The organism is Acinetobacter lactucae, assembly GCF_013122135.1.
Classification (GTDB): Bacteria; Pseudomonadota; Gammaproteobacteria; order Pseudomonadales; family Moraxellaceae; genus Acinetobacter; species Acinetobacter lactucae.
In genome coordinates this window covers 230,686-288,016 of record NZ_CP053391.1, presented here as the reverse complement: position 1 = coordinate 288,016, position 57,331 = coordinate 230,686, and the positions used below count along the sequence as shown (strand labels likewise).

Here is a 57,331-nt window from a genome sequence, read left to right as displayed (position 1 = left end):
CCCCTGCTTTATTAAAACCATTTGAATATGGTGCCGATATCGTTATCCATTCGCTTACTAAATATATCGGTGGACACGGTAATAGCATTGGTGGTGCGATTGTAGATAGTGGCAAATTCCCTTGGGGTAAATATTCAGATCGCTTTAAAGTTTTAAATACACCTGACCCAAGTTATCACGGGGTGAATTATGTCGAGGCATTAGGTGAGGCTGCTTATATAGCACGAGCTCGCGTTGTACCTTTACGTAATACAGGTGCTGCAATTAGCCCCCTAAGTGTTTTCTTAATTTTACAAGGTTTAGAAACTCTAAATCTCCGCATGGAGCGCCATACTGAAAATGCGCAAAAAATTGCGGAATATTTAAAAACTCATCCAAAAGTAAAATGGGTCAATTACGCAGGTTTAAAAGATCATCCGCAGCACCAGCTTGCTCAAAAATATGTAAAAGGTAAACCTTCTGCAATTTTATCTTTTGGCGTGCAAGATGGTCGTGAAGGTGGTACTCGATTCATTGATGCACTTCAGCTATTTACTCGACTTGTTAATATTGGTGATGCAAAAAGTTTGGCTTGCCACCCTGCAACTACGACTCACCGCCAGCTCAATGAACAAGAGCTGAAATCTGCTGGTGTAAGCGAAGATATGGTTCGTCTGTCCATTGGAATTGAGCATATTGACGACTTAATTGCCGATTTAGAACAAGCACTTTCAGCTGTATAACTTTTAAACTATTCAACAAGCCTCTGGAAATAGAGGCTTTTTTGTTTTTTCATTTATTATATGATTAAAATAATTAATGGATTAAGATCGTATTTTAGAGTTTTTACTCTAAATAAATTGTTAAATTTCATATATTTACAGACTAGACAATTTTTAAACATCTATTAAGATAAGGGCAGTATTTATGAGTTCATCTGGATGAACCTACGGTTGTAAAAAATAAAAATTACATACCGGAATAAATAGTCCCTGCCCCTACTTAGGTAAAATGCTGTGAATAAAAAATTAGAAGCTCTGTTCCAGGAAAAGGTACAAGATAAAGTCATTTTAGTGACAGGCGCCTCGAGTGGAATTGGATTAACGATTTCAAACAAACTTGCTGATGCTGGTGCCCATGTTTTACTGGTTGCCCGTACCCAAGAAACGTTGGAAGAAGTGAAAGCAGATATTGAAAGCCGTGGTGGTAAGGCATCAATTTTCCCATGTGATCTCAACGATATGGAAATGATTGATCAAGTATCTAAAGAAATTTTAGCAACTGTGGATCACATTGATATTTTAATTAATAACGCAGGTCGTTCTATTCGCCGTGCCGTACATGAGTCTTATGATCGTTTTCATGACTTTGAACGCACGATGCAATTGAATTATTTTGGCGCGGTTCGTCTAGTTCTCAATATCTTGCCGCATATGATTCAGCGTAAAGATGGACAAATCATTAACATTAGCTCGATTGGTGTTTTAGCAAACGCAACCCGCTTCTCTGCGTATGTCGCATCTAAAGCCGCTCTTGATGCATTTAGCCGCTGTCTATCTGCCGAAGTTCATGCACACAAAATTGCGATTACTTCAATTTATATGCCATTGGTTCGTACCCCAATGATTGCACCGACTAAAATTTATAAATATGTACCCACACTTTCACCTGAGCAGGCTGCTGACCTAATTGCTTATGCAATTGTGAAACGTCCAAAACGTATGGCAACGAACTTAGGCCGTTTAGCTTCAATGACTTATTCTGTAGCTCCAGGCATCAATAATATGTTTATGTCGATTGGTTTCCGTTTATTCCCAAGTTCGGATGCAGCGAAGGGACAAAAAACCGAGAAATTAAACTGGGCACAAAAAGCTTATGCACGTATTTTCCCAGGTGAACACTGGTAATTTTGAGTTAATCGCATAATCAAAAAAGCGCCTTAATTTAAGGCGCTTTTTTTAATGAAGTTCATATTAGTCAAGAAACTGAACGTGCCCTGTTTTTACATCGTAAATTGCACCCACAATGACAATCTCACCGCGATCAACCATATCTTTAAGCACACTGCTGTTATTAATAATATACTGGATGTTGTAGTGAACATTCATTGCTGTCACTTGGCTAATAAAAGCATTCCCTAATTCACGTGGCTGCATAATGTCATATACGCTATCAACCGAATGCATTAATGGCCCAAGCACATATTGAATGTGTGGCATTTCCTTCACATCGGACACTTGCTTTTGTTCTAGACGTAATTGACATGCACTCGTCACAGCACCGCAATCTGTATGTCCTAAAACCACAATCACTTTAGAGCCTTTAGCCTGACAAGCAAACTCAAGTGAACCCAATACTTTTTGCCCAGCAATATTACCTGCAATTCGTAAGCTAAACAGATCACCAATACCCACATCAAAAATCATTTCGGTAGGTGCACGTGAATCCATACAACCAAGCACTGCTGCAATCGGATGTTGCCCTTCATCTGCAGTAACACGAATTTGTCGATAAATATCTCGTTGAAGACGTTCATTTTTTACAAAACGTTCGTTCCCTTCCTTAAGTAAGTTAACGACCTGCTGTGGACTCAGCTTTTGTTGCAAATCATGTGTACTAATATCAATATCAAGTACTGCATCATCAACATCTTGATAGTGCTGTTTGAACCCAACCAATTTAAGATTTACTTGACGTTTAATGGCAGTTTCACTTTGATAATCTTGAATAACTTGATAGATATCAGGATCGATCGAATCACACTGAGTTGCATCAATAATGAGTTGTTGATGTTTATGTACGTGTTCTAATGCCGAAATCAGCGCAGAACGATTAAGAAAGGTCACTTGTGATGGGAGTTCAATACGAGTAACTACACCATGCAAGCGCTTCTCTCTATAGACACGAATACCTTTATTAAAATTACCATAGAGAATAAAAGCGCTACTGGTGAACAGACCAATTAAAATTCCCATTAAAAGATCGGTCAGTAAAATTGCAACTAAAGTAATAATAAAAGGTAAAAACTGTTTCCAACCTTTTTGATAAAGCTGTTTAAACAGTTTTGGATGGGTAAGCTTAAAACCTGTCAGAATTAAAATTGCAGCCAATGCAGACAGAGGAATCATGTTCATTAATGGCACAAAGAACAAAACTGCCAACAGCAACAATACACCATGAATAATGGTAGAGCATTTACTACGCGCGCCTGTATTTGCATTTACCGAACTACGTACAATCACTGAAGTCACGGGCATTCCACCAATTAAACCCGAAACAATATTGCCTGTACCTTGTGCCCAGAGTTCGCGATTAGGAGGAGAAGAACGTTTCTGTGGATCGATTTTATCTGCTGCTTCTAAATTCAATAATGTTTCTAAAGATGCCACCACAGCTAGAGTAATTGCACCTGTGTAAATCATAGGCTCAGCTAAATAGCTAAAATCAGGAAAAATTAATACTTTTTCAGGTGCTTGTAATATATTAGGCAATTGAATGAGGTTATCAATTTGTACTGCCCATGCAGAGCCCATACTCACTAAAATAAAATTTAAAACTGCTGCGAGTACAACAGCAATCAAAGCCGAAGGTAAAGCTAATTTTTTAAGTGGACTACTATCCCACGCTAAAATTAGGAATAAACTGAGTAAACCAATAAGTGCAGCCCCTTCATCAAAACGTTGAAGGAATGCGTCTGGTGTTGAAGTCCAAACCTGTTTCCATGAAAAATCAGAAAGTCCGAACAGGTAAGGCAATTGTGTCGCAATTAGAATGACACCAATAGCAGCGAGTAATCCTAAAATGACATTATTAGGGATAAAGTTGGCAAAAAATCCTAACTTAAATAATCCAAATAGAATTTGTAGGATACCGGCAAAAATAATACATAATAAAAAGGCGGCATAATTGCCGCCTAGTTGTTCTAACTGTACAAGAATTACGGCAGTCAGCCCTGCCGCTGGGCCTGCAACACTAATGTGAGAACCACTGAGTAAACCCACAATAATGCCGCCTACAATACCTGCAATAATACCAGAGATGATGGGAGCACCCGAGGCTAAAGCAATACCCAAGCACAGCGGTAATGCGACGAGGAATACGACAACTCCGGATAAGAGGTCTTTTAAATGAAATCTATTTTTCAGGTTTAAAACCGACATAAAACAACCATTTATAATAAAAAGAAATAAGCAAAGTTGTACTATTACAGCCTGAAAGAGAATAAATGCTTCAAGGCTGGGTTGATGATGTCGGACAACTGAATCTCATTAAAGTTTAGTTATGCTATAACGTTGTGTATTTAATTGTGTATTTAACAACGATTTGTTGATCTTAAGATTCACCTCATCTTTAGGACTGCGATTTTTCTTAACCGATCTTTAATCCCTCTCAGAAATAATGCTCCACCAATAAAAAAGCCCCCAACAACTGGAGGCTTCTTATCATCTTAAAGACTCTTATTTAGAACCTTTAATTCCTGCTTGCAATAACAATGCACCTAAACCACCAATCTTTTGTTCTTGTGGTTTTTCTTGCTTGTTACGCTGAGGACGTTCAGCTTGATCTTTACGTGGTTGAGGACGTTTACCTTGAGGCTTACGTTCAAAACGTTGTTCGTTATTCTGCTCACGGCGTGGTGGACGCTGTGCTTTTACAGGTGCAGAACCTTCGGCACGCATACTTAAGTTCACGCGATTACGTTCAGCATCAACCTGCATAACACGCACTTGTACAATCTGACCCGGTTTTACAACTTTATGCGGATCAGAAACGAACTCATTCGCTAATTCAGAAATATGAACTAAACCATCCTGATGCACACCAATATCAACAAAGGCACCAAAGTTTGTGACATTAGTAATCACACCTTCAAGCTGCATACCTTCTGTCAATTGACCAACTTCAGTAATATCTTCACGGAATTTAGCAGTACGGAACTCTGGACGTGGGTCACGGCCCGGTTTTTCAAGTTCAGCTAATACGTCTTGAACTGTTGGCAAACCAAATTTGTCATCAACAAATTCATCAGCTTTTACTTGACGAATGATTTCGGTATTACCAATGATGTCTTTCACAGTTGTGGCTTTTGCAGCAACAATTTTCTCAACAAGACCATAACTTTCAGGGTGAACAGCAGAAGCATCTAAAGGTTCAGAACCATTTTGGATACGTAAGAAACCAGCTGCTTGTTCAAAAGTACGCTCGCCTAAACGTGGTACGCTTTTCAAAGCTTGACGGTTATCAAAACGACCATGCTCTTTGCGATACTCAACAATTTGCTGAGCAATCGCTTTATTCAAACCTGCAATGTAAGCCAAGATTGCTGGCGAAGCAGTATTTACATCAACACCAACAGCGTTCACACAGTCTTCAACTACCGCATCAAGTGTTTTAGCCAAACCGGTTTGATTCACATCATGTTGATATTGACCTACACCAATTGATTTCGGATCAATCTTAACAAGTTCAGCAAGAGGATCTTGTAAACGGCGAGCAATCGACACTGCACCACGAATTGAAACATCAAGTTCTGGAAGTTCTGCCGCAGCAAGTTCACTTGCAGAGTAAACAGATGCACCCGCTTCACTTACAGTCACACGTGTTAATTTAAGATCTGTATTTGCAGCCATCATTTCAGCCACTACAGCTTCCGTTTCACGGCTAGCTGTACCGTTACCAATGGCAATAAGCTCTACATTATATTCACGGCATAAACGTGCAAGCTCAGCAATAGAACCTTCTTTATCTTCTTTAGGCGCAAATGGATAAATCGTGCTGTGAGCAAGTACATCCCCTGAATCACTCACGACTGCAAGTTTAACGCCTGTACGAATGCCAGGGTCAACACCTAAAGTCGTACGGCTACCCGCTGGTGCCGATAATAATAAATGACGAAGATTTTCAGCAAATACCTGCATTGCTTCGGCTTCGGCAGTAAGACGTTTCTCTGTCAGCAATGAATGCTCGATTTGAGGACGAACTTTACCCAACCAGAATAATTTAGCAGTTTGCTTTAAGAAGTCCTGACGTGCTTGAGGTTGAATTTGCTCAAGGTTGTATTCAGTTTCGATACGTGCCAATGGTGCATCATCTTCACCATCTACTTTTAAACCTAATACATTTTCTTGACGGCCACGTAACATCGCCAATAAACGATGTGAAGGCAGTTTGTTTAGACCTTCAGAAAATTCAAAGTAATCACGGAATTTTTTACCGACTTCTTTCTTTTCTTCAGAAGCAACTGTACTTTTTAACACTGCAGTTTTTGCAAAAGTTGCTTTTAATTCTGTAGTAAGCGCAATATTTTGTGCCCAATCATCAATTAGAATATGCTGAATCGCATCTAATTGACTTTCAACATCTGGATAGTCTTCGTGACTAAAACCAGCTAATGCTTCTGTCGGGTCAACTTGTTCTGCAATAATTTTTTCAGCAATCGGTCCTAGACCTGCTTCTTTTGCTTTAAAAGACTTACTTGTACGCTTAGGACGATACGGTGCATAAATTTCTTCTAAAGCATTTTTTGTTTCGGCTGCATTCACCCGCGCCAACAAGTCATCACTCAATTTATTCTGTTCTTGCAATGACTGAATAACCTTTTCACGGCGCTCATATAAATCACGTAAATACGCTAAACGAGTATCTAATTGGCGTAACTGCGTATCATCTAAACCTTGTGTTACTTCTTTACGGTAACGGGCAATGAATGGAACACTGGCACCTTCGTCAATTAAGCGGATGGCAGCTTCTACTTGGTTTGGACGTACGGCAAGTTCACTTGCCAACTGCTGAACTAAGTCAGTCATCGTGTTTGATCCCACAAGGATAAAGTTTAAAAGCACTGATTATAAAGACCAAGCCCATAAAATCCACACTTGTTTGCGTATTCAAAACGTTTTTTTGTATTGACTCTGAATATTTATAGTTTTTACGACGATTAGAGCACATAAAAATAGGCGTTTAACTATGAAAAAATTAAGACTGAACCCTACCTTTTAATATTTATAAAATATAAACGTATGACTTGTGTCATGAATATGACAAAAATTTAATATAATTTATGAGAAAATGATCATATTGATACATAGCCCAAAAGATCAAAAGATTGAGGTTGAGCACTGTTTTATTCTTCTAATTTTTCATCAGGTTTAACTATTTGCCCAACTCAACGATTAAAAGCTCTATGATAGTCTATTAAGCCTGATAGAAATAATGCATTTGAAACAATGAGTTATTACTATTGAGGTGTTTAAAAATTATTGAAAATTTAAGTATTTGTTTTTTTTGAGCGGTCTTTGCTAAATTATGGGCTTAAGATGTTGTTTTTTGGTTTCAAACCACCTTGAAAATTGTAATTTTGAGCAAATTGATACATAGTCTAAACAAGAACATCGGCATTATACTGAGGGCTTGTTGGCAATTAGCCTCTCCGACCCAATAATATATAAATTATGACTTTAAAAGGGAGTACATCATGAGTTTAGTTGTACCTGCTGAACATCCTGAAACCGTACACAACGAAACGGATCGTGTCGAACGTATTTTAGTGGTCGATGACGATGTGCGTTTACGTACCCTCTTGCAACGTTTTTTGGAAGATAAAGGCTTTGTTGTAAAAACTGCCCACGATGCTTCGCAAATGGACCGTTTATTACAACGTGAGTTATTTTCACTGATCGTACTCGACTTTATGTTACCGGTTGAAGATGGTTTAAGTATTTGCCGTCGTTTACGCCAATCAAATATTGATACGCCAATCATCATGTTAACAGCACGTGGTAGCGATTCAGACCGTATTGCCGGTCTTGAAGCTGGTGCAGACGATTACTTACCAAAACCATTTAATCCAAATGAGCTTTTAGCACGTATCCGTGCGGTATTACGTCGCCAAGTGCGTGAAGTTCCGGGTGCACCGAGCCAACAAGTTGAAGTAGTTAGCTTTGGTCCATGGTCTTTAGACTTGTCTACCCGTACCCTGACACGCGAAGGTCAAATTGTTACTCTAACAACTGGCGAATTTGCAGTATTAAAAGCATTGGTACAACACCCACGTGAGCCATTAACACGCGATAAATTGATGAACTTAGCGCGTGGCCGTGAATGGGGTGCAATGGAACGTTCAATTGACGTTCAAGTTTCTCGTTTACGTCGTTTGATTGAAGATAACCCTGCACGTGCACGTTACATCCAAACTGTATGGGGTGTGGGCTATGTATTCGTTCCAGATGGTGCTGAATAAGCTTGAGATAAGATAGAGTGAGTTTAGAACCAATCGCCCCACAGAACTTTACCGATTACGTGACCTACTCAGAACGTAAACGGACTCGATGGGAACGTTTTCTCGACAAAATAAAGCCACGTTCTGCTGCCATGCGTACCACTATTCTGGTACTGCTGGTGGTGTTCTTTAGTTTGTTTATGTCGTTATGGTTCTTTTGGCGCACTCTTTATTTACCTGAAATTCAACAACACGCCCGTTATCTTGCAGTCGAACTTGAGCTTGTCAACAATCCTGATATACGAATTTTTCATCGCGAAACTGAAGTAGATGTGGATGCGTGGTTACGTAATCGAGTCGGTATTGAATACGTTACAAACCCCAAAGAATATCCTAGTGTCCGAGACAAGCTTATTGCCGAGTTTTTTACCAATCAGGTTGAAGAAAAACTTGCAAATGAGATCGGGACTAAAGACGTTACCGTCTACTTCCAGTTTAAACCGAGCCCACGCATTTGGATTCAAACTCCTGAAATGCATGGAAACTGGGTTCGTGAGCCTTTAAAAACCTATGCCAACTATAGTCCTGAGCTCTTGGTGGGTTGGGTTGTGGGGGTTCCATTACTGTCCGCTATCATTATTTTGATTTTGGTCAGACAGATGAACCGCCCTCTGCGTCGTTTGCAAAATGCTGCCAATGAATACAGTAAATCCGGAACAGCACCTTACCTTGATACCAATCATGGCCCTTTAGAAATTCGTCAAGTAAACCAAGCCTTTAATCGCATGGTCTACACACTCGATCAGACTGAACGTGAACGACGTATTATGCTGGCAGGTATTTCACATGATTTACGCACCCCGCTTACACGCATACGTTTAACAGCAGAGATGCTGCCTGATGAGTTTTTGCGTGAAGGTTTGGTCTATGACGTAGATGATATGGATGCAATTCTCAATCAATTCATTTCGTATATGCGCGATGGTTCGGATGAGGAATTGAAAGACACCAATATCAACATGCTTTTGCAAGAATTAGTTGTGCAATTTAAACCTCTCGATATTCAATTCGAGATGCAGGATGTACCTATTATTCCGGCACGTAGCCTTTCTTTAAAAAGATTGATTGCCAACTTGATTAATAACGCAAAACGCTATGGCGCTGAACCAATTGAGCTCAGTGCAAAAGTTGAAAATGAATCTATTTTAATTACCGTTGCTGATCATGGTGCAGGCATTCCAGCAGATCAAATTGAAGAGTTAATGCAACCTTTTGTTCGCGGAGACTCGGCAAGAACCATTCAAGGCAGTGGTCTTGGGCTGGCTATTGTTAAACGTATTGTCGATATTCATCATGGCGAGATTCAAATTCATAATCGCCAACAAGGTGGTTTAGAAGTTATTATTTCTTTACCAATCCCAAAACCGAGTACTGAAGAAAATACCACGACGAATCCTTTGGAAAAAATAAAGCAAACATTGAGTGAGCGCTTTTAATTTAATCAATCAGCAATTAAAAGCCTTGTTTTAATAGTAAATAAAAGCAATAAAAATCAATTAAATAAAAACCATAAATATAATTTATACCGCCATTTATTTACAAAATTAGACCTTAGCCTAACATCTATGCACTTTTCAATTTTTCATAGCTAAAATCCCCTATGTTTTGACAATATTGAGGATGTCCAATGTCTTTAAGTCGTATTCGCCTAGCTTCTCTTCATGACAAGGTCATCAGTGCTGAACAAGCTGCGCAATTCATCGAAAATGGAATGACCGTTGGTATGAGTGGTTTTACTCGTGCCGGTGAAGCTAAAGCTGTTCCACAAGCCCTTGTAGAGCATGCAAAGAAAAATCCGTTAAAAATCACGTTAATTACGGGTGCTAGCTTAGGTAATGACTTAGACAAACAACTCACGGAAGCAGGTGTTTTATCTCGTCGTATGCCATTTCAGGTAGACAACACATTACGTCGTGCGATTAACAACGGCGAAGTTATGTTTATTGATCAACATTTATCAGAAACTGTTGAGCAAATGCGTAACCAGCAGCTTAAACGTCCAGACGTTGCGGTGATTGAAGCAATTGCGATTACTGAAGATGGCGGTATTATTCCAACAACTTCTGTAGGTAACTCTGCAAGCTTTGCTATTTTTGCCGAAAAAGTTATTGTTGAAATCAACACATCTTTAAGCGAAAGCTTTGAAGGTTTGCACGACATCTACATTCCGACTTATCGTCCAACACGTACTCCAATTCCATTAACAAAAGTGGATGAGCGTATTGGTACAACAGCAATCCAAATCGATCCTGCAAAAATTGTAGGTATTGTATTTAACGATACACATGACTCACCATCAACCGTAACTCCTCCAGATGATGAGACTCAAGGTATTGCAAACCACCTTATTGCTTTCTTTAACAAAGAAGTTGCAGAAGGCCGTTTACCAAAAAATCTTGGTCCATTACAAGCAGGGATTGGTTCTATTGCCAACGCTGTATTAACAGGTTTAAAAGATTCTGATTTTGAAGACCTCATTATGTACTCAGAAGTACTACAAGACTGTACTTTTGAACTCATTGATGCAGGCAAAATGAAATTTGCTTCTGGTAGCTCAATTACCCTTTCTGCAAAATGTGGCGAAAAAGTTTTTGGCAATATCGAAGCTTACAAAGACAAATTAGTACTTCGTCCACAAGAAATTTCTAACCATCCTGAATTGGTTCGTCGCTTAGGAATTATCGGCATTAACACTGCACTTGAGTTTGATATTTACGGTAACGTGAACTCAACCCACGTATGCGGTACTAAAATGATGAACGGTATTGGTGGTTCAGGTGACTTCGCTCGTAACGCACACTTGGCAATCTTTGTGACTAAATCAATTGCTAAAGGCGGCGATATCTCTTCTATCGTGCCGATGGTGAGCCATGTTGACCATAGTGAACACGACGTTGATATTTTAGTGACAGAGCAAGGTTTAGCAGACTTACGTGGTTTAGCACCTCGTGAGCGTGCTCGCGCTATTATCGATAACTGTGTACACCCACTTTATCGTGGTGCATTAAACGACTACTTTGATCGTGCATGTGCTAAAGGTGGACATACTCCTCACTTACTTCGTGAAGCATTGTCTTGGCATGCAAACTTCGAAGAAACAGGCCAAATGCTTCAAGCAGAACCAGTTGCAAAATCAGCTTAAATCCCTGATTTAATTCAAGCACTCCCTCGGGGGTGCTTTTTTATTTGTTTAAATTATTAATAAAACACTGCTCAAGTCCTAATTTTTATTTTATCTTTTCAGCACATCAAAACAAAAAGTAGAAATCCATATGTTTATTATTCGTCAATTTACAAATGCAGATCTGGATGATGTGGTTATTTTATGGGAAAGCTGTGGCCTGACCCGCCCTTGGAATAATCCTGAAACCGATATTTTCAGGAAAGTCTCACAACAGGATGATTTGTTTTTGGTTGCTATTAAAGATGAGCAACTGATTGGCACGCTTATGGGCGGCTACGACGGCCATAGAGGCTGGATTAACTATTTAGCTGTTCATCCCCACCAACAACGCTTAGGAATCGCTACAGCGCTCGTTCAGCAGCTTGAAAAGCGATTGATTGCCCGCGGCTGCCCAAAACTACAATTACTCGTCCGCAAAGACAATTTAAATGTACTGAACTTTTATGAACAACTTGGCTATGACGAAGTAGAAGCAGTGTGTTTAGGAAAACGACTTATTAGCGATAATCCACTCGACTAACGCACTTAGTCCACACTTTCTTTTTCGCTATTAAGAAAACCCATTTGGGCTTGGGGATAAGTAACTATACTTGTGGATAAAATGGGATTTATACACAAGTGAATTAACGATGTGTTGGGGCAAAATAGATAGACATGAAAAAAGCCCTATACGTTAATGTATAGGGCTTTTTCGAATATGGTGGCGAGACCCAGGATCGAACTGGGGACACACGGATTTTCAATCCGTTGCTCTACCTACTGAGCTATCACGCCGATGGCCTGTATTAAGCCGTATCTCAGAACAATAGTCAACTATTATCCTGAGTTTCTGATTTAAATGAGTATTTTTTATACTTAAAAAAAATCCCTGATGGGATCAGGGATTGAAAACACAAATAATGGTGGCGAGACCCAGGATCGAACTGGGGACACACGGATTTTCAATCCGTTGCTCTACCTACTGAGCTATCACGCCGAAGTGGGCGTATTAAACAATGTTTATAAGAAGACGTCAAGCAACTTCCGTGTTTTTTGTAACAAGTGATTATTTTTAAATCACAAACACAAAATAATAGAAGCTTTTAGTGATGTAGTTTACCAATATGAGCCAAACAGCGATGAATCGCGCCACAGCCTGGTTCAAAAGTTTTAACACCTTTTGACTCTTCTATACGACAAGCTTCTTCAACTAAGCGCTCAGCTACCCCACGACCACGGTTAGCAGGGTGAACAACAATATATTCAAGAACCTTGCTTTCGCCTTGTCCTGAAGACCAAATTGCACCTATAATTTTGGTGTTAAATTCGGCAGTGTATAGCGTGGTATACTGTTGTAAATCTTGTTCAAGTTGTTCAATCGCATCGTGCCCGTCACCAAACTCCGGACTTGTATCATACAAACGCTCAAGCTGATCGCGGATCTCTGAATTATCTAGAGAACTATAAGCATGTACGGTAATAGGCATTGATTAACCCTCCTGAGCAAACTATGATGCTGTCACGAATTCGTCACAGCGAAATTGTCGTTAACATCCAATCATTTTTGACGTTTTTTGAGGAACGTGTCCATGACGCAACGTATCAGTGAAGTGGTTAGAAATACCAATGAAACCAAAATTCGAGTTCGTTTAAATCTCGACGGTACTGGTCAAGGCACACTAAACACTGGAGTTCCATTTTTAGACCATATGATTGATCAAATCAAGCGACATGGCTTATTTGATATCGATATTCATTGTGACGGAGACCTCGAGATTGATGATCACCACACCGTAGAAGACTGTGGAATCACGCTTGGACAAGCTTTTGCACAAGCTTTAGGTGATAAAAAAGGTTTAAAACGCTATGGTCATTTTTATGCACCATTAGATGAAGCTTTATCTCGCGTTGTTGTCGATTTATCTGGTCGTCCGGGATTATTTATGGATATTCCATTTACCCGCGCACGCATCGGTACATTTGATGTCGATTTATTTTCTGAGTTTTTCCAAGGTTTCGTAAACCATGCGCTTATGACCTTACACATCGACAACTTAAAAGGTAAAAATAGCCACCACCAAATCGAGAGTGTATTTAAAGCACTTGCTCGTGCTTTACGTATGGCATGTGAAGTTGATCCACGTGCAGAAAACACGATTGCATCGACAAAAGGTAGCCTCTAATGACACGTATCGCGTTACTTGATTATGGCATGGGCAATCTACACTCAGCAGCGAAAGCTCTTGAGCATGTGGGCGCTACAGTCGATGTGACCAATGATCCAAAGTTAATTGCACAAGCTGACAAAATTGTTTTTCCGGGCGTTGGTGCAATGCGTGACTGTATGCAAGGCATGCGTGAAGCAGGGATTGATGAAGTAGTACGTAAAGCTGCTTTTAATAAACCTGTTCTTGCGATTTGTGTAGGCATGCAAGCACTACTAGAAAGCTCAGAAGAAAATGGCGGCGTAGATGCACTAGGTATTTTTGATGGTGTTGTAAAACATTTTCCTCAAATGGAAGGTTTAAAAGTGCCGCATATGGGCTGGAACCAAGTTCATCAAATGGACCCAAGCCATCCAATGTGGAACAACATCGAACAAGATGCTCGCTTCTACTTTGTACATAGTTACTATGTTGAACCAAAAGATGAAAGCGTTGTGGCTGCGACTTGTGAGTATGGCGTGAATTTCTGCACAGCAATTCACAAAGATAATTTATTCGCGACTCAATTCCACCCAGAGAAAAGTCACACTGCTGGTTTGCAGTTACTGAAAAACTTTGTGGAATGGAATATTTAATCTGATTTAAAACTGAAAAAGATCAGGTCTAGATAGCCTGATCTTTTTTTTTATTTATAATAACAACCAATCATTTATAGAATGATATTTTATTCAACAAAATATTGAATATTTCTACTTTTAAATAAAACCAAATGATTAGGAAAACAAAATGAATTCACCTTTCGAAAATCAGCCACTTCAACAAGATTCCCCCTTTAAAGCTAATGGTCGTTTTGGTCGACTCTCTTATGCTGCTTGGACATTCTTATTTTCACTCGTCATCGGCATTGCTGTTGTTGCCATCGCATTCACTTTTGGATTTACATCTAGTCAGGATCTAACAAGCCTTTCTACAGCAGGCATGATTGTTATCGCCATTCTTTATATTGTCTGCCTCTATGTAAGCTTTGTATTTACAATTCGTCGCTTACATGACCGCAATAATACAGGATGGCTTTCATTGCTAATGCTCATCCCTGTCGTAAACCTCATTTTCATGATTTATCTCTTTGCGGCAAAAGGTACAGAAGGCAATAATGATTACGGCCCACAACGCCCTACCCCGGGTTGGGAACGCGTTTTAGGCTGGATTTATATTATCCTGATTCCACTTGCTTTTGTTTTTGCTATTGTTGCCACAATCATGGCTCCAACCTATGAAGGCTATGTGGAGAAAAGCGAAAGTGTTGTTATTGGTACACCTTCTCAGTCTGAATAATTTTTAAAGACATTCATAAAGCCTAGTTCTCTAGGCTTTATTCATATATAAAGTGAATAGCCCAATTTATTTGTACGCTGTTAAATATGTCCGAAGCCGTTGCCCTCCTTGATAAAGCCTCTATTCAGCAGCTACCCTCTTTTGAAAATCTTAACCAACACAATATTGTGGTGATTGAAAATAGCGAACAATGCAAAACTATTGAAGAAGAATTAAAAAACGCTGCAATTTTGGGATTTGATTCTGAGTCTAAACCAACTTTTCGAGTAGGTGAAGTGTCGACAGGTCCTCATTTGATTCAGCTTGCCACAGCACAAAAAGCCTATTTATTTCATGTCAATTCATCAACTTTAAAATTTTTACAGCCGATTTTATCTAACCAAAAGCAAATTAAAGTTGGCTTTGGCCTCAAAAATGATAAGCATATTTTCCATAAAAAAGGTATTGAGCTGGAAAGTTGTGTCGACCTTGCTAAAGGCTTTAGTCATTTCGGTTTTACCCAGCAAATGGGCTTACAAAAAGCAGTAGCTTTGTTATTTGGGCAGTACCTTGCAAAGTCGAAGAAAGTCGGGACTTCAAACTGGGCACGAAAACCACTCACACCACAGCAAATCAGTTATGCTGCTGCCGATGCGTATGCTGCATTATTGGTATTTGAAGCGCTCAGAAAACAAAGTCTATTACCGAGTCACATTTCACAAACCATTCAAACCGCACTTCAAGCGTAAAGTTATAAAAGTCTTTTCTAAGGCTTAGCGATTGATCAATACTTTGCTAAGATGTGCACAATTTCATAATCATGATGAAGCAAGGAGCGGAAGCATGCTAATCATTCCAGCAATTGACCTGAAAGATGGTAAATGTGTGCGTTTAAAACAAGGGCGTATGGAAGACGATACTGTTTTCTCTGACGATCCGGTTGCAACTGCCCAGCATTGGGTAAATGAAGGCGCACGTCGTTTGCATTTGGTTGATTTGAATGGCGCTTTCGCAGGTACTCCAATTCATAAGCCTGTTGTTGAAGCAATTGCTAAAGCTCAACCAGAATTACCAATTCAAATTGGTGGTGGTATTCGTTCATTAGAAACGATTGAACACTACTTAGAAGCTGGTGTGACTTTTGTCATTATTGGTACTAAAGCGGTTCAAGAACCTGAATTTGTAGAAGAAGCATGTAAGCGTTTTGCAGGTCATATCATCGTTGGTATCGATGCCATGAATGGCATGGTTGCAACTGACGGCTGGGCAAACGTTACTGATGTTAAAGCAACTGATTTAGCAAAACGCTTTGCAGATGCAGGCGTATCTAGCATTGTTTATACAGACATTGCTCGTGATGGCATGATGCAAGGCGTAAATGTTGAGCAAACTGTAAACTTGGCTCAATACTCAGGCTTACCAGTAATTGCTTCTGGTGGTGTAACTAACCTTGATGACGTTCGTAACTTAAAAGGTCAACCGGGTATTTTAGGTGCAATCACAGGCCGTGCAATTTATGAAGGTACGCTAAACCTTCGTGAAGCTCAGCTTCTGTTAGATGAAAACCGTCTTTAATTTTTAAGATGTAAAAAAAGAGCCTGGTTAGGCTCTTTTTTATTTTTGATCATCTTTAATTTAATAATTTTTCTAAATCGATTACCTCATCCGCAATTTCCATCGCATAGGGTGAATGCGTAATCATAATTATGGATGGAACGACTTGCTGAATATATTCAAGTATATTTTTTGCTGTACCAACATCTAAAGCTGCCGTCGGTTCGTCTAGGATGATAAGCTGAGGACGGGCTAAAACACCTCGAAGAATACAAATTCTTTGCTTTTCTCCTCCTGAAAAATTCTTATAAATTTCAGTTAGATCATCATCGAGTGTGAGTTGATGCTTTGTCAGAATATGTAATAAATTAAACTGCTCAAGCATTTGAAGTAAGTAAGAATCTTCATATATATACTGTGAGTTATAGACCAAATTCTCTCTTAAAGAATAAGGAAAAATAACAGGTTGCTGTGCAACATAAACCACTTCATCAAAAATATGCTTAGAAAACCTATGACTAATATCAATCCCTTTATACAAAAGCTGTCCTAATTGAATCTGATACACACCCATTAAATAATTCATCAGAGAAGTTTTACCTAGCCCTGTTTGACCAATTACCACATACGTTTTATTGGCTGATATTGTTAAATTAAAATGATCTACAGTTCTTTTTCCTAATAAAAATTTAGCATTTATAAATTGGAAGAGGACCTCAGAATGTTGAATGGCAGAAGACGTATATTGTTCTTTCTTGAGGTTAAAGTACTGCCGATATTTTGCTAGAGCAACAAAGTTTCCATTTAAGCGCATCAAGCTTTGGGAAACCGCCAGAAAAGGGTTGGTGAGTTGAATAATATAAGTACTTATCAATACAAAAGCGCCAGGGGTTAATTGCTTTTCAGTTGAAAGAAATACTGTAAATAGCATAAAAATGAGTAAGAATAAAAAAATCATAAACAATTGAGAAATCATCAACAGTCCTATTTTCTTATTCCTATCTTTAGCTGTTGTAATGGATAAATTTAGAGTGTCATTAAATTTTGATAACTGAAAAGGTACCGCATTTTTCACTTTAATTTCATAAGAGTTTGATATCTGATGTATCAAATGACTATTCACCTGATTATCTTTTTGGTACATCGCATCGAATAGTGAACTGCTTTTTTTATTTATATGAAATGAAACTAGAAAAATAATAATAGCGATCAATAAAAAACTAATACTAAAAAGTAAACTAATGGTCGTGAACAAAACTACGAAAATCATCACCAATTGAAAAATAATTGGTCCTAAATGAAGAAGTAACGTTAAATTAATCTCACCAAAAGCAGAACTTCCTCTTGCAAGATCACTAATCACTGTTCCAGTTTCAATTTGATCTTGTTCATCTTTTTTGAGATTTAAATAATTTTTTAAACCTGCAAAGATTAATGCACCTTTGAAATCAACCATCAAATAAGCACTAAAAATATTTTGCGTCCAATGGCATAACTCATTCACCAGCCATGCAGTCGCGTAGGCGAGTACAATTAGATATAAAAAATTAAATGGGAGTTGAATATTGAGCAAAAAGTTATATTCATGTGCCGAATAGTCGATAATAATTTTCAGCAGGTATGGCAATAATGTTGTAAAAAATGCTGAAAACATTACTAATAAAAACATGAGAAACATACTACTCTTCTGTTTCTTATAATTTTCTTTAGATACCTGCCATATAAATCTATAGTTCTGAATATCTTGCGAACTTAATAAAAATTTCATTTATGTATCTTTTTTCTATTAAAACGAATTAAAAATAATTTCATTACACAAGCAATATCATAACTTCCCTTAATTATTCTTATCTGTATTTTTTGTTTAAAATTACACCTATAAAATTTCAAAATCTAAGCAATCAATACACCACATTACGAATAAATTTAAGTACTTGGTTTCCACTATTGATATAAGTGTAAGTCACTGAACTGGCATATATAAATGAAGAACCAGCAACGAGGGTTTTTGAGCTATCTGCAAACTGTATGGTCAACTCACCTTCTAATACATAAATAAGCTCTTGCCATCCTTCCGGGTCTGCTTCAGCAACATAAGACTCTCCTACTGCCAATGACCATGTCCAAAGCTCAACTTGAGTATGAGATGGAACTGAGGCTAATAAAGTAGCATTACTCTCTTCTTTGCTACCCTGCCAAGCGAGTGCATTTACTAAGACTTGTTCTTTATGCTCAGGTGCACTCGCAATCGTTCTGAAATCTACACCCAACACGACTGCAATCGCATCGAGTTTAGCCAAGCTAATATTAACTTGCCCTGTTTCCAATGCAGCAATGGTTCGTCTACTTACTCCTGCCTGATCAGCCAAGTCCTGTTGGCTTAAATCTCGTTCATCTCTTAAGGAACGGATATTTGTGCCGACATGCTGTAAAACGGTACTCGACTGGCTCATAAATTAACGCAGCAAATAAAATATGAGCAATATATTGCACAAAATAGAAGAATAGCGCAATATGTGCAGTATATTGCACAATTCGTTCTAACTTGAATATGTCACCAATTTCTTTAAGTTCAAACAAAGCTCCACAGTTAGCTCTCATTTTGATTACCATCATTTGGGGTGGAACATTTCTTACGGTGCAATATGCACTTAACTTTTCGTCGCCTATGTTTTTTGTAGGCTGTCGTTTTGCTGTAGCGGCTCTGACTTTGCTACTTATTTCATTAAAAAGTATGAAAGGAGTCACTTTAAAAGATTTAGGCGCGGGTTGTGCAATTGGTCTTGTGATCGCCGCAGGCTATGGCACCCAGACGATTGGCTTGCAAACCATTCCAAGTAGTGAGTCGGCTTTTTTAACAGCACTCTATGTCCCGCTTGTTCCTATTTTAATGTGGCTCATCTTTAGAAAAACTCCACATATCATGACCTGGGTGGGAGCCGCTCTTGCCTTTGCTGGACTTGTTTTATTGACAGGAAATGGTTTTGAGAAAATTTCCTTAAGTTTTGGGCAGCTTTTAACAGTACTTGGTGCCTTTGCGATTGCTTTAGAAATTATTTTTATTAGCTACTTTGCTGGAAAGGTAAATTTACGCCGCGTCACCATCATTCAACTCGGTGTCGCATCTCTACTTTCTTTTGCCATTATGCCTGTCGTGGGTGAACATACGATTCCAGCATTTTCATGGCCTCTTGTGGTGATTGCTGTTGTATTAGGCTTAGCCAGTGCACTCATTCAATTTGTGATGAACTGGGCTCAACGTGTGGTTGACCCTTCGCGTGCTGCAATTATCTATGCAGGCGAACCTGTTTGGGCAGGTATTATTGGTCGAATTGCGGGTGAGCGTTTGCCACTGATTGCTCTTCTGGGTGGAGCATTAGTCGTTTTAGGTGTCTTAGTCAGCGAGTTAAAACTTAAGTTGCCAATTAAAAAAACGAAAAGAATTCGAGAATAAAAAAGAGAGCTTAACGCTCTCTTTTTTATTTATTAAGATAGATACATAGGACGGTTATCATTTAAAGCAATTAAACCGCGAATTGCACGATATACAATCCAGATCCACGCAGCACCAATCACGCCAACACAGAATACTGTCGATGAGATGGCAACACCTGCAAATAGATCGGTATTTTCACCCGTGAAGAACAAGAAAATAAACGGCAAAAAGGCAATAATATTCCAAGCGAGATACCACCAGAATGTTCTGATTTGCCATGTAAAGTGGCTCGCAAAAATTGAACCTTGCACATCAGAACGTTTGACGTAGTTAATAATTAAAGCAATAACTGCAAGTAAGCCGCCTGTAAAAATGGCAACAATATAAAGTACATATAAAATAAGTGTTAAAGTACGATTTGGATCTTGGTCGATAGAACTATTCATTTTTATACCTCTCAAGTTTAATAAAACAATTTACTTTTATGAGCCCCGCAACACATTTAAGGGAGAAATTAGCCACAAAATCAAAAGTAAATGAAAGAATATGGTACAAAAATAAATCTTACGAAAGGGTTGTTTTTGTGTTTTATGTCTCAGTTTTTGTTGTGCCCACCATGCAGCAGGCCAACCTCCTAAAAAGCTAACGATGTGTAATGTTTGCTCAGGCACACGGCGATTACCCAATTGTGCAGCTTCTTTGTCTTGTGAATATAGCCAATAACTTAAGGCATTCATCATTAGAACAAACAATAAGGTATAGGCGGGTAAAAGATGAATAAAACTCATAATTCCCATTAAAACAAAATAAAACACAATCCCCATTTGCATTGCAGACCACGGACGAGCTTGAAAAGATGATTCTGCTTTTGCAGGCTTTGAAGCTTTCCCGGTTTGTGAAGCTTTTAAATAGGTGACCTGCTGGGCACGAAAGCGGCCTCGTTCATCAAGAATCACCCGATATTCCAGTGCACAGCCAATAATTGGCCGAGGTCCAGGGCGTGCAAAATCTTTTATATGCAAAAAGACTCGCTCTTTTTCAGCATCATCCGGCTGAATAAAGCCATAACCTTTTTCGTCGAACCATTCGACTAAACGCCCCTGATCTCGCATCTTTATTCCCTTTTATGCTTTTACATGACTTAAACGGTCTTGCATCATTGCTCGCATTTCTTGCGGGTCTTTTTGCAAAATGTCGTCGCCAGTACGTCCTTCTTCTTTATTTTTTTGAGCAACTTGCAAACGCATTGACCAAAAACGGCAAGCCGCCATTGCCAAGAATACATCTAAACATGAAAGTTCATCTGAGGTAAGCGCACGAACTTTTTGGTATGCCGCTAAGTAAGCGCCGACTTTGTCAGAGTTTAAATGTGCTGCTGGATATTCGGTACAAAAGTCATTGATGGTAATCGCGATATCAAATAGCAATTCATCTTGATTTAATTCGTAAAAATCTAGAATACCTTGTAATTGCTCGCCTTCAAACAAAGTATTGTCACGGAACAAATCTGAGTGAATAAAACCTGTTGGTCGGTTTGAGTACTGCGCTGTTTTTGCATTAAAAGCTTGATAAACCTGCTCAAGTAACGCTTGGTCATCTTGAGTCATATTTGGTTTAAGCTGCTCTACAACGCCTGTCCAGTATTGATGATCACGGCGATATTCACGTTCAAGTGGAAAATTTTGTAAAGCCACATGCAATTTCGCCTGTGCATCGGCAATTGCTGCGACCTGAGCTACAGTGGTTTGCATGGGATGGTGTCCCATGAGACGTGGTGCAATCTGTGCTGGCTTTTCTGCAATCACATGAACCGCTTGTCCGCTGTGCTTTAATGGCACGGCAACGGGTACATCATGAGTTCCCAATTGTTCGAGAACAGGAATGAGTTCACCTGCCCCTTGTGCATCTAACTCTTCAAAAACGGTGAGTACATATTGTTTGCGGTTTACATCAACCAGAAAATAATTGGTGTTTTGAATACCTCCCTGAATTGGGTTCAGCTCCAACACCTCTAATCCATAAGGTGCGGCAAAGGCGCGAACTTCATCTAAACTCAACGGGGTATAAACCGACATGGAAAACCTGCAAAAAACATCTGTGAAGTTTGATAGAATACCTCTTCCCTCCATGAAGGTGTAGCGCCTGTGTAGGAACTTTCACCAACGGCGATTATTTTTGGAAAAAGCTATGCTTGCTAAACGTATTATTCCTTGCCTAGACGTTGATAACGGACGCGTAGTTAAAGGCGTTCAATTCCTCGATATTCGTGATGCTGGCGACCCTGTTGAAGTGGCACGTCGCTATAACGAACAAGGTGCAGACGAAATTACTTTCTTAGACATTACCGCTACACATCATGGACGCGATACCACTTACCGTACTGTTGAGCGTATGGCCGAAACTGTATTTGTGCCATTAACTGTCGGTGGTGGTGTACGTAAGGTTGAAGATATTCGTGCGTTATTAAATGCAGGTGCAGATAAAGTGAGTATTAACTCAGCTGCCGTATTTAATCCGGAATTTGTTCAAGAAGCTTCTCAGCATTTTGGCGCGCAATGTATTGTAGTTGCAATTGATGCCAAAAAAACTGGTGACAACAAATGGGAAATCTTTACTCATGGTGGCCGTAAACCAACTGGTATTGATGCCATTGAATGGGCTATAAAAATGGCTGACTACGGTGCGGGTGAGCTACTCATTACTAGTATGGACGCCGACGGTACTAAAGCGGGTTACGATATTGCTTTAATGCGTGCCATTAATGACCGCGTTACCATTCCAACGATCGCTTCAGGTGGTGTGGGCAACTTACAACATCTTGCAGACGGTATTCTACAAGGTGGTGCCGATGCAGTATTGGCGGCAAGTATTTTCCACTTTGGTCAATATACGATTCCAGAAGCTAAACAATATTTGGCTGAACAAGGCATCGAAATGCGCTTGTAAGCTTAATCATAATTAAAGGGGCGATATGCCCCTTTATTTTTTATGCCGCACCATCTATTTTTTTCACTTCACTAGGAAGTTCTAGTTTTTCTTTTCTCTCAACCCATTTTGCTGGAAAGATTTTTTCTACAGCTTGAGACAATGGTCTAGCAAGCGCAGTAGGTAACCGTATACCCAAAGGGTTTTGTTCTTTTAAATCTACCGAAGACACCACTCGTGTTCCCATCACATAATCAAACCAAGGCTTAGTCACACACCAATTGGCGTCTTGATTAGAGTTCATATGGTGGTCGTAATGCCACGGAATTTTACGCTTTGCCCAGTCAGGCTCTAAATGTGCACGGCGATGAATATAATAATAGTTTCCTGCACTGTACCAAGCTGCGAGTGCCATACCTTTTGAAAACGGGTAAAAAATTGCACTTGAAACGGTTGCTACGACTACCAGCGAAATTAACTCATTTTTAGTTCGCCAGTTTCCCACGCCCTCAACATAGCAATCATCATGAAACTGTTGTTTGCGGACCTCGCGATGGTGTGCCCAATGAGATTCCATACTTTTTGGCACAGGGCTATAACGTGGTTTTCCAGCACGGTGTACACCATGCAAAATATATTTGTGCGCTACCCATTCAAATGCATTCGCAACTGCAATTCCGGCAATAAACCCTTTTAACATCGCTTTACTCCTTTTTCTTTTTATTCAGCATATAAAATTCGTTATGCTAGGTATTGACCAGAATTTATGGTTTCATTGACAAATCACGACAAGAAAGAGGTGGTTAGGGATGCCACAATTAAAAAACTATACAGGCTCAGTGTATGGAGGACTGGGGCATCTTTTAAAGGCTTATTGTGAAGCTAATGAAATAGCTATTCCAGAACAATTAGAACAAATTCAAAATCTGGAACGCTTTGACTACGTCGTTTGGCGTGACCTATTAGAAGTCATTTATAAATTGGACCCAAAGCCGGGATTAGGTCTAGAAATTGCAAAATACGTGCAACCTAAACACCTAGGCATTATTGCCTACCTTGCTCTCTCTTGCGATGACTTAGGTGAAGCCTTAATTCGCTATCATGATTTTCATCGTCTAATTTATGACGGGAGCCCTTTAGTGGTTGAGCTACAAGGAAGATATGGTTGTATTCGCTGGGAAGCGACTGAGCTACACCCTACCCAGCTTACCGATGAAATCGCGATTGCACTGGTGATTCAATTCTTACGTCTTTTTATGTCTCATGAAGACGTGCATTTACATGAAGTACGTTTCTTAAATACTGCCCCTAAAAATATCAGAGTCTATGAACAATACTTTCAATGTCCCGTTCGTTTTAGCCAACCGCGTACAGAGTTACTCATTCCAATTACAGAAATTAATAAGCCGCTTAGCAGCGCTGACCACACCTTACAGCAACTATTGGTGCAGCAAGCACAAGCGCTTTTAGAGCAATTACCAAATTCGACCCAGCTTGATCAGCGTTTACAGCATTCAATTTTGACTGGCTTACAAAAGAATCAATATCAAATTGAGCATATTGCCGCTCAATTAGGTCTGCCAGTTCGACAGCTCCAACGACACTTACAACAACAAGGCACTACCTTTCAGGAACGTGTTCAGCAAGTCAGATTTATGCTCGCAACCGAATATTTAAAAGATCCGCATTTAAGTTTACAAGAGATCGCACTTTTACTTTGTTATTCAGAACAAAGTGCTTTTCAAAGAGCATTTAAACATTGGACCAATCAAACACCCCAACAATGGAGAGATCATTTTTTAGACAAAGAATAACCAACCAAAACTTACAAATCTTTTCTTGATTAAAACAACACTGAAAACAAAAATTTCATATAGTCACATGCTTCAAATTTTTGTGACGTATTTCACATTAATTAAAATAGATTAAATAGATGAGTAATCACAATGAATAAATATTTTGCTGAATTTCTAGGTACGTTTTGGCTAGTCTTTGGTGGTTGTGGTAGCGCAGTATTAGCCGCAGCTTTCCCTGAACTTGGTATCGGCTTTGCAGGTGTAGCCCTTGCCTTTGGTTTAACCGTACTCACAGGTGCTTATGCTCTAGGGCATATCTCAGGTGGACATTTCAATCCCGCGGTAAGTGTTGGCCTTTGGGTCGGTGGCCGCTTCGATGTTAAAGATTTAATTCCCTATATTGTTGCTCAAGTGGTTGGTGCGACTGCTGCTGCATTTGTTCTCTATATTATTGCTCAAGGCCAAGCAGGCTTTAGCAGTGTTGGTGGCTTTGCTACCAATGGTTTTGGTGATTTATCACCAAACAAGTTTGGCTTAAGTTCAGCGTTCATTATTGAAGTCGTACTTACGGCGTTCTTCTTAATCATTATTTTAGGTGCAACTGACCGCCGTGCACCTGCTGGCTTCGCTCCTATTGCAATTGGTTTGGGCTTAACACTCATTCACTTAATCAGTATTCCAGTTACCAACACTTCGGTGAACCCTGCACGTAGTACAGGTGTTGCGTTCTTTGCTGAAACGGCTGCATTAAGTCAGTTGTGGTTATTCTGGGTAGCGCCGATTTTAGGTGCTGTGATTGGGGCGATTATTTATAAAGTGGTAGCTGGGGAGAAGGATTAACTGCACGACCGCAAATACCCTGTTCACTCAAATAGTAGTTGTGTAGGTAATGCCTCACTTTTGAATGAGCAAAAGTGACAAAACTCATTCGTTTCACTGACGTTACTTCCATGTAACGCAGTGAAACAGGCGGCATCCGTGCCGCCGTCGCGATAGCAAATTGAGTAAAATAATATTTATTACAAAAACGGATTATTAATTTCTTGCTCAGCTGGACGTTCAATTTTCTCAGGCAATTCTTCTTTTTCCAAAGCTGTAACTACATCGTTTAAAAAGCTCTGTAAGGCTTTTGCCTTCTCTAGCCCGACTTTGTCTTTAGTGATTTGCAAATTGCCATAAATGCTGACGCAATCGACATCATTTTCTAATGTTAAATCTTCAATTGATGAAGACTCTGTACCCTTTTCAAATGGCTTAAACATAAGTGTTGTCTCGTTGTTATATCTTCACAGTGTAATACGACCAATTTAAAAAAAATCAATCAAAATTAAAAGTGCCGATAAAATTAGAAATGCTCCCATCAGGATATTAAAATATTTCAAACGGTTGCCCTGATTGAGCACAACTGAAAATTTATCGCCACATAGTCCCCAAAAAAACAAACATGCATAGCAAGTGAAGAAATAAATAACGATAAAGACCGGCAATGACTGCGGGTTTTCAATGCTTGTAAACATGGTAATACCTGACACACAAGCCAACCAAGCTTTGGGATTCAGCCACTGTAATAAGAACCCATCTTTAAAATTGGGAATAATCATCTGTTCGAAAGGAGCATTTGAAATTGAAATATTGGCGGCGGAAAGAATAATTTTTATGCCGATATAACAAACAAATAGCGTTCCACAAACTGCAAGAATTTTTAACACAATAGGAAACTGAGTTAATAAACTCTGAAGACCAAATGCCATAAAAATTAAAAGTAAGGTAAATCCAATGGTGGCGCCTGAAATATAGGGAAGCGATCTTTTTAAACCGTGATTTAAACTGGTCGATAAAATGACTGTATTTACTGGGCCTGGGGTAATAGACATTGCAAATGAGAAAAGAAACATCGAGGCAAACATTGTTATTGTCCTTATTAAAATAAGATCCATAGACAGATCTGTCTATGGATTCTATTTTAATCAATTAAGGTTTTGCAATAACAACAAAAAACGACTTATTTCATTATTTGCAGGAAATAGTTCACTAAAGCTTCCACCAATTGTTTCACAATCGCCTGACGGGTTTCTTCGTCAATCGTTGGAACTTTTGCTTCCATTGGTTCCGAAGAACCAGTTTTTTGCTTTTTAAATTGGTCTTGTAGCGCTTGAATTTGGTCAGCATTTAAGTCTTGCTCACACTGACTTTCACCATCCCAGTGTAAATAGTCGAGCTTTTGATTTGGCTTAACTTGGCTTGCTGTTAAAGGTAAGCGATAGACATTACGCTTTTGTTGCTCAGTTAACTGCGGAAATAGGTTAACGCCTAAGCGTTCCTCTAGATAGCAAACACTCACCACTTTCACTTGTAGAGAGTTATTGTTGGGTGCGTAATACGCTCCGATCGCGCCAGTTTTTGGCATATATACCGCTTTATAAACTGCGGTAGGAACAATTACACCTTGTCCAATGGTTTTAAGTCTTTTCCCTTCAAAAACAGGACCTGTCACCACATAAACATCTTGTTTTTGTTTAGTGGCAATAGCACGTGTCGCTTCTTCGAGCTTACGCCAGACTTCTTGGTTATTTTTAGGCGCTTGAGGCACCATATTGCTTAACGAGAAACTATCAGATTGGGATTCTTTATTTGGCATATCACCATTTGGTGCCATATGCCCACGGTCATAGCCTGAACCACGATAGTCACTTAACAGTGCCCGATGTTTTTGAGCAACACGGGTTTCTTCATGGAAATTATCTTCACGCTTAATTTTGACACTTAAACGTTCTGCATTTAAATGCTCTGCCGACCATAACGGCGTTTTAGAAATGCCTGAATACAAAACATTAAAGCCATTAAAGCACAGCGGATAACTGTCTTTTTTTAGACTTTCTTTATTTAAAGCAGGTGGAACTTCACGATAGAACTGGTTAAGACAACTCGAGTTAGTCGTTAAAGGCGAAAACCACTGCGAAATCTTTTCACTACCAAAAGCAATCGCAAAACTTCCAGCAGCAATACAAGCAAGAATAATCTTGCCAAAATGCCCACTTAGAGAAAAAGAGTTTTTACCTTTACTACGTTTTTTAGTTGCCATGTTTCTATCAATACCACTGTCCACACGCAGCTTAACAATCCTATTTTTTTAAGTATATCTCTTATCTTTCAAATGGTTAAAACATAGTCAGCTTTTTTGTAACTCCATTACCCATTACGTAACAATCTGTTGGAATTATGAGTGGCTTTGGCTATTGAATTACGCCAATTGCGTATCTTTCGTTGAAAAACACTGATGGCTTATGACATGGTTAGCTCCACAAATTTGGATAAAAATATAATCGGAGTCCACTTAATGATCCATTCAAAGATTATTGGTATTGGCGTAATCACAGGATTGTGTAGTATGGCTGCTATGGCCGAACCAGCAGTCCAACCAGGCGACACTTTAGAAAGCTTATCTAAAGTCAAAGTCACTACTACCGTAAATGGCCAACCCGGCTCTATTAGTGATTTAGTCAATAGCGGACAAGTACAGCAAGTTTCTGCTGCACCAACAAGTGCGGCGCCTACAGGTGCTCCAATTCCAGCAGACGTTCCACCGGCTCCACCAGCAGGCGGTGAAATGGCGCCACCAGCAGCACCAACTGATGCAGTACCACCTGCACCGAACCAAGCGGCTCCTGCGCCACAAGATCCAAACATGCCACCACCTCCGGCAGATCAAACTCAGTCGGCAGACCCGATGGCAAAAGAGGGTGCTTTACCAGCTGATGCACCTATGCAACAAGCTCAATAATCAGAACCAAAAAAAACCAAGACAGATGTCTTGGTTTTTTTATGCATCAACTTTTTATATTTCGATTTGACTACCTAACTCAACCACACGGTTGGTTGGAATTTGGTAGAAGTCACTCACTGGACTGGTATTACGCTGCATAGAGATAAACAATTTTTCTCTCCATGGAGACATACCATCACCCACCGAATGAACAATACGGTCGCGGGAAATAAAGAAGCTGATGTGCATCAAGTCATATTCAAGACCTAACTGCTCGTAAGCTTGCACAAGTGCTTTAGGTACATTCATTTCATCTTTAAAACCGTAAAAGATTTTAATACGGAAGAAATGTTCAGCTAAAGTTTCTGTCGTAATACGCTCTTCAGGTTCAACATAAGGCACATCTTCAATCACTACAGTGACCAAGATATTACGCTGATGCAGCACTTTATTGTGCTTGATGTTATGCAACATAGCATGCGGAACAACGTTTGGCGTACCTGTCATGAATACTGCATCGCCCGGCACCCAGTGCACGCTATTACCAATACTTTTTACAAACAAATCTAAAGCCAAAGTATCATGTTCAAGCTTAGCAAATGTAAGCTCACGACCACGTTTCCATGTCATTAAAATGGTTACAGCAATCGCACCAATTAATAATGGTACCCAACCGCCCGACAAGATTTTTAGGGAAGTTGCACCGACCAATACCGACTCTAAAACAAAGAACGGAATAATCAAAAGTAGTACTTTTGGTAGGCTCCACTTCCAAGCCGAGTAGATAAATACAGCAACCAAAATCGTGTCACAGAGCATGGTTAAGGTCACGGCCAAACCATATGCACTTGCAAGATTAGAACTGCTTTTGAAGATCAAGATTAGGATAATAATTGCGATTAAAAGCAACCAGTTTAAGAAAGGAATATAAATCTGGCCTTCTTCAGACTCAGACGTATGTTTAATACTTAAACGTGGTAAATAACCCAATTGAATCGCTTGGCGCGCAAGAGAAAACACCCCAGAAATTACGGCCTGTGAGGCAATTACGGTTGCCATGGTCGCCATAATAATCATTGGGTAAAGTGCCCACTGCGGGACTAATAAATAGAACGGGTTTTCAATTGCCGCTGGGTCTCTGAGCAATAATGCGCCCTGTCCTGCGTAGTTTAAAACCAAACACGGCAACACAACAAAGAACCATGCCATACGAATTGGCACTGGTCCAAAGTGGCCCATATCGGCATACAGCGCTTCGCCACCCGTTACCGTTAAAACTACGGCACCCATAATAAAAAAGGTCATTACTGGATGGTGGTAGATAAACTGAATGGCCCAATGCGGACTAAACATACCCAACACAACAGGTGTCTGAATGACACTGTGAAGACCTAATAATCCTAAAGATAAGAACCACACCATCGTGATCGGGCCAAAAAACTTACCGACAAAGGCCGTACCGTGTTTTTGTACCAAAAACAAAGAGATGATAATGGTAATCGCAATTGGCATGATGAACGGGTCAAACACATCGGTGGCAATAGACAAGCCTTCGACTGCCGAAAGTACCGAAATTGCTGGGGTAATAATACCGTCACCAAAAAACAGCGATGCACCGATAAAACCAATGGCAATCATGTAGATTTTTTTGTTGTCGGCAATTTTGGCTTTACGTAAGTTCAATGCGAGTAAGGCCATGATCCCGCCTTCGCCGTTGTTGTCTGCACGCATGACAATCGCGACATACTTGATGCTGATGATCAGCATTAAGCACCAAAAAATAATAGATAAAATTCCTAATACGTTTTCAGGCTGAATTCCCAACCCATGCGCTGCATGGAAGGATTCTTTCAAGGCATAGAGCGGACTTGTTCCGATGTCTCCAAAGACCACTCCAAGAGCTGCCAAAGCCGTGGCAGGCAAGGTCGCTTTTTTGGCCGTATTTTGCATTGTGTAATTAAACCAATATGATTTTTAGCGCAATCTTATCACCTCTATTATTTTTTTTCTGTAATGCTCGTCTTAAATCTTGGCAGAACTCGTTTTTTTAGTTACTATCGCACGCCTTGGTGAGGTGTCCGAGTGGCTTAAGGAGCACGCCTGGAAAGTGTGTATACGTTTGCGCGTATCGAGGGTTCGAATCCCTCTCTCACCGCCAGAATTGAAATTTAAAGAGGCTTAAACCTAATGGGTTTAGGCTTTTTTACTTTATGCCAGTTAATAAAACTTTATATTTTTTAATTTTTTATTAAAATAAATTAATTAAATGTTAATTATAAAGTTTATGCTAATTTTTAATGATTCCTTTAATATTTCATATTTTAAAGCTTTTCAAGCCGCTCAACTCGTTTCAGAAATAGAAGTTACAAGAAATGGGAATGCAAAAGTTCTCGGACAAGCTACTTTTAGAATTCAATCTCGTGATCCTAGATTATGTTTTTTAAAAGGAAGGAATCTAAATTATAAATTTGCCTTTGTAGAAAGTGCTTGGATTTTAGAAGGCAGAAATGACCTTGATATTTTATCGAAATACATTAGTTCCTACAGCCAATACTCTGATGATAATAAAACTTTAAACGGCGCATATGGCTATAGACTTAGATATTATTTCGATCACGATCAAATTGAAGGTGCAATTTGCCACTTACAAAAAAACCCTGAGTCTAGACGAGTTGTACTACAAATCTACTCTGTTGATGATTTACAAAAGAATTCAAAAGATATTCCATGTAATACAACTATTTATCTAAAAGTTAGTAACAATAGTCTTAACCTGACAGTAATGAACCGCTCGAATGATCTCTACTTAGGGATTCCCTACAATATTTTTGTTTTTGGTATTTTACAAAAATATATCGCCCATCGGTTGGATCTCCGAGTTGGAGTGCAAACACAAATTACTGATAATCTTCATCTTTATGAAAAAGATTTTAAAAAAGTAACTAAAGTCCTAGACCGGAATAGTATAAGTGATATAAAAAAACTCGAATGCGAATTCGATTGGGATTATTCAGATTCAATTATTAACAATCAAGTTTCTCTTCTAGAAAATTTAAATGAAATTGAAGATCCTTGGCTTAATGCCATAATGAATCATACGCAATCCCCATCTCACAGGGGACATAAGTTTTTAGAATATATTCACTCACAAATTTGTGTTAAAGTAGCCCAAAATCCAATTGAGACCGAGGATAAGATGTCTGAAGCCTATGATTGGCAAAAAATTTCAATGGCTAGTAGCTCTGAATTACATGATTTTATTGAATCAAATAAACATAAGTTTGAAACAATAAAAGACCAACTTAAGTCTACTATTAACCAGAATGATACTTTTTTTGCCCTTAAAGACGATCTTAAAGATGATGTTTTTATTGCTTCTATCATCTTATCTTGTGCTTGGTATAGTTTAGATCCGTTCGTTATCAATAGTCCTCTAGGACAACAGATAAAACAAAATTATGAATCTGTATGCAATACTTACGGGCTATCTCTGAAATCCCTAAATACTAATTTAGGTAGTGAATCAGTAAAAGAAGCTATTGAAAAGAGTCCTATTTAAGGCTCTTTTCAAATTTAACTTTGTTTTTTTCCAATTTTTTTAAATACCCATTTTCTAAGTCTACATCGAATTGATTTGCTATTTTTATTAAATAAATAAAAACATCGACGAGCTCTTCATCCAATAAATCTTTGACTTCCTTAAGCTCATAGTCTCCTCTAACAACTTTTTTCAAAAGGTTCGAAAATTCACCTAATTCACCTAGCAGACATACAACTAAATGCTCTAAAGCTGGTAAATTTTTTTCGTCAATTTTTTCATAAAAATTTAATTTCATGTGGTGACTTTTATCAAAAGATCGTTGCAGCTCTTGTATATCTTTTAATTGCATTATATTTTCTCAACAATATCTTGAATTAAAGTATTTGCTCTTTGATTATATTGATCAATTTCTTGTGAATGTGAAGCTCTCTTTCTAAGTCCTATAAGTACTAAATAAACACTTAATAAATCTTCAAACTTCTCTTTCAAATTATTGATATTATTTTTTAAAGGTGAGAGCTCAATCATATCCGGATTAACTGTTAATTCATCAATAATAGTTTGAACCCATGCAGTACTTATATAAGTATCAACCCCTTGCTTTTGCATAATTAATCTAATAAGGTTGGCATGCTCACTTTCTTTGTATAGTAATCTAGACAACTGTGATGGTGTCATCCTATCAATCTCAAAGATTTTAGGTATGTTTTGATCCTCCTTTTTATAAGCATTAAAAGCATGTATCGTAATTCTAACCTTGGATATATGTACCAAATTACACTCTTGTACTATTTTAAGTAAATTAAGCTTAATTTCTTGCACATTTATCTTAAGAAATTTAGCTATCTCTAATGCTCTAAAATACGAAGTTGCATATAAAATATTATCTTCTATAGTGACTTGGAATAGTAAGAAAGAAGGAATCGGATGATCACCTTGATCACATATTTTTTGATAATTTAAAAGTGAGTATAACGCTCTATTGCTACCTGGTTTTTCTTTAATTTCATTAATTATATGTTCAAAACCATCTTGTGTAATGAATTCACCATGATTAAATAATAGATCATCAGGTTTTTTAAAAGCTAGCCAAGCTTTAGCTTGCTGTTCAGTGCTTGAACCACTCATACATATACTAGATGTAGGCAGTTCAAAATATCTTGTGAAATTTAAATGTTTATTATCATCTGAAATTTCCTCATTAATTGAAGTATAAATATCTTCAAAAGAGGTTACTTCCCTGTAAGTATTCATCAGATAGCCTCAACCTTTTTAATAATCTCAGTATGAATATTCTCTTTACTATCTAAAGCTGACAAGACTAATTTCTCACCATTATATTCTGAGATAATTTTTTGATAATTTTCGGAAACAATTTTTAATTTATTTTCTTCTTCATATTTATCTAGCACTGTTCGAGAATTTAATCTTTTGATCGAGCTTTCTACTGGGTTGTCCAAATAAATTAATAGATCGGGGTTAGGAAAATCTGAATTAAGACGTTCTACTAATTGGGATGAATCAGTATCTGTTACATGATATGCAAGAGAAGAAAAAAAGTATCTAGTAGAAATTACATAAAAGCCTTCTTCAACTAATTTAATAACTCCATCTACTGGATTATTCAAATGATCATATCGATCTGCCGCGAACAAGTAGGCCATTTGTCGATCAAACTCATCATCTTGTTTAGAAAATAAGATACGACCTTGCATTGCTTGACGGATCATATTACCAATAGGTCCTGGAGAAGGTTCACAAGTCAAATGTACTTTTTCACCCTTCTCTAATAACGCAATTTGCAATAATTGAGATTGAGTTGAAGTACCTGAACCATCTAAACCTTCAAATACAATAAATTTACCTTTTTTCATACAACTTTTCTTAAATTTAATTGGCCCACAGGAAAGGAGTTACGAGTCAACTCATAAGTCTCTTTGGTGAATATATCTTGGGCCTCATCATAACTTATTTTATTAAATCCGTTTCCTAAAAATTCTGATTGACTAAGTAGAGAGTAACCACTCATTATTTGGATATTATTTATATTCAAATTGAGGTGTACGTGTTGATGACCATGTAAAACTAATTTAAAACCATAATTTTCCATCACCTCCAAGAAAGGTAAGGCATTTTGTACAGCTGTTGAATCACCCTCTTCAACTCCAATTAAATGATGATGCAAAATTGCTACTCTATGTTTACATCCCTCAATAGTCCTTTTTTCTTTATTCATTTTTCTTATCAACTCATCAAGATTTAAATTACTATGTCCTCGGTCAGACTGATACATAGAATTTAAAGAGCAGAAATAAATATCATCTACTTTCTTCAGAATTACATTATCTGCTCCAAAAGTAAAAGCATTATCATCTCTGATAGATCTGGAAAACTCATTAAAACCGTGGAGCCCATTTGAAGCTAGATCATGATTTCCTGGACACAAAATGATATTGGAGGGTTTAATTTTTCTTGTATCAATAAAAACTTTTTCAATAAAAGGTAGAGCAAATTGATAACTGTTATTTCTTCCTTTAGTTGCAACATCTCCTGTTATCAGTAAATAAGTATTTTCAGGATCAATACTTTCCATCAAATCAGAGTTGTTGAAAGCAGTGATTAATGCTGGCAATCTAGTCTGAGAATCAAAATGCAAATCTGTTAGATGAATGATGTTCAAGCTATCTAATCCTGTATATTTGGTTAATATTAGTACAACCGATTTTCTATATTTTATTTCTCTTTAATCATTATGACTACGTAAAAATTTAAATACTTATACACTCTGGAAATAAAAAAACAACCATATAAGAATAATATATAAATTACAATAACTTATAATTAAAATCATGCTGTTTTTCTCACCGCCAGAATTCAAAAAGGACCTAAATCGTTTTGATTTAGGTCTTTTTTTAGCTTAAAAAAAACAATCTAATCAACTATCAGTAACTTCGCACCATTCAGGCTAAAAGATTGATGTGGCTCTGAATTATCTCCTACTTGATAACTCATGCCTGAAGTCAAAGTAAATGTTCTTCCATCTTTCAACCTACTTTCTAACTCACCTTCTACGCAAAATAATATATGCCCCTTTTCACACCAATGGTCTGCTAAGTAGTTTGCTGAGTACTCGACAAGCCTTACTCTTATTTTATTTCCTTCTTCACCAAAAAATTGGGTTTTCCAATAAGCTTTTCCTGTTTCACCGCTATATTCAGTGACTTCAATTTCTTCCCAGTTTGTAATCTGAAATGGAAAAGGCGCGATATTCATAATTTTTCCAAAGACGTATTATTGTATCTTCAACTTATAGACAAATTTGACTTTTGCAAACGATTTATCAAAGAATCAGAAAGATAGCAAAACTATTTTTCACTTTGAAAAGACCCAAACCTTAAGTTCAGGCCTCCTCTCCTAAAATCTACACAGACAATTTCAGCAACTTCTGAACATACTGAACCGCATTATTTTCTATGTCTTGTTGAGTCGGAACATCGTCATCTTCTGATGGATTAGTATCTAAACCATAAAATGCATGAAGTGGTTGATAGACTGCCCCAACATAAAGAGCGGTTAATTCAAATGGAATAAAAACCTTCTCTAAAGAAATTTGATATTCGCCACTTTCTGAATAAACCTCTTCTTGAGCACCCGCAGACACCGCTAGCATAAACTTCTTATTTTTGAGTTTATCGCCAGTTGAACCATACGCCCAACCATACGTTAAAACTTCATCAAGCCATTGTTTCAAAAGCGGCGGGCAGTTAAACCAATACACTGGAAATTGAAACACTAAATTTTCGTGTTCTTCTACAAGCGCTTGCTCTTTGGCAACATCAATCACCCCGTCCGGGTAGGCTTCATAAATTTGATGGACCGTAAATTGGTCTGGGTGTTTTTCTAGTTCCTCAATCCATCTTTTATTTACAACAGACTGGTCTATGTGAGGGTGCGTAACGATGACTAATGTCTTTTTCATTATAAAAACACTCTTATCGAAAAGTAGATAAATCGATTATAGAAGTGTGCTTTCCTAATTATAAGTACGGTAATTTATGTTATATACTATACTAAAAGATAGTATGGGTTTTAAAAATGGACGACTGCCTTCCGTCATATACCCCATTAGAAGATACGGGCTTTGGGTACACCCTTTCTTTGATTAATGGCAAATATAAAATGATTATTATGTATTGGCTGTATGGAAAAACCGTCATGCGTTTTAATGAGATGCAACGCTGTATTGGCAACATTTCGTTTAGAACGCTCAGCAATACACTTAAAGAATTGGAAAGAGACGGACTGATTATTCGTAAGGAATATCCTCAAATTCCACCAAAAGTTGAGTATCGCCTTTCTGAAAGAGGACAGTCTTTAATTCCTTTGTTAGATATGATGTGTGAATGGGGCGAGCGCAATAAGCCGTCTTAGTTTTATAGATTTGAAGTGATACTAAATATGAGAAATGAATTAAGAGAAATTTTTATTAAGGGATGCGACGATAAAATTGAAAAGAAGGGAGACAATGTCGGTCTGTCTTTTTATGCTTTTTTTAAAAATAAGAACGATAACCCTGAGTTACTGATGGAAGCAGCCCATTGGTGGATTATGGAGCATAAGCTAGATCACTTTGAGAAAGCTGTGAAGATTAAACAATTGGTTTTGAGTGAGCGGTAAAATTAGGATTATTTAAGAGGCTTAAATTTAAGTAGTTTAAGCCTTTTCATTATTTTAAAAAGATTTACTTAACATAAGGCCAAACATCAGGATCTGTATATTCTTCATCGATATGATAGCCTTCAGCCTTAGCTTTTCTCTCTTCCTTTTCCCGATATTTTTTATTTTCAATTAATCTCTTTTTAAATGCCTGCTCGAATTCATTAGACGTCATTTTATCAGCGTCAGGAATTGAGTCTCTTTCATTGTAACGAACACTTTGAAAGCTAAATCTAAGCATATATTGCTCTTCATTCCGCTCATTCTTAACTGTTCTTTTTAAACTAATATCTAAAATAACCCCATTAGCATACAACCTATAACCCAATGATTTTGTCGGGCTGTTGTTTATTATATTTTTCCACTCCTCAAAGCTAAAAATATAACTCGGGTCAATGACATCACGACTTTTCGATAGATGCTTAATATTATCTTCTTTAGCGATACGCGGAGCATCTGTAAAGAAATAGTTTTTCCAACCAGCCTGATTAATACGTTTCATTAAAGCTACATAGCTTTGATAAACCTGCTCTGAGGTAGCAAATTCTTCTTTTGTGAGACCAGCATCAATATCTAAAACTTGGATCCCTTCATTTTTATCATATTGAGTTCCTAAAACAGAGAAAACATGCTCAATCGATAAAGTGTTAGAACCATTCTCTATAGTTATTTTTCCTAAGTTAGGAGAAGAAAATTGAAGTTCTCTAAAGCTAACGCCAGCTGGGTGATTATCGACATTTCCATCACTATACTTTGAAAAATCTTGAATACCTTGTTCACCCATATGCAAAGTGTAGGCTTGCTGATGGGAATCTAAACTTTCATTATGTTTTGCGGCTGGCTGACAAGCGGAAAGTAATAATCCGAAAATAAAGATTAGGAAATATTGTCTAAATTTTACCGTCATTACTAAATTCTCTACTTTGCTATTTCCCGACTCTGCGATAATTTTTAATCTTGGACAATAAAGCTATATGTCTTGTCAATTTCAGCATCACCACCTGCATAGAAATCAGCTCTTATATGGATTCTATATTCTCCTTTGTGCTTGGGAGTTCCTTTGATTTGTATAATGTTGTAGCCATCCAAGTCATCAATAGGTTTAACAGTAACGCCTAAACCTTCTGGAATATTCGTTTCTAATTCAGCGTATTTATCAATAACTTTCCCACCAGAAATCTTAATAATTTGTTGGTATTCTTGATTAATATGAGCAGCAGGCAAATCCTCGGGAGTAATCGTATATTTTTTCCCACAGCCTGTAAGTATAAAAATAATGGAGAAAATAAATATTAATTTATGCTTCATTAGAAACTTTCCTTTTAAGGAGAGAGCAAAATAATTTTATTATCAAAAACTAATAATCTTTGATTACTTATAAAGTGTGATAGATAAACTAGAACAGTATAGTATGCTAGTTTATAAAAATTGAAAGGATAAAAATGTTTATAGAGGCTTTATCTAGCTTTTTTGAAAAATTAGCTTCAACAGAAGAATTAGACGAATGGTACTTATCTACTTTCATTGATGAAAATGTTTATACGCTATCAGCAGCAGAAGCTTTTGAATTTTCTTCACATATTCTAAAGCTTCTTAAAGATGACGCTCAACCAGACTATACATATGAAATACTTACTATTTTATTAGCTCTACAACGACAGTCTGACACAACACAAATACCCGAAATTCTAAAAAATAGTCCTAATTTTTTTGATGAAATTATTAAAAATAATCCTGAAAAATATATTCTAAATCTAGTTCATGAGTTGTCTAAAAACTATCGTATTATTAACCTCTATAGTAATTAAATAATCTAATTCATATATAAAATAGGGTTAAAAAACTTCTATTAATTTTCTGTAGAAAGCCCAACTCCCGTCGGGTCTTCCCCATCAAACTCGATTTAAATAATACTCAAGCAATGCGTCTCTATCCTTTGCCTGATCTGAACCTAAAAGTCCCAAAATCGCACCATCAATCATAAATACAAAAATATCAGACTCTTCATATGTGGCTCTTTTTTTAGATTCTCTCAGTACCCAGAAAATTTCATTTTTAAGCCATCGCCTATATCTGAGTGCAGTTTGATACGCATTTGGATAAAGCTTTTTAATTTCAAAAATTGCTTTAAACAACAAGTAATAGGCACTTTTTAAATCGGCATGTAAAAAATAAATTTGCCTGAGTTGATGAACCAAATCTGGATATTGGCGAGCTTCGCTTACCGCCCGCACTTTTTCTTTTAACTGCTCTTTTTGAACCAATAAACACATTTCAATCAGCCTTTCTTTGGAGTGAAAGTAGTTGTAAAAGGTGGCTTTGGTAATTTTGGCCTCGCTAACAATTCGGTCCACCCCGACCTTGTTGAAGCCATGTTGTTTAAATAACTCTGCTGCTGTGTATAGCGCTCGCGTTGCTCGAAAGGAAGCTTCTAAATTTTTCATGTATACCGCTTAAAGTAATTTTTTGTTGTATGTAAATGAGATAGAAATGCCGTCACTCTTAAATTGAGCGTTAAACACAGGCATGCAAAAGCCGCACAAAAATGGTGTGCTCGCCTATCTCGGGTTTTATTGTTGCCATGATTTTTTAGTCGTAATGACCTATGGCTTAAAACCTAGAGTCGGTTAAACCGTTTTAAAGACCAATACGATATAGACGTAAAGACTTTGGCGAAGGTTGCCAATGAGAGAGATGAAATAGTACGCATGTGCGAACTCCTGTATGTATTAGAAGCTCTACCACAATTACTGCTAAATAATGGTGGCAGGACGAAAAGAGGTTAGCAGACTGGACATACAGAACCAGCACACCCGAAGGTGTCCCCCTTCCGCCCTACCGCAACTTGAGGGGGACGGTGGTTTTTTACACATAGATCTCCCCCTCAGAAGGAGCAAATCTGATGTGCTGTATGTAAAACGGTCTGCTAAAACCGACTGGCAATGTGGCCAGCAGGCAAAGGATAATCCGCGTGTTTTGGAGTGTCAATGTGATATTGGCTATTCATTTATAAAGATTATTTTTATTTTTCATTGGCATAGTGATTTAACAATATATTTTCTTAAAGTTTAGTTTGTCTGGTCATTTCATTGTTAATTTATCATTCATTTTCAAACCGCTTAAATGCACCGATTGATCGCGCTATAAATAAAAGCTACAGTAAATAAAGTTTGAATTTTATAACTTTAAATAAATTGATAACGCACGCAGGCAAAGACATGGAAACCATACATGATTTTTATCGCCGCTTTTCTTTAACTAGAGATAGCGATTACTCGGTTCCATCGACTTCGTTTGGACATTTTAATGTGTTCCAACGCGATGCCTGCTCATTTCTCACGCCTTATAGCCGCCGCGATTATTATAAAATTTCACTGGTTTTGGGCACAGGCGACCTTCACTACGCCAACCGCTGGATTCGGGTAGACCGCCCTGCTTTACTGTTTTCAAACCCAATGGTTCCCTACGCTTGGGAAATTAATTCGCCTGAACAGGCAGGCTGGTTTTGCCTATTTACCGAAGAGTTTGTAAACCAAGAATCGCGACAAAGTTTTTTAAAAGACTCACCGCTATTTAAAGTCGACGGCGACCCGCTATATTTTTTAAATGACCAACAGGTTGAAGAAATTTCATTTATTTTCAAAAAGATGATGATTGAAATAAATTCAGACTACATTCATAAATACAACGTTTTGAGAAACTATTTGCACCTAATTGTGCATGAAGCCATGAAAATGCAACCGACCCAACAGTTTGAAAAACATAGCAATGCTGCGGTTCGGATTTGCCATTTGTTCTTTGAATTATTAGAGCGTCAATTCCCCATCGACTCGCCACATTTTCAGCTTAAACTCAAAACTGCAAATGACTATGCCTATGGCTTGTCTGTGCATGTAAACCATTTAAACCGAGCTGTAAAAGAAGCTACAGGTAAAACCACATCTGAGCATATTAGCTCTCGCATTACCCAAGAAGCCAAAGCGCTACTACAACACACCAGTTGGAATATTTCCGAAATTGCCTATAGCTTAGGCTTTGAATATTCAGCGTATTTCACCAACTTCTTTAAGAAAAATACTGGTTTTTCACCTAAAAAATTCCGTGAAGACTGTGTGGCCTAAAAACAGATTGTTTGAATTTTATAATTATTGGTTTGAATGTTATACGTCAGTTTGAGGCAAAGCATTTTATAGTTTTTCTACTCAAGTGATTTTGCAAAAAGAGTGTGAAAAATGAAATATAGAACTTTAGGACAAACAGGCGAAAAAGTATCAGCACTTGGTTTAGGTTGCATGGGAATGAGCTTTGCCTATGGTGCCTCAGACGACACACAAAGCATTGCCACTCTAGAAAAGGCATTAGACCTCGGCATTAACTTTTGGGACACTGCCGACATGTACGGCAACGGCGCAAACGAAGTTTTGCTCTCAAAAGTTTTAGAAAAACATCGCGACAAAGTGTTTTTGGCGACCAAATTTGGCTTTCGCTATAAAGAAGACAACCTTAACCCACAAAACTCTTTAGAGTCTTATATCGACGGTTCTCCAGAGTGGATTAAAGTTGCGGTCGAAAACAGTTTAAGACGCTTAAATACAGACGTGATTGATTTGTATTATGCACATCGCATAGATCCAAACATTCCAGTTGAAGACACCATTGGCGCCATGGCTGACTTGGTCCAACAAGGTAAAGTTCGTTATTTAGGACTCAGTGAAGCTTCGGCTGAAACCATTCGTAAAGCGCATGCAATTCACCCGATTGCAGCGGTTCAACATGAATATTCATTGCTTACTCGTGAACTGGAAGATACGCACTTTCAAACCATTCGTGAGTTAGGTATTAGCCTTGTGCCATATTCACCGTTATCGCGTGGTTTAATCACCAATACACTTGATGTGGGCAGCCTAGACGAAAATGATTTCCGTCGCCAGTTACCACGCTATCAAGGCGATAACTGGAAAAATAACCAGAGCTTGGCGCAAGCATTTAGCGAGTTTGCTCAAAGCAAAAATGCGACAGCGGCTCAATTGGCTTTGGCTTGGATTTTGGCGCAAGGTGATGACATTATTCCAATTCCGGGTACGCGTAAAATCGAGCGACTTGTAGAAAATGCAGGAGCTGTAGATCTTGATTTAACAGTGGTAGATTTGGGAGAAATCGACGCGATTATTGCGAGATACCCAAACATGGGCGCACGCTATAACGCTCAGCAACTCGCAGCGGTGAATCACTAAAATATAAGCCAAAAAAAAGTCCGACTGAGTGTCGGACTTTTTAATTTAATTTTTGCTATACGTGCCTTGCTGGCGTCCACCTTCCCAGATCGCGTCTAAGGATTTGTCAGAAATATTCAGCCTTTCAGGGAAAATACTTAAATCCTTTTTAAATTTAGCCTCTGGTTTTAAACCAATACAGTCTCCGTTTTTCCACCACGTGCCTTCGGCATATTGGTCTAAAGCACCCACAGCCAACATCCATTGAAACTTACCGTCTGGCTGAAGTAAAAGCTCCGAACCGACTTCCATCACACCATTTAAATAATAGTGCCCACTCCAAGCTTGATCAGCCTGTTGAAATTTCACCTCTTTACATGTGCTGGTTGGCTCTGCATAAATTTGAGATGAAATGGCAATCGTAGAGACGAGTAGCAACCGTGCAAATATATTTTTCATTATTTAGTTCCCTATATTCTTAGTGTTATTTCCCAAACTCAACTTCTAAATACGTTCCATCGGCATACACGTTGTGTCCAAAGCCACAACCCGAGTTGCCCTCGTTTTGTTTGACCTGAATGTAATTGCCTAATTTCGCATTAGATTTAAAATCGAGCTGAATTCGGCAGTCTTCATTTTTATAAACCGTTTGCTTTTTATTAGTCGGCATTTTGGTGTCAAACTCACCCATATTTGGGCCGTAGATCAAGCCTCTAAGTCCCATATATAAACCGGCATAACTGATTGCATATTGCCCCTTCTCACGACTCACCGTGATGTGATCCCACTCACCAAAACCTGAGTAACGCACATATTCACCCGACAAGTCATTTGACGCTTTAGGTTGAGGTAATTGCTTAAGATTAAACTGACTCGACTTTGATTTTTCATCAAGCATAAACCATGATCTTGCCCAAAGTGGTTGACCCAATTTAGCATAGGCTAAGCCCACGTTATTGTTGGCAACTTCAATATCACGGTCAGTAAATTTACCTGTAGTTTCATCTTGATTGGCTTTACAAAATGCAGTCCAAGACGCTTGGTTTTGGAAATTTTCGAGTGCCTTTTTATATTGTTTTTGGTCGTAGAATTTCTTACCTAAGCTCGCATATTGCTTCACTTTATTGCAGCCTTGTTGTAATTCTTGTTCATAAGAAAATTCTGCATGAGTCACCGCCAATGCTGAAAGTGTGAGAACCGCACAACCTGAAATAATCGATTTAATCATTTTTAAAATTCTTTAATAATTAACTAATTATATAATATGAGTAAGCTCTATAAATCACAATTCTCTGAAACAAAACTCTATTAGAAGCGTTTAGATTTTTATAAAGTTTATTAAATTAATTCAGAATAAATCATTGAGAATATTAAGCGTTAATTGGTTATTTTTGTTGAATATTCATCCAAAAAATATTGTAGACTGCATGCGTAAAACTTAGGAAGAATTATAAGCGTGAATAATTTAATTATTGGAACCCTATTTGCACTTTGTGCGGCCGCACTTAATGCTTCTATTGGTGTAATTAGTAAATTACTCATGCACAGTGGCTTAAGTCCACAAGATATTGCCTTTTTAAAAACCATCATCGCCTTTTTCTTTTTAAGTGTGTTTTTATTTAAAGTGCCTGTTAGCCAAAAGATTGCTTTTATTAGCAGCACGCCAAGTAAACTCAGCGTTTTTACCCAAATTGCCATATGTGCTTTTTTAGGGATTTTCTCTTTATTCTTTTTCGAAACCATTGCCTACAACCACGGTGCAGCGGCCAATGTTGTGGTGGTACTCATGGCTTCGGCTGCCATCTCTGCCCTATTTTTTGGTCGGTTTATTTTAAAAGAAAGTATCTACATTCATTCTCTTATTGGAACATTATTGGCAGTCGCGGGTATTAGTATTATTTCGTGGAAAGGTGAAAATAGCATCTTAATGCTGATCAATGCTTCTATTGCCGGCACAGGTTATGGCCTATTTTCGGTTTTAGTGAAAAAGTTCAAATTAAACGGCGGGCTGTTTCTAACCAAGTATTTATTGCTGTTTGGCAGTGTTTATCTTGCTGTTCCGTTTTTAATAAATTTACACACCATAAACTTTAATAGTGACATTATTTTAGGCTTAGTTGGTTTAGCTGTGCTGCCGACCATACTCGGCTTTTTCTGCACCACCAAAGCGTTGTCTTATATGAGTGCCGCAAAGGTACAAGTGACCGAGCTTTCAGAACCTATTTTCGCAGCGCTTATGGCATGGGTTTTCATTCATGAACAGCCAACTTTATCGTTTTTATATGGCGCAATTTTTATTATTGCCGGCATTTTTTTAATGAGCAAAGCGCCGAAAATAAGCTAGCCGATTCATTGATATTCGTCTGCGTGGTGACAAGCCACTTGCACCACACTGGCAAAGTTAATCGCCATTTGTGAAGGGGCGTGTTTTTTATAAGCAAGTCCTAAACCCACCGTAGGTACAGGCGCTTCAAAGAGCGATAAGCCACCCCTTGTATTTGCAATTGTTTAGTCGACTCGGGAACCAAAGACACCCCTAAGTTTGCAGATACTAACGATAAAATCGACACATTTGTGGAGCGTTTTGTCCAATTTTCGGTTCAAAGCCACGCTCATGGCAGGCTTGTTTAATCGCATCAAAAAGCCCAGCACTAATTGAAGGCGGCGAGACAATAAAATCAAGCTCTCGTAGTGCCGTTAAATCAATTTCTGATGATGCATCGTCGAGTTGAAAAGACTCGGAAGGCAAAGCAGCAATGAGTGGCTCTGCCAATAATTCTTGAATAATTAAACTGTCTGGAATGTTGCGAGGTGAGCGAATAATTGCGACATCTAAACGGTCATCGAGCAACAGGTCAATGAGCAGTAAAGTGTTGGCTTCTTCAAGTTTTAAATTCACTTTCGGATATTGCTGCTGGAAATAGCGAACACATTTAGGAATTAAAGGGTTCAACATTGAAGTCCCTGTAAAGCCTAATCGCAATTGACCGACTTCGCCATTTGCCACTTGTTTAAAAGGTTCGCTGCATCTTCCACACGCTGCTGTACAGGCTGAATGGCATTTAAAAAGGCAAGCCCAGCTTCAGTTAGCTCCACCCCATGAGGTGATCGAATAAATAAGTCTGCACCCAGCTCTTCTTCTAAGTCTCGTATTTGCATGCTTAAAGGCGGCTGGCTCATGTTTAAGCGCTGCGCAGCTTTGGTAAAGTTTTTTCTTCTGCTACCGCTAAAAAGTAGCGTATATCTTAGTTCCATCGCTATATATAAAACATATCATGACCTATTGTTAAATATATTAGAAAAATACCTTTCAAATTGCTAATTTTAATTTATCGAATTTTCTCGATGCAGTATGCCCCCAAAGCACTGCTATTTCTTTCTGTCATGGTCATGATATGAGCTCTTCATCTACACCCAGTACCTTAAACACTGAGGCGACTTCTGTTCTGTCCCGCGAGTGGATTCACAAAGGCACTAAAGCCTATAAGCATGCAGGATTTGCTTTATTCTTGGTTGGCTTTGCCAGCTTCTCACTGATTTATTGTGTACAGCCACTGTTGCCCGCATTTAGCCAAAGTTTCCAAATTAGCCCTGCGAGTAGTTCTTTAGCCCTTTCATTAACAACTGCCTTTTTAGCCATTTCAATTGTGCTATCGAGTGCCTTTTCACAAGCGATTGGCCGTCGTGGCGTGATCTTTACATCTATGTTATGTGCCGCAATTTTAAATATTGTCTCAATGTTTACACCGAACTGGCACAGCTTACTGATGGCGCGTGCTCTAGAAGGCTTGTTGCTCGGTGGTGTACCCGCAGTCACTATGGCGTGGATTGCCGAAGAAATTGCACCTGAGCACTTGGGTAAAACCATGGGTCTATATATTGCAGGTACGGCTTTTGGTGGCATGATGGGCCGTGTCGGCATGGGTATTTTAATTGAGTATTTTTCATGGCGCACAGCTTTAGGTTTACTTGGAGCAATCTGTTTTATTTGCTCAATCGCCTTCGTCAATCTACTGCCAGCCTCACGTAATTTTGTACAGAAAAAAAGGACTGAATTTAGGGTTTCACATGCAAATGTGGCGTACCCATTTAACCAATACAAAACTATTACGTCTGTTTGCCATTGGGTTCTTGCTCACTAGCGTGTTTGTGACCTTGTTAACTATGCCACTTTCCGTTTAAGTGGAGCGCCTTATTCACTCAGTCAGACGCAAATTAGCCTTATTTTCTTGTCGTATAGCTTTGGCATGGTGTCTTCATCGTTGGCAGGAACGCTAGCCGAGCGTTTCGGTAAAAAAACCATGATGATGAGTGGCTTTGCACTCATGATTGTGGTAGCCTCATGACCCTACTCACCTCACTTTTCGGCATTATTATTGGCATTGCATTTATACTACGGGTTTCTTTATTACCCACTCACTTACAAGTAGTTCTGTAGGTGCTGAAAGTAAACAAGCTAAAGCCCACGCCAGTTCACTCTACTTACTTTTTTACTATATGGGCTCAAGTATTGTCGGCTCGGCGGGCGGTTGGTTTTGGCTACACGGCGGTTGGGGTGCGATTGTAGCTTTACCGTCGTACTTTCATTATTTGGAATATTTTAGCGGTTTATACCACACACGCGAAAGCGCATTAATTTTTAAGGTAAAGGAAAATCACATGTCGAATTTATTTGTTTATGGCACTTTAGGCCCGGGTCGTCCTAATGCACATATACTTGAAAATATTGGCGGACAATGGTCAGAAGGTTGGGTAAATGGAAGCTTGCGTAATGAAGGTTGGGGAGCAGATTTAGGTTATCCGGGAATTGTACTTGATGATAGTAGCAATCAAGTGCAAGGTTTTGTTTTTAGCTCAGAACAGCTAGACGCGAACTGGAAATTACTCGATGACTTTGAAGGTGAAGGCTATGAAAGTACCTGTGCAAGTCACTTTAAATAGTGGCGAACGTGTTGATTCGTTTATCTATGTGTTGAAAACTCAATAAATCAAACAGCGTGCTGTCTTCATAAAAGCAGATAGCACGCATCTTTATATTTCACACAGTCGGCACTGTACCACCATCAATCACAAACTCAGTACCCGTAATCGCCGAAGCCCGTTCAGAGACCAAATAAGTAATCAAATCTGCCACCTCTTCAGGTTATTTGGGCGCCCTAACGGAATTCCACCCAAAGCATTCATAATGATTTGCTTCCCACCTTCATAATTTGTTTCTGCTTCGAGTGCAAGACGCTCTGCCAAAGCCACAGCAGCTTCGGTTTCAATCCATCCCGGCGCAACGCGAACAACACGTATTCCCTTTGGAGAAATCTCTTTAGATAAACTTTTACTATATGTAGATACGCCGCTTTTGCTGCTGCATATGCAGTCGTTGATTCTGGTAAAGGCAGTTCTCTCTGAATGGAAGTTACATGAATAATGACACCGGAACCTTGCTCTAACATCAGAGGTATCAATGCCCGATCCAGACGAATGGCGGGCATTAAATTTAAATTAATTTCTCTCTCCCATTCTTCATCACCCAATACAGCAAACCCGCCTGCCGGAGCAGATGAACCACCTAAAACGTGTACAACAATATCAATTTTCCCCCAGTGTTTCTGCACAGCCTGCACTAGCTCACTGCATCCTTTAGCTGTAGTTAAATCAGCTTCAATAAAATGCACATTTTGTGGTAAATCCCGTACAGGATGGCGAGCAGCAGTCATGACTTCCGCACCTACCTCATGTAATGCTCTTACAACAGCGGCTCCTGTTCCCTTACTGCCACCTGTTACTAACGCCTTTTTCCTAAGAGTTGTAAAGGAAAATTCATACGGTAATCTCCAATACTTCAATTTTTTCATCGGTTATCTGGAACGCATAATGTAAATTGATCGGACTACGGGGGAAGTTACCTTCTACACGTGCCAAAACCATGCTTTCCGTTCTGCATCTCTATGCTCAGTGGTTCAGCATAATTCATATTGTTCGAAGCTTGCTGTTTCCAGCCTAAGATAGCCTTATGCCCCATATATTCGTGTCCTTCATCGCGCACGACACCATGCTCTGTAAAACAAGCAACTACTGCTTCTGCCGTCTGCCGATCTGATTCAAAATAGTGTTGAATGATTGATGGCAATAAAATTTGGTGAGCCATATATCTAAGCCTTATATAAATTGATGCTTTCGATTGTAGCCCTACAAGATTCTTATATAAGAGGGATAATATGGGAATGATGCAAAAGCCGGACCTGATTGCGCTTGCAACCATATTGTCATCTTCAGCGCTTAGCCGAAATATTGCCCAGCTAGAACATAATTTAGGAATACGCTTATTTAATCGTACAACCCGTAGTGTTTCACTGACCGAAGCAGGACTACAGTTTTTAAATCGTATTACCCCAGCCTTGGAACAAATTGATCTTGCTGTTCAAGAGACATTAGACCGTCGCGCCACTCCCTCAGGAACATTAAGAATCAATGCGGAAGAAGGTATGTCTCGACAAATTCTGCATTCTGTAATCATTGAATATATCTGTCGCTATCCGGATGTACGAGTTGATCTCGTTTCTGACGGAGAATTCATTGATATTGTGAAAGAAGGTTTTGATGCTGGTATACGTTTCGCGAGTACCGTCCCGCAAGATATGGTTGCCATTGAAATAGGCCCTAATCAAAGCATGGCGGTAGTTGCAACACCAGCTTACCTAAATACACATGGTATCCCCCACATACCTTCTGATTTATTAAAGCATGAATGCATTCGCCTACGATTACCTAGCGGTAAAATTTATAATGGGAATTTACTCAAAACAATGAATCTTTAACGGTCGATGTTTCAGGACATCTTACAATTGATACCTATGTTAGCCATTGATAGTGCTTTATCTGGTATTGGCTTAGCTTATACAGGACATTGGTTTGTCGCTCATCTCATCGAACAAGGTCGACTCATACGTGTTTTGGAGGAGTGGACACCTGCACTATGCAGGTCTATGTTTATATTACCACAAGGAAAACATCCTAGTGCTGCGCTACGTGCTTTCATTGACTTAGCGCGTGAACAGCGACTTATTCCTTCCTATCCCATTCTTTAAACTGTTTGCCATGATCAGATATGAGAAAACATCTAACTGCTCAATTTTGGCTTGTAATTTTTTAAGAAACTGTAAATTCTCACCACATCGCCGGCATAGCTCAGTTGGTAGAGCAACTGACTTGTAATCAGTAGGTCCACAGTTCGAATCCGTGTGCCGGCACCATCATTAAACCTCATGAATATTTGATTTATGGGGTTTTTGTTGTCTGTAATTTTAGGCATAGTCTATCCATCATGTTTTGAAGAAATATACTTATCTAAAAATTTATTATAAATATGAAGTTAAAATAAATTCTAAAAAATTATTATTTTAAAAACTAAATATAATCCCTCTAATTTATTAAAAAATATAATATTAAAATAATAAATATTAAAATATAAGATTATAATGCGCCACCAAATAGGGACCTGTTCATAAGACCTATTATAAAACTTTAATTCATTAAGATACTAACAAGGAAAAATATGAGACTCCGTTTTATTTTACCTACTTTATTTCTAGCTTTACCTTTAACTGCATTTGCTCAAGATACAGCTTCTCAAATACAAACTATTGCAAACCCACCTATTTGCTTAATTGAGGGTACTCCTTCAGCAGAACACTATAAATCTATTAAACGTATTAAAGCCGCGAAAGGAACTTATGGGGGGTTTTGAAGAAGTAAAACCTAAAGTAGCCAATGTTGCCCGTAAATACGGTGCAGATGTAGTGATTAATTATCACCAAAGCCAAAGATTTGGCTTCTGGCCATGGCGTATTGTTCGTCCCGTACTTACAGGTACTGCGGTGAAATGGAATACACCTGTTGATTGTGCAGCATTGGGTGGAAAACAAGTTTATTAATACAAAATGAAAAAAGCCCAACATCCTGTTGGGCTTTTTTCGTATTTCGTTACTAGGTACACTTCCTGTAATACCTCACGTCCTGATGCTTAAACTTATTATTGTTGTTTTACGTTTCGGAACTTCCTGTTCCTGATGAGTTCATCATAGGTAATTCGTGAGGTCATAAAAAGAAGTCATTTTCCCGAATGTCTGTAAGAAAAGGCTTACGGGCCTGTCAGACTACCTCTATCCTTCTTTCTTCTTCTCTATCATTTTTTCAAAGTGTTTAAGGTTGGGGTTCAGCGTATCCCATGCATGGGCTTGGCTCACAAACACCTCTGCTCTGGGCTGATAGAGACTCGGGTCATCAAGCGTACCTGCACGTATTGAAATCATTTCAGGAGCAATTTCAGGTAAGCCAAAAAGCTGGGAACCACAAGTCGGGCAAAAAGCTCGTTTAATCGGTCGGCCAGAAGATCCTAAAGTCTCAAAATATTTAAGCTCGCCACTTACTTTCAATTCAGATTGGTGAAAAAAAGCGATGGGTGCATAGGCTGAACCTGTGGCCTTCTGACAATCACGACAGTGGCAATTAAAGCTATAACGTGGCTCTGCTGCGCTTTGGTAGCTCACCGCTCCACATAAACACGATCCTTGATATTTAGCTGACATGGCTCATCCTATTTTTTATTGCTGTAATTTGAATATAACGTACATATCCATTTTGGTAGAGTTGTTGGCATAACTTTGCGGTCATTTGAATTTTAAAATTTGCCAACCCTCGGCTTTGATTTTGTCGTTGCTGATTTTGAATATACTGTGAAAAACCGAGTAATACTTGCTCAGATAAATCTTCAATGTGAATATCGACAAAACCTTGTTGTTCCAAAGCCGTTCTTAGCAGTTTTTCATTTGGCACAGCATCCCAAACAACGTCTGCTGCTTTGAGTAAATACCGATGTTTTTGTTTTTGTAGGGCAGTCATGTTTTGACATGAGTCGGCACGCATTAAGTAATGAAAACCTAATCGACCTTTTGAATTTAAAACTGGTGTAACCGAATCTAGAAATGAATTTAAATTGCTGTGATAAGCCGCATCGATACATAGCACTACATCGAAGCCTTGTTTTAAATTCAAATTGTTTTAAATTTAAAAAAGAACCACAGAAAATCTGACTTATTTCGGGAATAAGCTTTTGAATTTTATGAACGCATTGGACTTGTAAGTCAACTGCACTAAGGCTTTTAGGCTGATAATGCTTTAACCAGTACAACAAACTTGCACCCTGTCCGCAGCCTAAATCTAAGAGATGATCTTTTGAATTTAAATTGACAGCTTGTGCCAAATGATCAGCCAATTGGCGACAAGCTTCACGGTAGCTTTGGGTATTTTTCCAAAAACCCAAATTTGTCCAAGCAAGCTCCCCATCATCTCCCAAGTTTGATGCATCAATTGCATATTTATGAGGGATAAGCCTAGAGAGAGCTGCTCGAACTTTTGTTTTCACAATTTTAGTAGCCGAGTTCTGGGGCAACTTCTACCTTAGGTTTTAAACCTACAAATGGTAAAGGTGCACCTAAAATTTCAGCAATATGCATGGCAGAAGTGACTGCTGACTCTAAAATTGGCAAGCCATCGCACGACCATGAACCACAGTAGAATACTTTACGGCTTGGGTCTAAATGACGTTGTTGCAATTCTTTGTTTAAAGCAACCGTTTGCGAGTCTACAACCGCACGCGTTAAAGTCACTTTGGAAATCACTTTTTTAGGGTCAATATCAACCACTGGACGCCAAGTTTGGAATACAGGATTTTTACCTACGAGTGTTGGCTCGACCGCATTCATCCATACAGTGAATTGCTGACGCGTAAACTTACGGTCCATCATGTAGCTCAACACTGACCAGTCTTTACGGCGTGGAGGCATGACTGTCGCATCGGTATGAATCACAAGATCGCCTTGTTCAAAGCGGAATTGCTTAAGCAAGTTCATATCTTCTGCAAATTGTTCAGGATTTAAAAACTCATCGATTTTAGATGTTGGCGTTGCAACAATCACTCGATCAAATAAGTTCTGTTCACCTTGGCTATTTTCAACCAGTACTTTTTCGCCTTGTTGCTCAACTTTCTTAATTGCCGATCCGCTATGGATATCGATGCCTTTAATCAAGCTATCTACAAATGCTGGTGTGCCACCTTTCATGCGCAACAACATGTCGCCATCAGTTAAGTGACGTAAAAACTCAAGTAGGTTTTTTGCAGGCCAATCGCCAATTGTTTTTGGATTACACGTACAAATTGTATAGAGCACTGGCATAACCACGCCATGCCAGAATACTTCTTCAATATCGTTCTGATTAATAAATTCAGCAAGGGTAATATCTTGATTTTTAGATTTGAAAAACTGGTGAATCGCAGTTTTTAATTGCAACATCCCTTTCACAAGACGCCAGCCATATTGCTGAATGCCTTTACGGTTATTAATAATCGGGAAATTACCAATACGGCTACGAGAAGTCGTTAACCATGTTTCCGTACGATCTTCGAATAACCAACTACAAGACATATAAGTACGAACCGGGAAGGTTTTAATACCTAAATGAGCAGCAAGGCTAAGTGTATTTTTCCATAAGTGAGGATTCATCACACGTAGCGGTGCATCAATAATTCCACCATCGAACTCAATGCTATGGCTATCCATTCCCCGGCCAGGAAGTGCTTCAAATATCGTGATCGTATGCCCTGCATCTTTCAGAATTCTTGCTGCCGCAAGCCCTGCCATTCCACTGCCAATAATTGCGATATTCAAAATGATGTCCCATTTTTCGAGAATTTTTTTGATTATCACTCATACCCTAAAAAAACGCCGTATTAAAAACTACCAGATTTTTATTTTTTGCATCAATTTATATATAAGAAATTTAAAAGATTCAGCCAGAAGTTTTTCATAAAATTTTACAAAAGCAGATGAAGGCATAAAACTCTATATTTTTTAAAAATTTAAAAAAAATCTTTTAAATAAAATAAGATAATTTAACTATATTTATATCATTTGTTTTACAAGTATCTTTTTTTAATATATTATTAACTCATAATAATGAGAAGCAAATCACACAAAACAATGCCGAAACAACAATGAAAACCATCATAAAAATAGAACCTTTACAGCGAAAAAGCCCGCTATTCACACTTGATAGCGGGCTTTTTATTACTTTGCTTTTAGAGCTTAATCGAACGCAATTCGGCAATTTATGCTTCTTGCATGATTGAACCGAATTTTCCACGATTAAAATCATTAATCGCTTCCATAATCTCGGCTTTGGTATTCATGACGAATGGACCATAACCTTCGATTGGTTCATTGAGTGGTTGGCCAGTTAACACTAAGAATTTAGTGTCTTCTTCTGCATTCAAACTAAACTCAACACCCTCACGAGACAAAATCGCAACGGTTTTACCTTCAAGGCGATTTGCATCATTGACCACAACCGCGCCATCTAATACTACAACAAGCGTGGTGTAACCTTCAGGTACATAGAGAGTATGTTTTTGGCCTTTAGCCAATTTACCATCCCATACATTTAATGGACTAAATGTAGTTGCAGCACCTTTTGCATCTGCATATTCACCAGCAATCACACGTAAATGACTACCGTGCTCGTCTAGTGCAATGTCTGGAATATCTTTCGCTTCAATCGCTTGGTATTTTCCAGGCGTCATTTTTGAATGAGCAGGTAAATTTACCCACAATTGCACCATTTCAAACAGACCACCATGCTCTGCAAATTCAGGAGAATGGAACTCTTCATGCAACACGCCTGCACCCGCAGTCATCCATTGCACATCACCAGTTTTAATGGTTCCGCCGCCGCCGCTTGAATCTTTATGAGTTACTTCACCTTGGTAGGCGATGGTCACTGTTTCAAAGCCACGGTGAGGATGCGAACCGACACCTTGCTGTTCAGTCGTTGGCGAGAATGTATAAGGCGCTGCATAATCGAGTAGCAAAAATGGACTTAGGGTTTGGCCTAAACGGTCATAAGAGAATAGGTTATATACAGGGAAACCATCACCCACCCAATGCATGTGGTTATTTTGATATGCACCAAGAAATTTCTTCATCTGATCTCTCCTATATATGTAGGATTTTCTTGAACTGAGATTGATTTTACGCCCCAATAATTGCAGTTTATAGATCAGGATTAGCAACACATTATTTCATCTATGAGACAATCCCTCTTTTTCAGAAAGTGTCTCGTTGATCGTCCTATTTTTAAAATTCTTAATCCTATTTTTTAGACTTAAACACAACATAAAACTCAACTAGCATAATTTTAGGCAATAACGACCTACTCAATAATTTTTGATTATTCATTTAGATAACACGAGGAAATAAAAAATGGCTCAAGATTACGTGCGCTTAGACAAGGATAATGCTGCGGTTCTTTTAGTTGACCACCAAGCAGGTTTACTTTCTTTAGTTCGAGATATCGACCCAGATAAATTTAAAAACAACGTATTAGCGCTTGCAGATGCGGCGAAATATTTCAATTTACCGACTATTCTCACTACCAGTTTTGAAAACGGTCCAAATGGTCCTTTAGTTCCAGAGTTAAAAGAACTTTTTCCAGATGCACCTTTTATTCCACGCCCTGGTCAAATCAACGCTTGGGACAATGAAGACTTTGTAAAAGCGGTCAAAGCGACAGGTAAGAAACAACTGATTATTGCAGGTGTAGTGACTGAGGTTTGTGTAGCATTCCCAGCTTTATCTGCCCTCGCAGAAGGTTTTGAAGTATTTGTGATTACTGATGCTTCTGGTACTTTCAATGAATTAACCCGTGACGCTGCTTGGGACCGTATGTCAAAAGCAGGTGCTCAGCTCATGACTTGGTTTGGTATGGCATGTGAGTTACACCGTGACTGGCGTAATGATGTGGAAGGTCTCGGTGCACTCTTCTCAAATCATATTCCTGATTACCGTAACCTGATGACCAGCTATAGTTTTAATACATCGCAAAAATAAGCTGAATTGCTAAGATTAGAGTGCCTAAGCGCTCTAATCTTAAATTTAAATGGATTGATCGGACATTGATAAGCTCTTTTGATGATTTTTATTATTTCTATTTAGTCGTAAAACACGGCGGCTTTAGTGCGGCCAGTGAAGCCGAAAATATAAGTAAATCGAAACTCAGCCGACGTATTATTGATCTTGAAAATAAATTTAATGTGAGCCTGATTCAAAGAACTACCCGCCATTTTAAAGTGACCGACTTGGGTCAAGAATTTTATGAGGAATGCTGCAAAGTTATTGCTCAAGTTGAATGTGCAGAAAACGTTTTGTTAAAGCAAAAAAGTGAACCGCAAGGGGTAATAAAAGTAAGCTGCCCGCCCTTAATGATGCATTTTCAAATTAGAAAAATTTTAAATCAGTTTTTAAAAACCTACCCTAAAGTTGAAATATCGCTTGAGCTGACGAGCCGTCGAGTAGATATTTTGCATGATGATATCGACCTCGCCATTCGTACCAATTTCGAACCGAATGAAGATTCAAATTTAATTGTTCGTGATGTGATTAAAACCGACCACTGCCTAGTGGCTTCGCCTGAATTATTGCAAGGTCATACTATTGAGCATTATTCCGAGTTACAGGAATTTCCAAGTATTAGCTTAGGGACTCAAAAACAAAATTATATTTGGCATTTATGCAATATTCGTAACGGTGAATCGGTTGATGTGCCTTATCAACCACGAATAAAAAGTAATGATTTGGCAGGCGTTTACTATGCCGTGATGGATGGTTTAGGCATTGCCGATCTTCCCTTTTTAACTGTCGAATCTGAAATTCGTAAAGGCACACTGGTTCATATTCTTCCTGACTGGAAGTCGAATATTGGCATGCTACAACTGGTTTATGTGTCCAGAAAAGGCCAACGTCTTGTGGTTGAAAAACTCATTGAAACCCTGATTGAAGAACTCAGACGTTTACCAGAAAGCCATGAAGGATACCTACCGACTTAAATAAAAAACCGGTCATGAATGGGCATGACCGGTTTTTTGTGACACATCACATACAGCATAACTGCATGTTTTCGTTCAGAACAAAACGATCTCGTTTGGTTCCTTACTCAGATAAGTCTACGCAGAGGTATTTCATTTCGACATATTCTTCGATGCCGAATTTTGAACCTTCACGGCCTAGACCTGACTGTTTTACGCCACCAAACGGAGCAACTTCATTTGAAATCGCGCCCGTGTTAATGCCGACCATACCGTACTCAAGTGCTTCACCCACTCGCCATTGACGAGCTGTGCTTTGAGTAAATAAATAAGCAGCTAAACCAAACTCGGTATCATTCGCCATCGCCACTGCTTCATCTTCAGTTTTAAAGCGGAATAGTGGTGCAAGCGGACCAAAAGTTTCTTCTTTAGACACTTTCATGTCTTGAGTTACGCCAGTTAAAACCGTTGGTTCAAAGAATGTGCCACCAAGTGCCGAGCGTTGACCACCAATACGAACTGTTGCGCCTTTCTCGGTTGCATCTGCAATATGAGACTGAACTTTTGCAATCGCATCTTCATCAATTAAAGGCCCTTGGGTTGAACCTTCTTGACGGCCGTCACCAACTTTAAGCTTAGACACAGCTTCAACCAGACGCTCTGCCAATGCATCGTAAATACCGTCTTGAACATAAATACGGTTAGCACACACACAGGTTTGACCGCTGTTGCGATATTTACTTGCCATAATGCCTTGAACAGCTTGTTCAAGATTAGCATCATCAAATACCACAACTGGTGCATTACCACCAAGTTCAAGCGAAAGCTTTTTAATGGTTGGCGCACATTGTTGCATCAAGATACGGCCAACTTGGGTTGAACCTGTAAAGCTGAGCTTACGAACAATATCGCTTTCGCATAGGGTTTTACCAACTTCAACTGCATCACCACTAATGTTAATTAAAACATCAGCTGGTAAACCTGCCTGTAAAGCCAATACTTCAAGCGCATAAGCGGTTAACGGCGTTTGTTCTGCTGGTTTAACCAACATTGAACAACCCGCAGCAATCGCTGGACCTGCTTTACGCGTAATCATGGCAGCCGGGAAATTCCACGGCGTAATTGCAGCAGTAACCCCAATCGCTTGTTTAATCACAAGCAAACGTTGATTTGGCAACGTAGGTGTTAAGATTTCACCATCAATACGACGCGCTTGCTCTGCAAACCAACGAATAAATGATGCTGCATAACCAATTTCACCACGTGCCTCTGCCAATGGTTTACCTTGCTCAGCAGTTAAAATTTGAGCCAGATTTTCTTTGTGCTCGAGCATGAGGTTATACCATGCCAATAGCACATCAGCACGCGCCAAGGCGGTTTGCTTTTTCCAAGCAGCTTGCGCTTTTGCTGAACGATTAATTGCGGCCTCAACCCCTGCACGGTCATAGGTTTTTACCCATGCCAAAGTTTCACCCGTAGCAGCATCATTTACCTCGACATAGTCATTTGATGCAGGTGCTTCTAATGAAATATCAGGATGTTTTAATAAATACTGCAAATTATTTTGAATCATGCA

General features: G+C 38.7%; 58 protein-coding genes, 4 tRNA genes and 6 pseudogenes (2 of these 68 running past the window's edge). 32 read left to right on the top strand and 36 right to left on the bottom strand.

What is annotated here, in order from left to right; translation table 11 throughout:
* On the top strand, positions 1-722 hold the 3' portion of the coding sequence (locus HLV59_RS01355; protein WP_031949531.1) for an O-acetylhomoserine aminocarboxypropyltransferase/cysteine synthase family protein. Its footprint begins 556 nt before the window's first position; the window shows 722 of its 1,278 coding nt (coding positions 557-1,278); its start codon lies off the left edge, out of view; the stop codon is at positions 720-722.
* Between the two features lie 273 nt (positions 723-995).
* The gene (locus tag HLV59_RS01350; RefSeq protein ID WP_016142855.1) at positions 996-1,886 is read left to right on the top strand and encodes an SDR family NAD(P)-dependent oxidoreductase; all 891 of its coding nucleotides are present in this window, start codon (positions 996-998) and stop codon (positions 1,884-1,886) included.
* Positions 1,887-1,952: 66 nt separating this feature from the next.
* Here HLV59_RS01350 and HLV59_RS01345 read toward each other — a convergent pair whose 3' ends face one another.
* The gene (locus tag HLV59_RS01345) at positions 1,953-4,139 is read right to left on the bottom strand and encodes a SulP family inorganic anion transporter (protein ID WP_171429171.1); all 2,187 of its coding nucleotides are present in this window, start codon (positions 4,137-4,139) and stop codon (positions 1,953-1,955) included.
* A 297-nt stretch (positions 4,140-4,436) separates the two neighbouring features.
* The gene (locus HLV59_RS01340; RefSeq protein WP_031949534.1) at positions 4,437-6,785 is read right to left on the bottom strand and encodes a Tex family protein; all 2,349 of its coding nucleotides are present in this window, start codon (positions 6,783-6,785) and stop codon (positions 4,437-4,439) included.
* A 668-nt stretch (positions 6,786-7,453) separates the two neighbouring features.
* On the opposite strand from HLV59_RS01340, the gene ompR reads away from it, so the two are divergent.
* The 5 genes from ompR to HLV59_RS01315 all read left to right on the top strand — a co-directional run bounded on the left by ompR (position 7,454) and on the right by HLV59_RS01315 (position 11,961).
* The gene (ompR, locus tag HLV59_RS01335) at positions 7,454-8,218 is read left to right on the top strand and encodes an osmolarity response regulator transcription factor OmpR (protein ID WP_000060753.1); all 765 of its coding nucleotides are present in this window, start codon (positions 7,454-7,456) and stop codon (positions 8,216-8,218) included.
* 17 nt (positions 8,219-8,235) lie between these two features.
* Positions 8,236-9,693, top strand: a complete 1,458-nt coding sequence (locus HLV59_RS01330) for an ATP-binding protein (RefSeq protein WP_171429170.1) — start codon at positions 8,236-8,238, stop codon at positions 9,691-9,693.
* A 33-nt stretch (positions 9,694-9,726) separates the two neighbouring features.
* On the top strand, positions 9,727-9,849 hold the full coding sequence (locus HLV59_RS01325) for a hypothetical protein (RefSeq protein WP_080648735.1): 123 nt from the start codon (positions 9,727-9,729) through the stop codon (positions 9,847-9,849).
* Positions 9,850-9,884: 35 nt separating this feature from the next.
* The gene (locus tag HLV59_RS01320; protein ID WP_016142851.1) at positions 9,885-11,399 is read left to right on the top strand and encodes an acetyl-CoA hydrolase/transferase family protein; all 1,515 of its coding nucleotides are present in this window, start codon (positions 9,885-9,887) and stop codon (positions 11,397-11,399) included.
* Positions 11,400-11,529: 130 nt separating this feature from the next.
* Complete coding sequence (locus HLV59_RS01315) at positions 11,530-11,961, top strand: GNAT family acetyltransferase (protein WP_171429169.1); 432 nt, start codon at positions 11,530-11,532, stop codon at positions 11,959-11,961.
* A 178-nt stretch (positions 11,962-12,139) separates the two neighbouring features.
* On the opposite strand, the gene HLV59_RS01310 is transcribed toward HLV59_RS01315, so the two are convergent.
* The 3 genes from HLV59_RS01310 to HLV59_RS01300 form a co-directional block, all read right to left on the bottom strand.
* Positions 12,140-12,215 (bottom strand) — tRNA-Phe (locus HLV59_RS01310).
* A gap of 126 nt (positions 12,216-12,341) precedes the next feature.
* Positions 12,342-12,417 (bottom strand) — tRNA-Phe (locus HLV59_RS01305).
* A 106-nt stretch (positions 12,418-12,523) separates the two neighbouring features.
* Positions 12,524-12,907 carry a GNAT family N-acetyltransferase gene (locus HLV59_RS01300; protein WP_002116928.1) on the bottom strand — a complete coding sequence of 128 codons (384 nt, stop codon included), beginning with the start codon at positions 12,905-12,907 and terminating at the stop codon, positions 12,524-12,526.
* A 102-nt stretch (positions 12,908-13,009) separates the two neighbouring features.
* Here HLV59_RS01300 and hisB point away from each other — a divergent pair, with 102 nt between their 5' ends.
* From hisB to hisA, 5 genes are all read left to right on the top strand, one after another.
* Complete coding sequence (gene hisB / locus HLV59_RS01295) at positions 13,010-13,603, top strand: imidazoleglycerol-phosphate dehydratase HisB (RefSeq protein ID WP_002116767.1); 594 nt, start codon at positions 13,010-13,012, stop codon at positions 13,601-13,603.
* Positions 13,603-14,220: an imidazole glycerol phosphate synthase subunit HisH gene (gene hisH, locus HLV59_RS01290; protein ID WP_016143689.1), complete on the top strand. Its 618-nt coding sequence runs from the start codon at positions 13,603-13,605 to the stop codon at positions 14,218-14,220. Before hisB ends, hisH begins: the two co-directional genes overlap by 1 nt.
* A gap of 151 nt (positions 14,221-14,371) precedes the next feature.
* Positions 14,372-14,920 carry a DUF805 domain-containing protein gene (locus HLV59_RS01285; protein WP_031949538.1) on the top strand — a complete coding sequence of 183 codons (549 nt, stop codon included), beginning with the start codon at positions 14,372-14,374 and terminating at the stop codon, positions 14,918-14,920.
* Positions 14,921-15,006: 86 nt separating this feature from the next.
* Complete coding sequence (locus tag HLV59_RS01280) at positions 15,007-15,648, top strand: 3'-5' exonuclease (RefSeq protein ID WP_031949539.1); 642 nt, start codon at positions 15,007-15,009, stop codon at positions 15,646-15,648.
* Positions 15,649-15,742: 94 nt separating this feature from the next.
* Complete coding sequence (gene hisA / locus HLV59_RS01275) at positions 15,743-16,474, top strand: 1-(5-phosphoribosyl)-5-[(5-phosphoribosylamino)methylideneamino]imidazole-4-carboxamide isomerase (RefSeq protein ID WP_000905538.1); 732 nt, start codon at positions 15,743-15,745, stop codon at positions 16,472-16,474.
* A 55-nt stretch (positions 16,475-16,529) separates the two neighbouring features.
* On the opposite strand, the gene HLV59_RS01270 is transcribed toward hisA, so the two are convergent.
* Together HLV59_RS01270 and HLV59_RS01265 are read right to left on the bottom strand one after the other, a co-directional pair.
* Positions 16,530-18,221: an ATP-binding cassette domain-containing protein gene (locus HLV59_RS01270; protein WP_171429167.1), complete on the bottom strand. Its 1,692-nt coding sequence runs from the start codon at positions 18,219-18,221 to the stop codon at positions 16,530-16,532.
* Positions 18,222-18,354: 133 nt separating this feature from the next.
* A complete protein-coding gene (locus HLV59_RS01265) occupies positions 18,355-18,906 on the bottom strand; it encodes a helix-turn-helix domain-containing protein (RefSeq protein ID WP_171429166.1) in 552 nt (183 codons plus the stop codon).
* A gap of 98 nt (positions 18,907-19,004) precedes the next feature.
* On the opposite strand from HLV59_RS01265, the gene HLV59_RS01260 reads away from it, so the two are divergent.
* Entirely contained in the window at positions 19,005-19,907 is a 903-nt protein-coding gene (locus tag HLV59_RS01260) for a DMT family transporter (protein WP_125698089.1), read from the top strand.
* Positions 19,908-19,939: 32 nt separating this feature from the next.
* On the opposite strand, the gene HLV59_RS01255 is transcribed toward HLV59_RS01260, so the two are convergent.
* Genes HLV59_RS01255 through HLV59_RS01245 form a run of 3 tightly spaced genes read right to left on the bottom strand, consistent with a single transcriptional unit; the run spans position 19,940 to position 21,964 of the window.
* Positions 19,940-20,335 (bottom strand): DUF4870 family protein, encoded by a 396-nt coding sequence (locus tag HLV59_RS01255; protein ID WP_061874366.1) that lies wholly within the window; start codon positions 20,333-20,335, stop codon positions 19,940-19,942.
* Between the two features lie 36 nt (positions 20,336-20,371).
* Complete coding sequence (locus HLV59_RS01250) at positions 20,372-21,001, bottom strand: DUF1294 domain-containing protein (RefSeq protein WP_016143697.1); 630 nt, start codon at positions 20,999-21,001, stop codon at positions 20,372-20,374.
* Between the two features lie 12 nt (positions 21,002-21,013).
* Complete coding sequence (locus tag HLV59_RS01245; RefSeq protein WP_171429164.1) at positions 21,014-21,964, bottom strand: homoserine kinase; 951 nt, start codon at positions 21,962-21,964, stop codon at positions 21,014-21,016.
* A 112-nt stretch (positions 21,965-22,076) separates the two neighbouring features.
* Between HLV59_RS01245 and hisF the strand changes: the two genes are divergently transcribed.
* Entirely contained in the window at positions 22,077-22,835 is a 759-nt protein-coding gene (gene hisF, locus HLV59_RS01240; RefSeq protein WP_171429162.1) for an imidazole glycerol phosphate synthase subunit HisF, read from the top strand.
* 40 nt (positions 22,836-22,875) lie between these two features.
* On the opposite strand, the gene HLV59_RS01235 is transcribed toward hisF, so the two are convergent.
* Complete coding sequence (locus HLV59_RS01235) at positions 22,876-23,514, bottom strand: hypothetical protein (RefSeq protein WP_171429160.1); 639 nt, start codon at positions 23,512-23,514, stop codon at positions 22,876-22,878.
* Positions 23,515-23,623: 109 nt separating this feature from the next.
* Here HLV59_RS01235 and HLV59_RS01230 point away from each other — a divergent pair, with 109 nt between their 5' ends.
* Entirely contained in the window at positions 23,624-24,628 is a 1,005-nt protein-coding gene (locus tag HLV59_RS01230) for an AraC family transcriptional regulator (protein ID WP_171429159.1), read from the top strand.
* Positions 24,629-24,760: 132 nt separating this feature from the next.
* Positions 24,761-25,450: an aquaporin Z gene (gene aqpZ / locus HLV59_RS01225; RefSeq protein ID WP_171429151.1), complete on the top strand. Its 690-nt coding sequence runs from the start codon at positions 24,761-24,763 to the stop codon at positions 25,448-25,450.
* Between the two features lie 179 nt (positions 25,451-25,629).
* On the opposite strand, the gene HLV59_RS01220 is transcribed toward aqpZ, so the two are convergent.
* The 3 genes from HLV59_RS01220 to HLV59_RS01210 all read right to left on the bottom strand — a co-directional run bounded on the left by HLV59_RS01220 (position 25,630) and on the right by HLV59_RS01210 (position 27,692).
* Positions 25,630-25,872, bottom strand: coding sequence for a hypothetical protein (locus tag HLV59_RS01220; RefSeq protein WP_171429150.1), 243 nt, complete (start codon positions 25,870-25,872; stop codon positions 25,630-25,632).
* Between the two features lie 45 nt (positions 25,873-25,917).
* Positions 25,918-26,517 carry a LysE family translocator gene (locus tag HLV59_RS01215; protein WP_216606770.1) on the bottom strand — a complete coding sequence of 200 codons (600 nt, stop codon included), beginning with the start codon at positions 26,515-26,517 and terminating at the stop codon, positions 25,918-25,920.
* A gap of 95 nt (positions 26,518-26,612) precedes the next feature.
* Positions 26,613-27,692 carry a DNA/RNA non-specific endonuclease gene (locus HLV59_RS01210; protein WP_025470508.1) on the bottom strand — a complete coding sequence of 360 codons (1,080 nt, stop codon included), beginning with the start codon at positions 27,690-27,692 and terminating at the stop codon, positions 26,613-26,615.
* Positions 27,693-27,947: 255 nt separating this feature from the next.
* Here HLV59_RS01210 and HLV59_RS01205 point away from each other — a divergent pair, with 255 nt between their 5' ends.
* Positions 27,948-28,391: a hypothetical protein gene (locus tag HLV59_RS01205; protein WP_016143705.1), complete on the top strand. Its 444-nt coding sequence runs from the start codon at positions 27,948-27,950 to the stop codon at positions 28,389-28,391.
* A 54-nt stretch (positions 28,392-28,445) separates the two neighbouring features.
* Here HLV59_RS01205 and HLV59_RS01200 read toward each other — a convergent pair whose 3' ends face one another.
* Complete coding sequence (locus HLV59_RS01200) at positions 28,446-30,323, bottom strand: potassium transporter Kup (protein ID WP_016143706.1); 1,878 nt, start codon at positions 30,321-30,323, stop codon at positions 28,446-28,448.
* A gap of 118 nt (positions 30,324-30,441) precedes the next feature.
* Between HLV59_RS01200 and HLV59_RS01195 the strand changes: the two genes are divergently transcribed.
* Positions 30,442-30,531, top strand: a tRNA-Ser gene (locus HLV59_RS01195).
* A 108-nt stretch (positions 30,532-30,639) separates the two neighbouring features.
* On the top strand, positions 30,640-31,932 hold the full coding sequence (locus HLV59_RS01190; RefSeq protein WP_171429149.1) for a thymidylate synthase: 1,293 nt from the start codon (positions 30,640-30,642) through the stop codon (positions 31,930-31,932).
* On the opposite strand, the gene HLV59_RS01185 is transcribed toward HLV59_RS01190, so the two are convergent.
* The 6 genes from HLV59_RS01185 to HLV59_RS01160 all read right to left on the bottom strand — a co-directional run bounded on the left by HLV59_RS01185 (position 31,925) and on the right by HLV59_RS01160 (position 35,893).
* Entirely contained in the window at positions 31,925-32,263 is a 339-nt protein-coding gene (locus HLV59_RS01185) for a nucleoside triphosphate pyrophosphohydrolase family protein (protein ID WP_171429148.1), read from the bottom strand. The genes HLV59_RS01190 and HLV59_RS01185 overlap by 8 nt on opposite strands.
* Positions 32,263-33,168 carry a hypothetical protein gene (locus tag HLV59_RS01180; RefSeq protein WP_171429147.1) on the bottom strand — a complete coding sequence of 302 codons (906 nt, stop codon included), beginning with the start codon at positions 33,166-33,168 and terminating at the stop codon, positions 32,263-32,265. The genes HLV59_RS01185 and HLV59_RS01180 overlap by 1 nt, the downstream gene beginning before the upstream one ends.
* Entirely contained in the window at positions 33,168-33,788 is a 621-nt protein-coding gene (gene tmk, locus HLV59_RS01175; RefSeq protein WP_171429146.1) for a dTMP kinase, read from the bottom strand. The genes HLV59_RS01180 and tmk overlap by 1 nt, the downstream gene beginning before the upstream one ends.
* Positions 33,785-34,594, bottom strand: coding sequence for a metallophosphoesterase family protein (locus tag HLV59_RS01170; RefSeq protein WP_171429145.1), 810 nt, complete (start codon positions 34,592-34,594; stop codon positions 33,785-33,787). Before HLV59_RS01170 ends, tmk begins: the two co-directional genes overlap by 4 nt.
* A 251-nt stretch (positions 34,595-34,845) precedes the next feature.
* The gene (locus HLV59_RS01165; protein WP_171429144.1) at positions 34,846-35,187 is read right to left on the bottom strand and encodes a DHCW motif cupin fold protein; all 342 of its coding nucleotides are present in this window, start codon (positions 35,185-35,187) and stop codon (positions 34,846-34,848) included.
* A 148-nt stretch (positions 35,188-35,335) separates the two neighbouring features.
* On the bottom strand, positions 35,336-35,893 hold the full coding sequence (locus HLV59_RS01160) for an NAD(P)H-dependent oxidoreductase (protein WP_171429143.1): 558 nt from the start codon (positions 35,891-35,893) through the stop codon (positions 35,336-35,338).
* 116 nt (positions 35,894-36,009) lie between these two features.
* On the opposite strand from HLV59_RS01160, the gene HLV59_RS01155 reads away from it, so the two are divergent.
* A complete protein-coding gene (locus HLV59_RS01155) occupies positions 36,010-36,345 on the top strand; it encodes a winged helix-turn-helix transcriptional regulator (RefSeq protein ID WP_016142830.1) in 336 nt (111 codons plus the stop codon).
* A gap of 27 nt (positions 36,346-36,372) precedes the next feature.
* Positions 36,373-36,591, top strand: coding sequence for a DUF6500 family protein (locus HLV59_RS01150; RefSeq protein ID WP_107973515.1), 219 nt, complete (start codon positions 36,373-36,375; stop codon positions 36,589-36,591).
* Between the two features lie 64 nt (positions 36,592-36,655).
* Here HLV59_RS01150 and HLV59_RS01145 read toward each other — a convergent pair whose 3' ends face one another.
* Both HLV59_RS01145 and HLV59_RS01140 read right to left on the bottom strand, forming a co-directional pair.
* Positions 36,656-37,537, bottom strand: coding sequence for a hypothetical protein (locus HLV59_RS01145; protein ID WP_171429142.1), 882 nt, complete (start codon positions 37,535-37,537; stop codon positions 36,656-36,658).
* 44 nt (positions 37,538-37,581) lie between these two features.
* Entirely contained in the window at positions 37,582-37,938 is a 357-nt protein-coding gene (locus HLV59_RS01140) for a hypothetical protein (protein ID WP_171429141.1), read from the bottom strand.
* Positions 37,939-38,072: 134 nt separating this feature from the next.
* Between HLV59_RS01140 and HLV59_RS01135 the strand changes: the two genes are divergently transcribed.
* Positions 38,073-38,438 (top strand): hypothetical protein, encoded by a 366-nt coding sequence (locus HLV59_RS01135; protein WP_171429140.1) that lies wholly within the window; start codon positions 38,073-38,075, stop codon positions 38,436-38,438.
* A gap of 84 nt (positions 38,439-38,522) precedes the next feature.
* Here HLV59_RS01135 and HLV59_RS01130 read toward each other — a convergent pair whose 3' ends face one another.
* Positions 38,523-39,074 (bottom strand): TetR/AcrR family transcriptional regulator, encoded by a 552-nt coding sequence (locus HLV59_RS01130; RefSeq protein ID WP_171429139.1) that lies wholly within the window; start codon positions 39,072-39,074, stop codon positions 38,523-38,525.
* A 774-nt stretch (positions 39,075-39,848) separates the two neighbouring features.
* Here HLV59_RS01130 and HLV59_RS01125 point away from each other — a divergent pair.
* Both HLV59_RS01125 and HLV59_RS01120 read left to right on the top strand, forming a co-directional pair.
* A complete protein-coding gene (locus tag HLV59_RS01125; RefSeq protein ID WP_062850252.1) occupies positions 39,849-40,751 on the top strand; it encodes a helix-turn-helix domain-containing protein in 903 nt (300 codons plus the stop codon).
* 111 nt (positions 40,752-40,862) lie between these two features.
* Positions 40,863-41,864 (top strand): aldo/keto reductase, encoded by a 1,002-nt coding sequence (locus tag HLV59_RS01120; RefSeq protein WP_171429138.1) that lies wholly within the window; start codon positions 40,863-40,865, stop codon positions 41,862-41,864.
* Between the two features lie 45 nt (positions 41,865-41,909).
* Here HLV59_RS01120 and HLV59_RS01115 read toward each other — a convergent pair whose 3' ends face one another.
* Positions 41,910-42,302: a hypothetical protein gene (locus HLV59_RS01115; RefSeq protein WP_171429137.1), complete on the bottom strand. Its 393-nt coding sequence runs from the start codon at positions 42,300-42,302 to the stop codon at positions 41,910-41,912.
* Between the two features lie 25 nt (positions 42,303-42,327).
* Entirely contained in the window at positions 42,328-43,071 is a 744-nt protein-coding gene (locus HLV59_RS01110; RefSeq protein ID WP_016143722.1) for a hypothetical protein, read from the bottom strand.
* Between the two features lie 228 nt (positions 43,072-43,299).
* Between HLV59_RS01110 and HLV59_RS01105 the strand changes: the two genes are divergently transcribed.
* Positions 43,300-44,187, top strand: a complete 888-nt coding sequence (locus tag HLV59_RS01105; RefSeq protein WP_171429136.1) for a DMT family transporter — start codon at positions 43,300-43,302, stop codon at positions 44,185-44,187.
* Between the two features lie 5 nt (positions 44,188-44,192).
* On the opposite strand, the pseudogene sxtR reads toward HLV59_RS01105, so the two are convergent.
* Positions 44,193-45,098, bottom strand: a pseudogene (gene sxtR / locus HLV59_RS01100) (multidrug efflux pump transcriptional activator SxtR).
* Positions 45,099-45,238: 140 nt separating this feature from the next.
* Here sxtR and sxtP point away from each other — a divergent pair.
* Positions 45,239-46,479 (top strand): annotated as a pseudogene (sxtP, locus tag HLV59_RS01095) (multidrug efflux MFS transporter SxtP).
* 23 nt (positions 46,480-46,502) lie between these two features.
* Positions 46,503-46,830: pseudogene (locus HLV59_RS01090) on the top strand (gamma-glutamylcyclotransferase family protein).
* A gap of 51 nt (positions 46,831-46,881) precedes the next feature.
* Here HLV59_RS01090 and HLV59_RS18760 read toward each other — a convergent pair.
* The 3 genes from HLV59_RS18760 to HLV59_RS01080 are packed head-to-tail and all read right to left on the bottom strand — an operon-like array spanning position 46,882 to position 47,985.
* The gene (locus HLV59_RS18760; protein WP_267313493.1) at positions 46,882-46,977 is read right to left on the bottom strand and encodes a hypothetical protein; all 96 of its coding nucleotides are present in this window, start codon (positions 46,975-46,977) and stop codon (positions 46,882-46,884) included.
* Between the two features lie 46 nt (positions 46,978-47,023).
* Positions 47,024-47,692 carry an SDR family NAD(P)-dependent oxidoreductase gene (locus HLV59_RS01085; protein ID WP_267313492.1) on the bottom strand — a complete coding sequence of 223 codons (669 nt, stop codon included), beginning with the start codon at positions 47,690-47,692 and terminating at the stop codon, positions 47,024-47,026.
* Between the two features lie 47 nt (positions 47,693-47,739).
* Complete coding sequence (locus HLV59_RS01080; protein ID WP_228721990.1) at positions 47,740-47,985, bottom strand: nuclear transport factor 2 family protein; 246 nt, start codon at positions 47,983-47,985, stop codon at positions 47,740-47,742.
* A gap of 70 nt (positions 47,986-48,055) precedes the next feature.
* Here HLV59_RS01080 and HLV59_RS18755 point away from each other — a divergent pair.
* The 3 genes and pseudogenes from HLV59_RS18755 to HLV59_RS01065 all read left to right on the top strand — a co-directional run bounded on the left by HLV59_RS18755 (position 48,056) and on the right by HLV59_RS01065 (position 49,771).
* Positions 48,056-48,925, top strand: a pseudogene (locus HLV59_RS18755) (LysR family transcriptional regulator).
* Between the two features lie 89 nt (positions 48,926-49,014).
* Positions 49,015-49,090 (top strand) — tRNA-Thr (locus tag HLV59_RS01070).
* A 302-nt stretch (positions 49,091-49,392) separates the two neighbouring features.
* Positions 49,393-49,771, top strand: a pseudogene (locus HLV59_RS01065) (hypothetical protein).
* A gap of 228 nt (positions 49,772-49,999) precedes the next feature.
* Here HLV59_RS01065 and HLV59_RS01060 read toward each other — a convergent pair.
* The 4 genes and pseudogenes from HLV59_RS01060 to HLV59_RS01045 form a co-directional block, all read right to left on the bottom strand.
* On the bottom strand, positions 50,000-50,425 hold the full coding sequence (locus HLV59_RS01060; RefSeq protein ID WP_171429135.1) for a GFA family protein: 426 nt from the start codon (positions 50,423-50,425) through the stop codon (positions 50,000-50,002).
* Positions 50,415-51,261 (bottom strand): annotated as a pseudogene (locus HLV59_RS01055) (SAM-dependent methyltransferase). The gene HLV59_RS01060 and the pseudogene HLV59_RS01055 overlap by 11 nt, the downstream one beginning before the upstream one ends.
* 4 nt (positions 51,262-51,265) lie before the next feature.
* Positions 51,266-52,564: an FAD-dependent oxidoreductase gene (locus HLV59_RS01050; RefSeq protein ID WP_005066911.1), complete on the bottom strand. Its 1,299-nt coding sequence runs from the start codon at positions 52,562-52,564 to the stop codon at positions 51,266-51,268.
* Positions 52,565-53,004: 440 nt separating this feature from the next.
* Positions 53,005-53,877: a pirin family protein gene (locus HLV59_RS01045; protein WP_171429134.1), complete on the bottom strand. Its 873-nt coding sequence runs from the start codon at positions 53,875-53,877 to the stop codon at positions 53,005-53,007.
* A gap of 277 nt (positions 53,878-54,154) precedes the next feature.
* Here HLV59_RS01045 and ycaC point away from each other — a divergent pair, with 277 nt between their 5' ends.
* Both ycaC and HLV59_RS01035 read left to right on the top strand, forming a co-directional pair.
* Positions 54,155-54,781 carry an isochorismate family cysteine hydrolase YcaC gene (gene ycaC / locus HLV59_RS01040; RefSeq protein ID WP_002052204.1) on the top strand — a complete coding sequence of 209 codons (627 nt, stop codon included), beginning with the start codon at positions 54,155-54,157 and terminating at the stop codon, positions 54,779-54,781.
* A 20-nt stretch (positions 54,782-54,801) separates the two neighbouring features.
* Positions 54,802-55,776 (top strand): LysR substrate-binding domain-containing protein, encoded by a 975-nt coding sequence (locus HLV59_RS01035; RefSeq protein WP_125739928.1) that lies wholly within the window; start codon positions 54,802-54,804, stop codon positions 55,774-55,776.
* A gap of 103 nt (positions 55,777-55,879) precedes the next feature.
* Here the strand turns inward: HLV59_RS01035 and HLV59_RS01030 are convergent, their stop codons facing one another.
* Both HLV59_RS01030 and gabT read right to left on the bottom strand, forming a co-directional pair.
* On the bottom strand, positions 55,880-57,328 hold the full coding sequence (locus HLV59_RS01030; RefSeq protein ID WP_125698139.1) for an NAD-dependent succinate-semialdehyde dehydrogenase: 1,449 nt from the start codon (positions 57,326-57,328) through the stop codon (positions 55,880-55,882).
* Positions 57,325-57,331: the final stretch of a 4-aminobutyrate--2-oxoglutarate transaminase gene (gabT, locus tag HLV59_RS01025; protein ID WP_171429133.1), read on the bottom strand. 1,286 nt of this gene lie beyond the right edge of the window; the window shows 7 of its 1,293 coding nt (coding positions 1,287-1,293); its start codon lies off the right edge, out of view; it ends in the stop codon at positions 57,325-57,327. The genes HLV59_RS01030 and gabT overlap by 4 nt, the downstream gene beginning before the upstream one ends.

Coding starts and splice junctions, on each gene's coding strand:
- HLV59_RS01120 (WP_171429138.1), top strand. CDS start 40,863: ATGAAATATAGAACTTTAGGACAAACAGGCGAAAAAGTATCAGCACTT.
- hisF (WP_171429162.1), top strand. CDS start 22,077: ATGCTTGCTAAACGTATTATTCCTTGCCTAGACGTTGATAACGGACGC.
- HLV59_RS01180 (WP_171429147.1), bottom strand. CDS start 33,168: ATGAATACTTACAGGGAAGTAACCTCTTTTGAAGATATTTATACTTCA.
- HLV59_RS01245 (WP_171429164.1), bottom strand. CDS start 21,964: ATGTCGGTTTATACCCCGTTGAGTTTAGATGAAGTTCGCGCCTTTGCC.
- HLV59_RS01155 (WP_016142830.1), top strand. CDS start 36,010: ATGGACGACTGCCTTCCGTCATATACCCCATTAGAAGATACGGGCTTT.
- HLV59_RS01080 (WP_228721990.1), bottom strand. CDS start 47,985: ATGGCTCACCAAATTTTATTGCCATCAATCATTCAACACTATTTTGAA.
- HLV59_RS01210 (WP_025470508.1), bottom strand. CDS start 27,692: ATGGCAACTAAAAAACGTAGTAAAGGTAAAAACTCTTTTTCTCTAAGT.
- HLV59_RS01125 (WP_062850252.1), top strand. CDS start 39,849: ATGGAAACCATACATGATTTTTATCGCCGCTTTTCTTTAACTAGAGAT.
- HLV59_RS01220 (WP_171429150.1), bottom strand. CDS start 25,872: ATGTTTAAGCCATTTGAAAAGGGTACAGAGTCTTCATCAATTGAAGAT.
- tmk (WP_171429146.1), bottom strand. CDS start 33,788: ATGAAAAAAGGTAAATTTATTGTATTTGAAGGTTTAGATGGTTCAGGT.
- HLV59_RS01265 (WP_171429166.1), bottom strand. CDS start 18,906: ATGAGCCAGTCGAGTACCGTTTTACAGCATGTCGGCACAAATATCCGT.
- HLV59_RS01140 (WP_171429141.1), bottom strand. CDS start 37,938: ATGAAGCATAAATTAATATTTATTTTCTCCATTATTTTTATACTTACA.
- hisB (WP_002116767.1), top strand. CDS start 13,010: ATGACGCAACGTATCAGTGAAGTGGTTAGAAATACCAATGAAACCAAA.
- HLV59_RS01150 (WP_107973515.1), top strand. CDS start 36,373: ATGAGAAATGAATTAAGAGAAATTTTTATTAAGGGATGCGACGATAAA.
- HLV59_RS01045 (WP_171429134.1), bottom strand. CDS start 53,877: ATGAAGAAATTTCTTGGTGCATATCAAAATAACCACATGCATTGGGTG.
- HLV59_RS01285 (WP_031949538.1), top strand. CDS start 14,372: ATGAATTCACCTTTCGAAAATCAGCCACTTCAACAAGATTCCCCCTTT.
- HLV59_RS01345 (WP_171429171.1), bottom strand. CDS start 4,139: ATGTCGGTTTTAAACCTGAAAAATAGATTTCATTTAAAAGACCTCTTA.
- HLV59_RS01145 (WP_171429142.1), bottom strand. CDS start 37,537: ATGACGGTAAAATTTAGACAATATTTCCTAATCTTTATTTTCGGATTA.
- HLV59_RS01235 (WP_171429160.1), bottom strand. CDS start 23,514: ATGTTAAAAGGGTTTATTGCCGGAATTGCAGTTGCGAATGCATTTGAA.
- HLV59_RS01030 (WP_125698139.1), bottom strand. CDS start 57,328: ATGATTCAAAATAATTTGCAGTATTTATTAAAACATCCTGATATTTCA.
- HLV59_RS01200 (WP_016143706.1), bottom strand. CDS start 30,323: ATGCAAAATACGGCCAAAAAAGCGACCTTGCCTGCCACGGCTTTGGCA.
- HLV59_RS01135 (WP_171429140.1), top strand. CDS start 38,073: ATGTTTATAGAGGCTTTATCTAGCTTTTTTGAAAAATTAGCTTCAACA.
- HLV59_RS01115 (WP_171429137.1), bottom strand. CDS start 42,302: ATGAAAAATATATTTGCACGGTTGCTACTCGTCTCTACGATTGCCATT.
- HLV59_RS01250 (WP_016143697.1), bottom strand. CDS start 21,001: ATGCGAGATCAGGGGCGTTTAGTCGAATGGTTCGACGAAAAAGGTTAT.
- aqpZ (WP_171429151.1), top strand. CDS start 24,761: ATGAATAAATATTTTGCTGAATTTCTAGGTACGTTTTGGCTAGTCTTT.
- hisH (WP_016143689.1), top strand. CDS start 13,603: ATGACACGTATCGCGTTACTTGATTATGGCATGGGCAATCTACACTCA.
- HLV59_RS01260 (WP_125698089.1), top strand. CDS start 19,005: ATGTCACCAATTTCTTTAAGTTCAAACAAAGCTCCACAGTTAGCTCTC.
- HLV59_RS01060 (WP_171429135.1), bottom strand. CDS start 50,425: ATGTCAGCTAAATATCAAGGATCGTGTTTATGTGGAGCGGTGAGCTAC.
- HLV59_RS01185 (WP_171429148.1), bottom strand. CDS start 32,263: ATGCAATTAAAAGATATACAAGAGCTGCAACGATCTTTTGATAAAAGT.
- hisA (WP_000905538.1), top strand. CDS start 15,743: ATGCTAATCATTCCAGCAATTGACCTGAAAGATGGTAAATGTGTGCGT.
- HLV59_RS01315 (WP_171429169.1), top strand. CDS start 11,530: ATGTTTATTATTCGTCAATTTACAAATGCAGATCTGGATGATGTGGTT.
- HLV59_RS01130 (WP_171429139.1), bottom strand. CDS start 39,074: ATGAAAAATTTAGAAGCTTCCTTTCGAGCAACGCGAGCGCTATACACA.
- ycaC (WP_002052204.1), top strand. CDS start 54,155: ATGGCTCAAGATTACGTGCGCTTAGACAAGGATAATGCTGCGGTTCTT.
- HLV59_RS01110 (WP_016143722.1), bottom strand. CDS start 43,071: ATGATTAAATCGATTATTTCAGGTTGTGCGGTTCTCACACTTTCAGCA.
- HLV59_RS01320 (WP_016142851.1), top strand. CDS start 9,885: ATGTCTTTAAGTCGTATTCGCCTAGCTTCTCTTCATGACAAGGTCATC.
- HLV59_RS01280 (WP_031949539.1), top strand. CDS start 15,007: ATGTCCGAAGCCGTTGCCCTCCTTGATAAAGCCTCTATTCAGCAGCTA.
- HLV59_RS01255 (WP_061874366.1), bottom strand. CDS start 20,335: ATGAATAGTTCTATCGACCAAGATCCAAATCGTACTTTAACACTTATT.
- HLV59_RS01270 (WP_171429167.1), bottom strand. CDS start 18,221: ATGAAATTTTTATTAAGTTCGCAAGATATTCAGAACTATAGATTTATA.
- HLV59_RS01230 (WP_171429159.1), top strand. CDS start 23,624: ATGCCACAATTAAAAAACTATACAGGCTCAGTGTATGGAGGACTGGGG.
- HLV59_RS01085 (WP_267313492.1), bottom strand. CDS start 47,692: ATGAAAAAATTGAAGTATTGGAGATTACCGTATGAATTTTCCTTTACA.
- HLV59_RS01190 (WP_171429149.1), top strand. CDS start 30,640: ATGTTAATTATAAAGTTTATGCTAATTTTTAATGATTCCTTTAATATT.
- HLV59_RS01215 (WP_216606770.1), bottom strand. CDS start 26,517: ATGTTTGCCTCGATGTTTCTTTTCTCATTTGCAATGTCTATTACCCCA.
- HLV59_RS01205 (WP_016143705.1), top strand. CDS start 27,948: ATGATCCATTCAAAGATTATTGGTATTGGCGTAATCACAGGATTGTGT.
- ompR (WP_000060753.1), top strand. CDS start 7,454: ATGAGTTTAGTTGTACCTGCTGAACATCCTGAAACCGTACACAACGAA.
- HLV59_RS01160 (WP_171429143.1), bottom strand. CDS start 35,893: ATGAAAAAGACATTAGTCATCGTTACGCACCCTCACATAGACCAGTCT.
- HLV59_RS01165 (WP_171429144.1), bottom strand. CDS start 35,187: ATGAATATCGCGCCTTTTCCATTTCAGATTACAAACTGGGAAGAAATT.
- HLV59_RS01300 (WP_002116928.1), bottom strand. CDS start 12,907: ATGCCTATTACCGTACATGCTTATAGTTCTCTAGATAATTCAGAGATC.
- HLV59_RS01340 (WP_031949534.1), bottom strand. CDS start 6,785: ATGACTGACTTAGTTCAGCAGTTGGCAAGTGAACTTGCCGTACGTCCA.